The following is a 57,671-nucleotide window of genomic DNA, read 5'->3' on the forward strand; positions in this document are numbered from 1 at the left end:
GCGAATAGTGCTTAAATGCTAACCCATAGTGTCCTATATTATGCGTTGAATAAACCGCTTTGGCCATGGTACGAATAGCCAGCGTTTCAATCATATTTTGCTCACCTTTACCCTGCACCTCTGTCAACAAGCGGTTGAGCGATGAACTAACCGACTCTGTTCCTTTAGGCATGGCCTCGTAACCAAAACGACGAACAAAAGAGGCAAAGTTTTCAAACTTATCAGGATTTGGCACATCATGAATGCGGTAAACAAATGTCTTCGCTTTTCCTCTGCGTCCCTTATCCAATTCATTATTTCCAATCAATTGCGCTACTTTCTTATTGGCCAGCAACATAAATTCTTCAATCAGCTTATTGGCATCTTTCGACTCTTTGAAGTACACACTAAGCGGCTTACCTTTTTCATCAATATTAAATCGCACCTCAACACGTTCAAAACCAACTGAACCTTCAGCAAAGCGTTTATCGCGCAACTGTTTGGCCAATTTATCCAAGGATAGAATCTCATCTTTCAAATCACCTTCGCCTGTTTCAATGATTTCTTGTGCCTCTTCATAAGTAAAACGGCGATCGGAATAAATCACTGTTCGTCCAAACCAACTGTTATGAATATTGGCATCATCGTCCATTTCAAACACTGCCGAAAAGCATAGCTTCTCTTCATGCGGACGAAGCGAACAAATGAAGTTACTTAAGCGCTCTGGTAACATCGGCACAACCCTATCAACCAGGTACACCGAAGTAGCGCGTTCATAAGCCTCTTTTTCCAATAAGGTTTTTGGTTGTACATAATGCGTTACATCGGCAATGTGCACACCCACTTCCCAACGACCGTTATCCAGCTTCTGAATCGACAAGGCATCGTCAAAATCTTTCGCATCAACCGGATCAATCGTAAAAGTTGTGACATTCCTAAAATCACGACGTTGCTTAATTTCTTCTTCTGTGATTTCTGCGTTGATGGTTTCGGCTTCGTCAATGACCTCCTGCGGATAGCGATAAGGCAAATTGAATTCGGCCAGTATGGCATGCATCTCCGTATGATGGTCACCTGCATCACCCAATACATCAACAATTTCACCAATTGGATTCTTAGCTCGCTCAGGCCATTCCACAATTCGCGCAATGGCTTTCTGTCCGTCTTTAACACCATTCAGACCTTTGGCTGGTATAAAAATATCGTGCGACATCACACGGTCATCTACCACTAAAAAGGCTAATCCACGATTCATTTGCATCACGCCAACAAACGTATCACGCTTACGTTTTAATATCTCAATAATTTCACCTTCGGGCTGACGATGACGACGACGTGCATGCATAAACACCTTAACATGATCACCATTCAAAGCCTGGTTCATATTATTTCGCGGAATAAAAATATCGCCACCTTCATTTTCTTCATCAGGCACAACATATGCTGAACCGGATGCTGTCATATCAACCACTCCTGTTAAGGTAGAACCCCGACTCAATAATTTATATTTCCCTGCAGCAACTTCAGTCAGATAGCCCGACTCAAATAATTCATTAAGGATTATTTGCACTTTTTGCCGCCCCGTTTTCTTTCGAACCTCTAAAAGCGATGATACTTGCTTGTAATTAAAAGTGCGTTTAGGGTTATTATAAAACAGGCCTTGTATTAATTGTCTTAGCTCATCTGTTCGAGATGGCTTTTTCTTTTTCTTCTTTACCATTCTATAACTATTTCTGGTTTACGATTCTCAACCTCCAAAACTATTTCGGTATTAGTGGGCTCGAGAATCATATTACTTCCTGCATCAGAAGCAATACCCAAAGGTATAAAATAAATTGGAGCACAATTCTTTCTAATTTATGATAACCTTTTGGCATTATTATCAGTATAAAAAGTTCTAACAAGTCAATTCGTTAGGCTACTAAACACCCAATATTGTTACAATGCAAAACGTCTTTATTATTATATTACTGACAGTTAGCTTCAATACAATGGCTCAATCATATGAGCTATATAAAGGAGATACCATTAACTATACCGATATTAACAATCACAAACAAGGATTATGGATTAAATTCAATAATTCGGGTGACCAGATTTTAGAACAAGGTGTTTATGCAACCAATAAAAAGTCTGGCTGGTGGATATGTTATTACCCCGATGGGAAGGTGAAGCATAAAATTACCTATAAAAATGGTAAAGCCATCGGACCTGCCGAGTTCTATTATGAGAATGGGTTAATATCGGAACAAGGCAACTGGAACATCGATCATTGGAAAGGGAACTATCGGTTTTACAATAAAAACGGAAGCCTTGCCTACGATTGGAACTACGACGACAAAGGCCAGCGAACAGGGACACAAAAATACTACCACGACAATGGCACCTTGAAATACACAGGCGAATGGAATGATGGCAAAGCCACTGGTACCCTAAAGATTTTCGATGATACAGGAAAACTTATTACCGAGCGTGTTTACAATAATGGTGAGTTTCAGGAAAACAAAGCGATTACTGAAAACATTACTACCAACGAAATAGCTCCGCGACAAGAAGTACCTGAGAGCAAGCATGCCTCTACATTTAAAGGAACAGGTAACCACACCGTTTATAACATGCACGGATTAGTTGAGAAGCAAGGATTCTTTGTTAATGGTAAGATTTTCACAGGTAAACACTGCTTCTACAACGATAGTAAAAAGCTGACAAAAGTGATTCATTACCAAAATGGCAATATCGTAAAAACGGAAGAATTTTAAATTTTAAACTCCCAAATAGGAGTTCGACAAAACCTAAAAAGGTGCAATCCATTAACTTATTTGCAAATATTAACAGTATTAAAGGGTTAAAATAGTGCCCGGGGGTACAAGGATTTTTGTAATTTAGCGGCTTGTTAAAAATTCCACAATTAGGTTTGAGCAAGCATGGAAAATAAATTATTTCTATACAACACCCTATCCCGAAAGAAAGAAGAGTTTCAACCCATTCACCCCAATCATGTTGGTTTGTACGTATGTGGACCAACAGTTTATGGAGATCCTCACTTGGGACACACGCGTCCGGCCATAACGTTTGATATATTATTCAGATACCTAAAACACACCGGCTTTAAAGTACGCTATGTGCGCAATATTACCGATGTTGGCCACCTCGAAAATGATGGCGATACAGGCGAAGATAAAATTGCTAAAAAAGCTCGATTGGAAGAATTGGAGCCAATGGAAGTAGTACAACACTACACCAATCGTTATCAATTGTTCATGGACGAGTTAAATGTTCAACGACCAAGCATTGAACCACGTGCATCGGGTCATATCATTGAGCAACTGCAGATTGTTGAAGACATCCTCAAAAAAGGACTGGCCTACGAAAGCAATGGATCGGTTTATTTTGATGTTGAGAAATATAACAAAGAGCATAATTACGGTGCTTTGTCAGGTAGAAATATTGAAGACCTGCTAAGCACCACCCGTGAGTTGGATGGTCAGACCGAAAAACGCAACAGCTTTGATTTTGCTTTATGGAAAAAAGCAGCTCCTGAGCACATCATGCGATGGCCGTCTCGTTTTAGCGATGGCTTTCCGGGTTGGCACCTCGAGTGTTCGGCTATGAGCGCCAAATACCTAGGCACCGAATTTGATATCCATGGTGGTGGTATGGATTTGTTATTCCCACACCACGAGTGTGAGATTGCTCAGAGTACTGTTTGCAACGGCCATACGCCAGCTCGCTACTGGATGCACAACAACATGATTACTATCGATGGACAAAAGATGGGTAAATCATTAGGCAACTTTATTACATTAGAACAACTATTCTCGGGCGAGCACAATAAACTGGAGCAGGCTTACAGTCCGATGACGATACGTTTCTTTATTATGCAGGCTCACTATCGCAGTACACTTGACTTCTCTAACGAAGCTTTGCAGGCATCACAGAAAGGCATGGAGCGACTGCTTGAAGCGTATGGCAACATGGATAAATTAGTTGCTTCTGACGCATCAAGCTATAGTGTTCAGGAGATTAGCGACAAATGTTATGCAGCTTTAAACGACGACCTTAATACGCCTATTTTAATCGCTCACCTGTTTGATGCAGTGAAAAATATCAACAGTATGTTGGCCGGCAAAGCGACTTTAACTGCTGATGACCTGGAAGCACTAAAGCAGCTAATGAGCAATATGGTGGTAGATATTTTAGGATTAACGGTAGAAAGTAATAGTAATGCCGGTGGTAATGATGAATTATTATCAGAATCTATTAACTTGTTGCTGAATTTACGCGTTGATGCCAAAACCAATAAAGATTGGGCAACCGCCGATAAAATCAGAAATGAACTGCAGGCACTGGGCGTTGAAATTAAAGACACAAAAGACGGCTTCGAATGGAGCATAAAATAATACGATGCAAATAACATTGAAACATACAACAGCAGGTTTGGCAATAGTTGCCAGCCTGCTTTTTTTTGGCTGTAATGCTCACAAGTCAGATAAAAAAAGTACAACTACTAAAGCTAAGGTGCAACAAGTAGCCACTCCGGTTTTTAATGCCGATTCAGCTTACCAGTACATCAACAACCAGGTTGACTTTGGACCTCGCGTGCCCAACACTAAAGAACACACCGCCTGTGCCCAATACCTGGCCAACGAACTAAAGCGCTTTGGTGCCGATGTGATTGTGCAAGAAGCCGATGTGATAGCATTTGACAACTCGGTATTAAAGGCAAAGAACATTATTGGCCAATACAATACCAACCTAAAAAAACGGGTGCTACTATGTGCTCACTGGGATACTCGCCCTTTTGCTGATCACGACAGAGATCCTTCAAAAAGGGATTTAGCCATTGACGGTGCCAATGACGGTGCCAGTGGCGTTGGCGTTTTATTGGAAATAGCCCGACAAATTAATATAACACAGCCTAATGTTGGTATCGACATCATATTCTTTGACGCCGAAGATCATGGTCAGCCCGATCATCGAAACTTGCCAGCTATTGAAAACGACTGGTGCCTGGGCTCGCAATACTGGGGTAAAAATCCACATGTAGAAAACTATCGGGCATCATACGGCATCTTATTGGATATGGTAGGGGCACCCAATGCCTCTTTCTACTTCGAAGGCTATTCAATGAGTTTTAACCCGGGTTTAGTGAATTACATCTGGGATATTGCAAGCGAAATTGGTTACGATTATCATTTTAAGAAAGAAAGAGGACATACTATTACTGACGATCATGTGTATGTTACACAACTACGTAACTTCCCTTGTATTGATATTATTCAGCAAGTGATGGAAGATCGCTTTGACAAAAACGGCGATTACATCAATCACTCATTTGGCAGTTACTGGCATACGCACAACGACAACATGAGCAACATCGACAAAGGCACATTAAAAGCCGTTGGCCAAACAGTTTTAGAGGTGATTTACAGAGAAAACTAAATAAACATCCCTCACTTCTTCCGTATTTCTCCCCAAGGGGAGAATTAATAAGAATGCAATCTTCCTCAAGGGGAAGTCCCATATGGCGATAGGGATTAACATCAAGCTAATTGCTAAATAAAACATGCCCAACTTACTTCCATATTTAAACGAACAACTCATTGAAGCCGGTTGCGACGAAGCCGGTCGTGGTTGTCTGGCTGGCCCGGTGGTAGCTGCAGCCGTCATCTTACCAAAAGATTTTAAGCATGAGTTACTTAACGACTCAAAGCAACTTACTGAAAAGCAACGTCAGAAGCTGCGCCCCATCATCGAACAAGAAGCCATAGCCTGGGCAGTTAGTTTTGTTGACCATAAGGAGATTGATGAAATCAACATATTAAAAGCATCGTATGTAGCCATGCACCGGAGCGTTGATCAACTTAAAACCAAGCCGGAACACCTATTAATAGACGGTAACCGTTTTATACCTTACAAAGGCATTGACCACACCTGTATAATCAAGGGGGATGGCAAGTATCTATCCATTGCAGCAGCCAGTGTACTGGCCAAAACTCACCGCGATGAATACATGGAAAAGATGCACGAACAATATCCACACTATGCCTGGGACAAAAACAAAGGCTATCCCACTAAAGCTCACCGGGCGGGCATTAAAGAACATGGCATTTCGCCCATCCACCGCCTTACATTTCGCTTATTAGATGAGCAGTTGAGCTTGTTTTAAATTAAATAATCGACACTAGGCTAGCTAATAATATTTAGCAATAATCGCGCTCTGAATAATCTCTAATTAGATTATGATTCTTTAATCACAATACGATATGGCAGCTGATTAGTCCATTCAAAAAATAAAATTACAAACCCCATATTGCACTCAATACAAACGCTGTTTTAAAACACACCAGCCTTTTCAGCAAAAATTATATCTTTGGCATTCTGAAAACGATTATAAATCAATAGACTTTGAATGTTGGACGAGCTTTGATTGTTGATAACTGTCCCATTTACAATCACTAATAACAATTAAAATTTGTAAGCAACTTCAAATCATTAAAGTACAATAGTATGAGAAGAATAGCAGCAATTTTGCTAGTAGCATGCATCGGCTTTGTGCAATTCGCAAAAGCAGATGAAGGTATGTGGCTATTGCCACTTATCAACAAATTAAACATTGAGAAGATGCAAGAAATGGGCTTCAAGCTTTCGGCTGAAGAAGTTTATAGCATCAATAATAACAGCTTAAAAGATGCCATTGTTATTTTTGGTCGTGGCTGTACAGGTGAATTAATTTCTGACCAGGGATTAATTTTAACCAACCATCACTGTGGATATGGTAACATTCAGGAATTAAGTTCAGTTGAGCACAACTACCTGAAAGACGGATTCTGGGCCAAGAGCTTAGAAGAAGAATTACCAGCACCAGGCTTATCGGTTACATTTTTGAAGTATATGACGGATGTTACTGAGGAAGTTAATGCTGAGCTTAACGACAACATGACTGAAGAAGAGCGAGCAGCTAAAATTAAAGAAGTATCGGCTAAATTAGTTGAAGCAGCTAAGGAAGGCAATGAGTATCAAATTCGTGTTCAGAGCTATTTCGAAGGCAACCAGTTCTTTTTAATCGCTTACGAAAAATTTAACGATGTTCGTTTTGTAGGTGCTCCTCCTTCATCCATTGGTAAATTTGGTTTCGACACCGATAACTGGATGTGGCCTCGCCATACTGGTGACTTCAGTATGTTCCGTGTATATTGCGGTCCTGATGGAAAACCAGCTGAATATTCAAAAGACAATAAACCTTATAAGCCAGCACATCACTTACCTGTATCATTAAAAGGTGTGCAGATGGACGATTATGCAATGACCATTGGTTTCCCTGGTAGCACTGAACGTTATTTAACATCTTGGGGTATCGAAGAGCGTATGGACATCGTAAACCAGGCTCGCATTAAGCCTCGCGGTGTTAAGCAAGATATCTGGTTAAAAGATATGCGTGCCGACGAAAAAGTAAACATTCAGTATGCGTCTAAATTTGCAGGTAGCTCAAACTACTGGAAAAATTCGATTGGTATGAACCGCGGTCTGGAGAAATTAAATGTTCTTGGACAAAAGCGCGAGTTAGAGAAAGAATTTACCAACTGGGTGAATGCTGATGCTGATAGAAAAGCAAAATATGGCAATGTGTTAGCTGAGCTGGAAAAATCATATGCCGATCGTGCTTCTTTTGTAAAAGCAACATCATTTATTGCCGAGTGCCAGTTACGTGGTGCTGAAGTATTCTACTTTGCTTATAGAGCTAAAACTCTGGAAAAAGCATTAGAAGAAGGTGAGCAGGAGGCAATTGATAAAGCTGTTGCTGCCCTAAAAGCCGGAGGCGAAAGCTTCTTTAAAGATTACAACCCTGAAACGGATCGTAAAGTGATAGGTGCATTATTAAAAATGTACAACGATGACATTGATGCTAAATATCACCCATCATTCTATGCTACTATTAACAAGAAATTTAAAGGTGACTTCCAGAAGTTTGCTGATTTCCTATTCAACAAATCAGTATTTATGGATGAAGCTCGCTTTAATGCCTTCCTTGAAAAGCCTTCGTTAAAAGTGCTTCAGAAAGACTACGCATTTATTGGTGGTGTTTCATCAATTGAGAAGTATCGCGAAATCAAAAATATGGAAGCAGAAAGTGCTATTGCTATCCACAAAAACAACCGCCTATTTATTGCCGGTTTATTTGAAATGCAGCCAGACAAAGTATTCTATCCGGATGCCAACTTCACCATGCGTTTATCATACGGTAAAGTAGGCGACTACGAGCCAAAAGATGGTGTTATTTATAAGCACTACACAACTATTGAAGGCATCATGGAAAAAGAAGATCCAGATAACTTCGAGTTTGAAGTGCCTGCTAAATTAAAAGAGCTTTGGAAGAACAAAGACTACGGACAATATGCTGATGCAGCTGGTTATATGCCTGTTTGTTTTACATCCAATAACGACATTACAGGTGGTAACAGCGGTAGTCCGGTTATCAACGCCGAAGGTCACTTATTTGGCTTGGCTTTCGATGGTAACTGGGAAGCAATGAGTGGTGATATCGCTTTTGAAACAGAGCTTCAGAAGTGTATCAATGTTGACATCCGTTACGTACTTTTCATTATTGACAAGTACGCTGGTGCAACTAACCTGATTAATGAAATGACTTTGGTGAAATAATCCAGAGCTATAGGATAAAGTAAAAAGAGCTGTTGGAATATTCTGACAGCTCTTTTTTTTGTTAAAATTGCTTAAAATGGATACTATTCATAGTATTCACCCATATAATCTTGTAGTTTCGTGCCACTTGAATATTAAGCTAACTAGATAAATGCGCATATTAATAATCACCATATTAACACTATTGTGTTCGTCTGCTTTAAAAGCTGATGAGGGCATGTGGCTTCCTTATTTAATCAGTGAAAGACAGATTGAGTTAATGCACGAAAAAGGCCTACAGATTCCATTCGAATCAGTATACAGCCATTCTCAACCCTCATTAAAAGATGCCATTGTTTCGTTAGACGATGGTGCCTGCACAGGTGAATTTATTAGTCGTAAGGGTCTATTGCTGACAAACCACCATTGCGGTTACAGTGAGATACAACAGCACAGTAATATCGAGCATAATTATTTAGAAAACGGATTCTGGGCCAAATCTTTGAGTGAGGAACTGGCCAATCCTGGCAAAACAGCAACCCTCTTGATTGAAGCACATGATGTAACCAACCAAATCATCACTCAGGCCATTGAACAATCAGGTTCTGAAAGAACGGTAATCATCGATAGTTTAATCCAGGTAATTGAGCATGAAGCAGCAGCAAAATATAAGCTCGATGCTAAAATTAAACCGCTTTTTAGTGGCAACACCTACATATTATTTCTGACACAGACCTTTCGTGATGTTCGATTAGTCGGCACTCCTCCTTCATCCATCGGTAAATTTGGTGGCGACACTGATAACTGGATGTGGCCTCGTCACACTGGTGATTTCAGCTTTTTCCGTGTTTATTGTGCTCCCGATGGCTCTCCGGCTGATTATTCGCCAAACAACATTCCGTTTGAACCTAAAATGCATTTAAAAATTAACCTGCAAGGCATCAACAAAGGCGATTATACAATGACTCTTGGTTACCCTGGACATACTCAACGCTACCTCACTTCGCATGGCATGCAGGAAATCAAAGACATCATCAACCCAATAGTTGCAGAAACCAGAGGTATTAAACAGGACATATGGTCAAAAGCCATGCAGTCATCGGAAGAAATTAATATTAAGTATGCTGCCAAATATTCGGAGTCGAGCAATTACTGGAAATATGCCATAGGCCAAAACAAAGCATTGGAAAAACTTGGCATTATTGAGGCGCAAATAGAAAAAGAGAAAAACTTCGCTGATTGGATAAGAGGTGACTCTATACAACTAAACAAATACGGCAAAGCACTTCCGGTAATTGAAGCATCATTCTTACTTGGCAAAAAACTCACTTTGGCTGAGACCATCACACAGGAAACCATGCTTGAAGGTCCTGAAATAATTCGCTTTGCCCTCGAGATTAGCACCCTTTACATGGAGCTGCAAGAAACGAAAAGTGACACTAAAGCTTATCAGCAACAACTCCAACTATGCACCAACACAATCAACCAACTTTATAAAGATTTTGATGCAAAGGTTGATCAAGAGGTTTTTGATGCCATGTTAGGCTATTACCTAAAACAAAGCCCTGAAAACCTTAGGCCAGAAATAGTGTCATTGCTAGGTAAAAAGTACCTGGATGATTGGTCTGGCTTTGCTGCTTACCTCTATCACAAATCAGCCTTAACCAATCCAAACCAGGCATTGGAGCTTATCAAAAGTAAAAATGAGGATGCTTTCTTTGAAGATCCAGCCATTGCCTTTTCGTACCAGGTGCTATCGCATTTTTATCAAATGCTGGATATTCACAATAAGCTAAACCGTCAGTACAATGACGCACAACGACTGCTTGTGGAAGGATATATGCTGCATGACAATAAAGATTTTTATCCGGATGCCAACAGTACGCTAAGATTATCGTATGGTACGGTGGGTGATTATGAACCTAAAGATGGTGTTCGTTACAAATACCTGACAACCTTAAGTGGTATTATTGAAAAAGAAGATGCTGAACAGATTGAATTCATTGTTCCCGAGCAACTAAAAACACTTTACAGAAACAAAGATTTTGGTTCGTATGCACTTGAGAATGGCAAAATGCCCGTTTGCTTCCTCACCAATAATGATATTACAGGTGGTAACAGTGGCAGCCCGGTGCTTAATGGGAAAGGTGAGTTAATAGGCGTAGCTTTTGATGGCAACTGGGAAGCCATGACCAGCGATTTAGCTTACGAAGAGCAATTACAGAAGTGCATCTGTGTTGACATGCGTTATATTTTATTTATCCTTGATAAAATGGCCGGCGCGCAAAATTTAATTAATGAGATGGAGTTTATTCATCAATAACAAATTCGATTTATATTTATACACTCATCACTCATTAGTTAAATCGAAATGGCAAAAAACAAGTATTATGTAGTTTGGGTAGGCGCCAAACCCGGCATTTACAAAAGCTGGCCTGAATGTCAGGCACAAATAAAAGGTTTTCCGGCAGCAAAATACAAAGGTTTTGCTACGCTCGAGGAAGCACAAGCGGCTTATAGCAATGGGTTTTCAAACTATATATCATCGGCCACAGGGGGCCGTAAAACCAAGACGCCATCCATCAACTCAAGAGCTAACATTATCAGCAATAGCATAGCCGTTGACGCAGCTTGTAGTGGCAATCCAGGTGTGATGGAGTATCAAGGTGTTTACACCAAAGACGAGCGTCAGCTGTTTCATCAGAAGTTTAACCTGGGAACCAATAACATTGGTGAATTTCTCGCATTGGTGCATGGCATTTCCTATTTACAAAAAAACAACCTGAATATTCCGATTTATTCCGATTCAAAAATTGCTATTGGCTGGGTAATGAAAAAACAATGCAAGTCGAAACTAGCCGAAACAGCTAAAACTAAAGAACTGTTTGAACTGGTTAGAAGAGCAGAACACTGGCTTAAAACCAACACCATTAATGTCAAGATTTTAAAATGGGATACTAAAAACTGGGGAGAGATTCCAGCTGACTTTGGCCGCAAATAACTCTTAATTTAATGTGACGTACGGCACCTTAAATACCACGCGGGTTCCTTTACGACCATATTTCGACAGGTCTTCCACTTTTAATGTAACCGACTGGTTTTTAATATTATCATTCATCAATTCAAGACGCTCTTTTGTCAGCCCCATTGCCACGGATTGATGCTTTTTACCAGTAATCTTACTTTTTTCCATCGAGCGCTTAATACCAATACCATTATCTTCAATCGAAAACATCAGCTTATCGTCATTTCGCTGCAAGTGCACATGAATGTAGCTTCCCTCTTCCGTCAACTCACCATGTTCAATGGCATTCTCCAAAAATGGCTGGGTTAGCATGGGCGGAACCAGCACATTGTTTAACTCTATTGACTCGTCAAAATCAACCTTGTAATTAATCTTATTATCGAACCGTCGGTTTTGAAGGCTCATATATTTATCCAATATCTCTTTTTCTTTTTTTAGAGTGATGCGCTCTTCTTTGGCATACTGCAATATCAAACGCATCAAAGTAGAGAAATCGGCAACGAAATCAACAGCATCTTCCTGGTTATTCTCCAAAATAATACATTGTAACGCCGACAATGAATTGAAGATAAAGTGTGGATTCATCTGGGTTCGAAGCACTTTCTGCTCCATGTTCAGTCGACGCTGACGCTCCTTAATCTTTAAAACATTCACCCAAATCAAAACAATAATGGTTGATAAGAGAAAGAACAACGACACACCCCATAAATACAAACGATTACGCTCTACTTTAGCCGTTATCGCCAACAGTTCTTTTTCACTTTTAGCATTATGGTATTTCTTCTCCAACTCAATCATTTTATCAAGTTGTTGCTGGTTAAATATTGAATCCTTTAACTCTATAGACGCTTCCAACAGCTCATTGGCCAATTGATATTTTCCCAATGCCTTGTAGGCCTGATATAACTCTTCAAGGTTCTCGCTCCTTACCTCTCTTAAGCCTACTTTTTTATTGTATTCTGCTGCATACTGATAAGCATTAAGTGCCTTTTCGACCTGCTGGTTATTTAAGTACATTTCCCCCATCATGCTATAGGTATGTACTAAGCCAACTTGATCGTTAAGACGAGTAAATACCCCCAATGCCTTGTTAAAATAAGCATCTGCTCTACTGTATTGGCCTTGCAAACCAAATAAACGTCCAAGGTTAGCAGAAACCGATGCCATACCTTCTTCGTTGCCCATCCTATCATAGGCATCATAGGCTTTCTTGTAATACTTAAAACCGGCATCTAAATCATTGATGCGCACACTAATCACGGCCATATTATTGGTAACAGCTGCTATAGAAGAGAAATCATCCAATTCTTCATAAATAGCAAGAGCATTATTATAATATTCATACACCAAATCATAACGCTCCCATTTGCCATAAATAATACCAAGGTTTTGATATGACATGGCGATGCCTTCTTTATTCCCGTCTCGTTTCTCGAGTTCCAACGAATGATTATAAGCCACCAAAGCACTATCGAAATTCGCTTTGAGATAATGAATCAAGCCTATATTATTATATAGCACAGCTAAATAAGTAGAATCATCCCCGCGTTGAAAATTTGCCAATGCTGCCTTATACGAATTAAGCGACTGGCTCAACTCTTGCTGATAGTAATATACCTCAGCCATAAAAGAATGGTAATAAGCATCTTTCTTTATTTCTTCAAAAGGACAGTCCTCAAGGTGCTCCATGGCTAACTCCCTGATACTGTCAATATTTTCGGGCACAAGAGCATTTAGCTCATTCATCCGTTGAGTCCACTTTTCCTCTTGCGAAATTTCTGAAGTTTGTCCTGTTACGTTTATAACAACAATAAAAAACAGTAAGGAAATAACAAAAATACGAGTGCTTGCCATAATCATAATGTAACAGTAATCAAAAATAACACATTTTTTTAATTGTCAATCAACAACATCCATTATGCACGTTTTAGCCCACTATTTCAATCAACAAATCGCAAATATTTCTTTATTATATTAACTAAAGGATAAATATTTGATTTAAAAATCGCATTATTCAAGTCTTTTTAGTAAAATTACTTCTTGAAGCCTAACACAACTATTGTTTGATGTCGTCAAATAAGATGTATAAGTTATTCCAAACGCTAGCTCTACTTGTATTAGTCCTTTTTGTGGGTATACAATCAAAGGCTCAATCGCGGGTTATTGGAGAATTACCAGACTCTTCTAATATCTTACAACAGATATTCATTGAAGATGCGGAACTCATTGATAGTCTGATTACCAATGTCGATTCTTTAAAAAGTAAAAGTAGCAGTTCGTTGGCTGAAGTGCTGTTTAATCCTGAAATGCGTTTGATTCATGGAGATACAATTAAGTTAAAAACAATTGAAGTTGAAGAACAATTAACATACCGTCAGCGCGATTCAGCTAAAATTCAAGATATCCACCCGCAAGACTCGCCGGATCTTAAAGGTTTTACGCTTAACTCAAAAGATGGCACAGCACAAATAACCTTCAAAGGCTCCATTCGGCTTAACGGCGCATACGATTTTAACGGACTAGCTCACCGCGACAATTTTAAAACGATAGATATACCAGTCGAATCCGAAAGTCAGGGTGCGCGCTTTTTTATGAGTGGTCACCAAACAAGATTTGGGATTGAAGCTACCAAAAAAACAGGGTTAGGTCCCATATTAATGCGACTTGAAAGCGATTACTTAGGCACTGAACATGGTTATCGTTTGCGTCACGTTTATGGTTTATTTATGGATGTTTTAGCTGGTCAGACCTGGTCCGTATTTGGAGACCCCTCTTCTATACCCTGGACCGTTGATTTAGAGGGTCCCAATAGCTCTGTTAGTAAACGAACCGTACAAATTCGATATAGCCATTTGCTTAGTCCTAAGCTAAGATGGACCGTCTCCATAGAATCGCCTGAGTTAGACCTTGAAATAGCAGATAGCTTAAGGATTTTGCAAGACTTTCCGGACATAGCAACGCGTTTTAAGCGCCTGACAAACTGGGGACATCTACAGACAGCTCTTATATTCAGAAGTTTGGCCTATAACATTGACCAATCCGGAGCGCTTGGTTATGGGGCGTTATTGAGTGGTCGTTACGAATTTAACGACAAGAAAGAAATTCTGTTTCAACTTGTTGGAGGTAGAGGCATAGCCCACTATATTAGCTCCATTTCTGGTAATGGCCTTGACATTGCCTATGATGAAACAACGAAGGAATATCATCCTTTAGATATTTTTGGTGGCTTTGTTTCGTACGGGGTTGACTGGAACGATAACATATATTCTTATTTCACTCCAGGATTTATCTATATGCCAGGGCGCTCTTTTCAACCAGATAATACCTTTAAATTCAGCGCTTATTTCTCGGGCAATATTTTTTGGAATGTTATACCTGGTGTTCGGGTTGGAGGAGAATACTCTTATGGCTCCCGTATTAATAAAGACAAACAAAAAGGCAAGGCCAATCGTATTTCCTTTATTCTCTATTACGACTTTTAAATGCACTATTTTTACCCAATTCCAGAAGAACTAACCAGCAGCTTGCCGGATGGTTTTAATAATCCCTTTGATTATACACCACATCCGTTATGCCTGTTTGCCAAACAGCAATTAGAACGCTCTCTTCCTAAGCCTTCAACCATGGAAAAAGGGAAAATGTATGGTGTTTTGATTGTTAAAAATTTATCTGGACAAATAGGTTATCTGGCGGCCTACTCTGGAAATGAAAAAGACTTAAATAGTGGTTTTTACTTTGTTCCACAGGTTTATGACATTACAAATCCTTCAGGTTTTTTCAGAGCTGAAGAGCAAAATCTTAATGAAATTAATGCAGCCATTAAGGAGTTAAAGAACTCGTCGGTACTTAGTGATTTGAAGCAGCAATTATCAGCTAAAGAAAAAGCTGCAAAACAGACCATAAAGCAAACAAAAGAGCAGAATAAAATACATAAAGCAGAGCGAGACAAAAAGCGAAGCAGCACAACTGACGATAGCATTCATCAATTACTTATTAAGCAAAGCCAGACTGAAAAAAGCAACTTTAATAAACTAAGAAAACAGCTTAAAAATGAGCTGGATGAATTACGTTCCGAAATTGAATCCTTTAATGAAAAATTAAACTCCTTAAAAGAACAACGCAAATTAAAATCGGCCGAAGTTCAAAAGCAATTATTTGACAATTACGTATTTATTAATGCCGATGGTAATAAGGCTAGTGCAACAGCTATATTTGAACAATCAGTTAACACTCTACCCCCAGCCGGAACAGGAGATTGCGCAGCACCCAAATTACTCCAACATGCGTTTATAAATAATTACACCCCAATTGCAATAGCCGAATTCTGGTGGGGACCATCGCCTCAAAAGAAAGTTAGAAAACATGGCTACTTTTATCCGGCTTGCAAAAGTAAATGCGAACCGCTGCTGGGTTTTATGTTAAAAGGTTTGTCTATGGCATCGGACAAGGTTAAAAAACCTCTTAAAATTGAAGTAATATATGAAGACGATTGCTTAATCATTATCAACAAACCATCAGGCTTATTGTCAGTTCCTGGCAAATCAAACGATGATTCGGTATATCAACAAATAAAACATTTATTCCCCAGGTGCGAAGAGCCTTTTATAGTGCACCGGCTCGATAGAGATACGTCGGGATTAATGATTATTACCAAGACCAAAAACGTCTATATCAACCTTCAGAAACAGTTTCTGAATCACGATGTTAAAAAAAGATACGTAGCTATTTTAGATGGCGACATTAAAAAAGACTCTGGCACCATTGACCTTCCGTTGCGTGTTGACCTTGATGACCGGCCCAGGCAATTGGTGTGTTATAAACATGGAAAACCAGCTAAAACACTATGGAAAGTAATAACAAAGGATAAAAACCAAACCCGCGTCCATTTCTACCCACTCACGGGGCGCACTCACCAACTGCGCGTACACGCAGCTCATATTAAAGGACTTAATACACCTATCGTTGGCGATCCTCTATATGGAAGAAAGGCTAAACGCCTGATGTTACATGCGGAACACATCGTTTTTAACCATCCGGAAACCCAAAAACAAATAGCTTTTCATTGCCCAGCCAATTTCTAATATTATTTGTTAAAAACCGTCATATCCATCTCTCTATTGTTAATAAAAGTTGCGTGCTTATTAGTGGCATCATTGTTGAATCGTGCGCATTGTTAATTTTAAAACAATAAGGATATGAGCGAAAAAATGAAGCATTTTATGATGGTTTATGGCATTGAAATTCCACAGGAAATTGATACTAATCCATTTTACGGATTAACAGATGACGAAATTGCCAAAATACAAAAGCAATTGGAGCTTGAAAACCTCCTGTACTTTTAAAAATCCTCTATTCACCTACAGGAACAAAAAAACTCCCAATCTCAATAGAGATTAGGAGTTTCAGTTTCTTTTCAGCATTCACTAAAGCTTAATCATCTTCACCCGTCCAACTTGCCCGGTCTTTAGGCGACACTCAATACCTTTTAGATGAAATGTTACCTCATCGAGTATATCCTGAACCACCCCATGAGTAAGATTCCCCGAACGTTCATCCTGTTTTTGTAAAATTGCGACTTTAGTTCCCTTTCTAATGTTCTTTCTTTCCCTTCCGTCCATTTCTATTCTTTATATATAACCGACTTCAATATTGTTTTTAAATCCAGACCAATAGCTCTATGGTGATTATAACATTGCATCTCCAACTACTGCATACATGCTCATAATCAATCCCTAATAAACCTTTACATGTAAAAAATATCCCCAAAGAAAAAGGTGATTTCCACCTAAATGAAAATCACCTTTTGAGGTTCCTGGCGGACTCGAACCGCCGTAGCTGGTTTTGCAGACCAGTGCCTAGCCACTCGGCCAAGGAACCGTTGTGTTTCGGGTTGCAAAATAAGTAATAAATTATTTTCTGAGCAAATTTTTATTTCTTCTTTTCTGCATAAAAACTGAGGCAATCGGGGCAAAGGCAGCTGTTGTAATTCTCTGCCAACACTTTAAGATTTTCAGCTTTCACAAAAAAATCGTTGCACCAACACTTTCTATTGCTATTACTGTAACAAGTATAGCTCGCACCACACTTTGGGCAAATCTTAGGCGTTCCTTCTGTTTTACTCATACCTAGCGTGAAAAAGTAACACTAACACATTTCATTTGCCCTCCCATTGGTGGATTCACCTTCGATACTTTAACCGTTGCTTTTAAAAGCTCTGGGAATTTATCGTAAATACCATCAATAATGCGCTTATTTAAATGCTCCAACAAATGAGAGTTCTGCATAATTTGCTCCCTCACAATCTCGTATACCGACACATAGTTCAAAGCATCGTTAATATTATCAGTTTCAGCGGCCAGAGTACAATCCGTTTCCAGCGTCACTTTGACTAAAAAACGATTACCTACCACTTGCTCTTCTTTAAAACAACCGTGATAAGCATAAAACTCCATTTCTTCCAGCTCAATCACACCTATCAATTGCTTCTTTTCCATTATCACACTATTTTTTTGGCGAAATTAATCTTTTATCACCGAATCATCAGATTTTTAAGTCGAAAAACACTTACTTTTGTGCTTGATGTTCACACATCCTTTTTAAAGCAAATACATTTTAAGAGACAAAATACAGAGCAGATGGAATTGAACGAAGCGCCAAAAACAAATTTCATTCATCAGGAAATTGATAGTGATTTAAGTGAAAATAAAAATGGAGGAGCCGTATTAACGCGTTTCCCACCTGAACCAAATGGATACCTTCACATTGGTCACGCCAAATCTATTTGCCTGAACTTTGGACTTGGCAAGCACTACAAAGGTGGAACTAACCTTCGTTTTGATGATACCAACCCTACCAAAGAAGATACCGAATACGTTGAGTCTATAAAAGAAGATGTTAACTGGCTAGGATTTCAGTGGAATGACGATCCTAAATTTACATCGGACTACTTTGAGCAATTATACCAGTGGGCTATCCTTTTTATCAAGAATGGAAAAGCTTATGTTGATCATCAGAGTGCCGAAGAAATAGCAGCTCAAAAAGGGACACCAACAACTCCCGGACAAGAAAGCCCTTTCCGCAACCGAAGCGTGGAAGAAAACCTGGATTTATTTGAGCGCATGCGTAAAGGTGAGTTCCAAAATGGAGAGTGTGTATTACGTGCGAAAATTGATATGGCATCGCCCAACATGCATATGCGCGATCCATTGATGTATCGTATCATTCATGCGCATCACCACCGCACCGGCGATGAATGGTGCATTTACCCCATGTATGATTTTGCTCACGGACAAGGTGATTTTGTAGAAGGTATAACCCACTCTATCTGTACACTTGAGTTTGAGGTACACCGTCCTCTTTATAATTGGTTCTTAGAGCAGATATTAGAGTTTCAACCAGAATTAAAAGAACAAGCTCGTCCGCGTCAGATTGAGTTTGCGCGCTTGAACCTGAACTACACAGTAATGAGTAAGCGCAAATTGCTTCAGTTGGTGAATGAGAACTATGTAGCTGGTTGGGATGATCCTCGTATGCCTACTATCTCAGGTTATCGCCGCAGAGGTTACACTCCTGAGTCTATTCGCAAATTTGCCGACCAGATTGGTGTTGCCAAGCGCGAAAATGTGATTGACGTAGCCCTCTTGGAACACTGCATCCGTGAAGACTTAAATAAAAAAGCACCACGTGTTTACGCCGTGTTAAACCCGGTGAAGGTTATTATCACTAACTACCCGGAAGGACAAGTGGAGTGGATGGAAGCGATCAATAACCCGGAAGATGAGAGCATGGGAGCACGCAAACTGCCATTTAGCCGTGAGATTTATATTGAGCGCGATGATTTTATGGAAAATGCGCCACGTAAATTTTTCCGCATGGATGTGGGACGTGAGGTACGCCTGAAGAATGCATACATCGTGAAATGCGAAGGCATCAAAAAAGATGAAAACGGTGAGATTTCTGAAATCTACTGTACATACGATCCAGACACGAAAAGCGGTATGGAAGGCAGTAACCGTAAAGTTAAAGGTACGCTTCACTGGGTGAGCATTGAGCATGCTAAAACCGTTCAGGTGAAGCAATACGATCGCCTGTTTATGGATGAAGCGCCTGATGGACACAAGGATAAAGATTTTCTGGAGTTCTTAAATCCTGATTCATTATCGGTTATTAACTCATGTTACATTGAGCCTAACTATAAAGATGCTGGCGCCAAATTTGACGATGGCGTTGAGCGTTACCAGTTCCAGCGCTTAGGTTACTTCTGTGTTGATAAAGATTCTACGGAAGATACTATTATTTTCAATCGCACGGTTACTTTAAAAGATTCCTGGGCGAAGAAGAAATAATCTTAGACACAAGATAAAAGACATAAGACTAAAAATCCCGCACCTGAATCAGATGCGGGATTTTTTATTCGCAGAATATTCGAACTAGTCGTTATCCAATATTTTCAACAGCTGCATTCACGCGCTTCACTGTTTCTTCTTTACCAATCATCTCGGCAATGGTCATTAAATCGGGGCCAAAACCACCGCCAACCAAAGCCAAACGGAAAGCATTCATCACCAAGCCAAAGCCTAATTCCTTAGCTTCAATTTGTGCTGAAATAGCCGCTTTAATGTCGTCAGCTTTCCAGTTTTGAACCTTCTCTAACTCTGCTGTTAATGCTGTCATAAATGCAGGTACATCGCCTTTCCAGCGCTTCTTAACTACTTTTGGGTCGTAGGCTGTTGGCGCTTCAAAAAAGAAAGCGCTTTGCTCCCACAATTCACTCACAAAGTTGACACGCTCTTTAACCAGGCCAACCACTTGAGCTACAAAACCTGTCTCTGCTGTTATTCCTTTTTCAGTTAATACAACTCTGTAAAGTTCGGCTAATTCAGCATCCTCTTTACGCACCAAATGCTGCTGGTTGAACCATTTGGCTTTATCAGGATCAAAGCGAGCCCCCGACTTGTTAACACGTTCGATAGAAAATAGCTCAATCAACTCTTCCATTGAGAATAACTCTTGTTCTGTACCCGGGTTCCATCCCAATAAAGCTAATAAATTAACCACCGCTTCAGGGAAATAACCGCTTTCGCGGTATCCGGCCGCAATGCCATCTTCCAACTGCCAGTTTAAGGGAAAGACCGGGAAACCACCTTTATCGCCATCGCGCTTCGATAGTTTTCCTTTACCTGTTGGTTTCAAAATCAAAGGTAAGTGAGCAAACTGCGGCATGGTTTCTTCCCAGTTGAGCGCACGGTACAACATAATGTGCAAAGGCACTGATGGTAACCACTCTTCACCACGAATAACGTGTGAAATTTCCATTAAGTGATCGTCCACTATATTCGCCAGGTGATAAGTTGGCAGTTGATCGACGCTCTTGTATAATACTTTATCATCTAAAGTATTGGTGTTAAATGTGACTGAACCACGCACCATATCATTGGTTTGAACCTCGGTGTTTTCAGGCATTTTAAAACGAATTACCCAAGGTTCACCAGCCTCCATGCGTTGCTTCACCTCATCTTCACTCAAAGAAAGTGAGTTTTTTAAAGCATTGCGCGAATGCATATCGTAAGCAAAGGTCTTCTTTTCAGCTTCGGCCTGTGCACGCAAAGCATCCAACTCATCAGGTGTATCAAAAGCGTAGTAAGCCCATCCTGTCTCTACCAACTGATCGGCATATTTCTTATAAATCTCGCGACGCTCACTTTGCTTATATGGTCCAAATTCACCGCCTTGCTTCACCCCTTCGTCAATGGTCATGCCTAACCATTCCATGCTCTCGTTGATGTATTCCTCGGCACCTTCAACAAAACGTGTTGAATCCGTATCTTCAATACGAAGGATAAAATCACCGCCATGCTTCTTGGCAAACAGGTAATTAAATAATGCGGTACGAACACCACCAATGTGTAATGGTCCGGTTGGACTAGGCGCAAAGCGCACACGTACTTTACGAGTTGTCATATGCTGTTTTTTTTGCAAAGATAGCTTTTAAATGTTGATTTGCTTAATAGTGGAATTGCGGAATTGAAAAACTGAGGAAATGATTATTTCACAGCAAAAGAGGCTGCTCCAGACGAACAACCTCTTCTCTAATTATCCTATCAAAATAAACTATTTCACGTAAGATGCATTCATCAGAAAATCAAGACTCTTTTTTACACTTTCCAGCGGTGCATAATTATAACGCTCTACCTCAACAACAATGGCTTTCATGCCCGATTGTTTGGCTTTTTTAAAAATGGGCTCAAAATCCATTTTACCACTTTCGCCCAATTCTTTTTCATCCTTCACATGCCAAAGCTCAAAGCGCTTAGGATACTTTTTAAAATAAGCCAAAGCATCCTTTTTGCCAACCATTATCCAATATAAATCCAACTGAAACATCACCTTATCAGGATCGGTATTCTGAAGCATATAATCGTAACGAACAATGCCATCAACCTCTTCAAACTCTTTATCGTGATTATGGTAGCCAAAGCGAATGCCTTTCGCATTGCATTTTTCGCCTATAACATTAAAGTAATCACAGTATCGCTTTAAATCCGCCAGTGAACCATAGCCTTTGTCATCCATAAAAGGCTGAACAATATATTGAACACCAGCTTTGGCATGAGCTTCGATGCACTCATCCCACCATTGCATGGTTTTATCCCAGTTTTCGGTATCGGGCAAAGCCTGACCACAATGCGAAGCTGTAAATTGTAAGCCATTATCATTCAACAACTTTTTAAAAGCCAGTGGTTCCATACCGTAGAATTTTCCATCGCCATAGCCGGCAGCTTCTACAAATGAATACCCCATATCGCCGAGTTTCTGGATGGTTCCTTCAGCATCTTTTTTCATATCATCGCGAACTGACCAGAGCTGTATACCAATGTTCTTTTCCACTTTTCGTGCGTCTATATTTGCAATTGGTAAAACAAAAAAAGCGATACCCAACAAAAGAGCTAAGCGTATCATAATTCTTTGATTTTAATGTTACGGAACCATACATCATCACCATGATCCTGGAGACCAATATAACCTTCACTGGCAACATCGGCCCAAGTTGGATTTAAAGCGGGGAACTTACTACCTGCCACCAACTCATTCCATTCAGGCGTCCACAGGTGATACTCAACAACGGTTTCTCCGTTCTGAATATGCCATACCGACCCTTTGTAAACCTTGATTTCAACCGAATTCCATTCACCGACCGGCTTGGCATTTTGAGGAACGGCCGGATATAAATCGTACAATGAACCGGCTTGACGATTACCCGCTATACCAGCCTTTGCATCTGGATGCTTTTCATTATCCAGGATTTGCATTTCTGGTGCCGTTTTCCAAATGTAATCCAAGGAGTCATTCTCTTGTCCTAAATAGAAAATGCCAGAATTACCACCTTCAGAAATCTTCCATTCCAGCTTTAAATGGAAATTACCAAATTGCTTCTCGCCATACAATATATCGCCACGGTCTTTACCGCCCGCTTCACCACGTCCCGAACCAGGACAGTGGATTGTACCATCTTCTGTTATTTCCCATCCATCAGGGAATGTTGATTTGCCATAGTTGCGCCAGCCATCGGGTGTTTTTCCATCGAATAACAATTGCCAGCCGTCGGCTTTTTCTTCTTTTGTTAGTGTGTTCTGCTCTTGCGATTTATCACAACATGATGATAAAATTGCCATTATCATTCCTAATATTAATAAGTATTTCATTGCTTAAGTTTTTATAGTTTATACTGGCATTTCAGGTAAAGACCATCCATCCCGGTAGGTATGTTTAATTAATTCTTGTGCAAAAGCGTTGGCATTAACCGGCTTGGTCCACTCTTTATCAAAGGTTGGGTGGCCATCATGAATTTTGAAGCCATCGCTAATCACCGTGCGAATGGTCTCGTCATCGCCGATATTGGTAAAGCGCATATTTTCGCCATCCCACTCCAGCTCTTTATTCAACGATTGCAATCGAACCGCCAATACACCCATCACCACCATCTCATTGAATGGCCCGGCTTCGCTAAATGGCGATAAGGTTTCAACTCTTTTCTTAGGTTTCTCTTTACATGCACGTACCCAATCCATCTCATGGCTTAAGGTTATGCGTGGTTCTGTTTGAGGCACATTTGGCTTTCTACCTGACAGCAACCATGGATCGCGTCCATAGCAACCACACACTAAAGTATCTTTTGAACCATGAAACAGGACACCGCCACCTTGGTTGTTCATATCCTTGCCCGCCGGCCAGCCGTCAGGTTTGAGTGGTTGAAGACCTCCATCGTACCAATGGACTTCAACTTCAGGCATGGCCACTTTAGCCAAACTTGCCCTTTCAGGAAATACCAAACGTACCTTTTGAGCTACAGGTGCTGCATCGGTCAATAACAGAGTTGAACTACCCTGTGCTTTAGTTGGATAGCCTAACTTGAGGCCTTTAAACACAGGATGAAGAATATGACAGGCCATATCGCCCAGTGCTCCTGTTCCAAAATCCCACCAGCCACGAAAATTCCATGGGGTATAAATTTCATTGAAAGGTCGCATTTTGGCCGGGCCAATGAATAAATCCCAGTTAAACGTATCGGGAATCGGCTGTTCCTCGGTTGGACGGTTCAAGCCCTGAGGCCATATCGGACGATCGGTGAAAGCCTCTACTTTACGCACCTCACCAATCTCACCATTCTGAATCCATTCGGTTGTTAAAGCCACACCTTCATCCGATGCGCCCTGGTTACCCATTTGTGTCGCCACCTGATGCTTGGCTGCCAACCTGGTTAATAATCGTGATTCATAAACCGTATGAGTCAATGGTTTTTCTACATACACATGTTTGCCCATGGTAATGGCTGTTGCTGCAATAATAGCATGTGTATGGTCGGCAGTAGCCACCACAACAGCATCAATGTCTTTGCCCATTTCGTCAAACATTTGACGCCAATCCCAATAGCGTTTTGCTTTGGGGAAGTAGTCAAAACAACCTTTGGCATATTTCCAATCCACATCACACAAAGCGACAATATTTTCACTCTCCATGGCTTTCAGCACGCCAAACCCGCGGCCACCAACACCAACACCGGCAATATTCAGCTTATCACTCTTGGATTTGTTTTTGTTCATAGCAGCTGCCATTGAAGGCATCATGACCAGACCTGCAGTGGCTATTCCTGCATTGGCCAAAAACTGACGGCGACCCATTTCGAGCCGTTCTTTTTTATCGTCCATGTTCTTAAAATTAAGGTAATTTATAAAGGGTAATTAAATTATTTGTTCTTTTTCAGCATCCCAATATACCTTTCGGTTCTCGCGATAAGCAATGGTAGCCATATGAGCAGTGATGGCTTCTTCAAAAGCCTGATCGATATCACAACTTGGTTGTTGATTGGTTCGAATACATTCAAGCCATTCTTTAATATGCAGATGTGCCGTGTTAACGCGCTTTCCCTGTACATGTGTGTACAATAAACCACGACTGGCAAAATACTGCTCGGTAGCCGATGTGGTGCCATCCAGTGTATTGCGTCCCGGCTCATAGGTGATCATAGCCTGCTGAGATGAAATCAAACCGGCATCCAACTGCTTGCGGTACTGTGTCGATCGGTTATCCGGGAAAATCTCTAGTTTATTTTCCATTTTCATGGTAGCATCGTGTCCCATAATCACTTTGCCGCGATATAGTTCATTGGCCAGAGAAGCACTGTACATGAACGTCAGGTCACGCTCGGGGTATTCAAACACGGCCTGAAAAACATCCGGCACTTCCCGTCCGTCTTTGAAGTAATAGATACCACCTGAAGCCACTGCTGAATGTGGTATGCCTAATTGCAAGACCTGATTGATGGCATCGTACTCGTGCGTCAGCAAATCACCACTCAGACCTGTTCCATAATCCCACCAGCAACGCCAGCGAAAGAAGCGCTCGGCGCTGAAAGCATGCTTATTGGTTGGTTCAATAAATTGCTGCCAGTCAATGGTATTTTCATTGGCTTCGGGATGAATCGGATACACCCAGGCTCCGTTAGGATCATTCCGATTGGTGCATACTTCTATCAACGAAATCTTGCCCAGGATATTTTTATCAATCAATTGTTTGGCTTTGTTGAAGCTGGCCGTTTGCCGCCCCTGGTGTCCCAACTGAAACACCACTCCTGTTTCTTTAACAACTTTTCGGAGTTGAAAAGCTTCTTCGGCCGTCCGCGTTAAGCCTTTTTCAATATAAATATGCTTACAGGCCTTGGCAGCATCAATACCCATTTGTGCATGCCAATGATCAGGCGTTGCAATAATCACTGCATCAATATCTGAGGCGGCCAACAAATCGCGATAATTACGGTAACGCTTAACATGCGAAGCAACGTCATTTATTTCCGTTGCTTTTTGACCGTTACTGGCTGATAATAAAGCATCATTAGCATGCACATCAAACAAATCGCATACACCTCGTATTTCAATATTCAGGTTATCCTGAGCCATGTAATCACCATAACGTGTATCACGTTTATTACGCTTAAACTCATCATGCCAATGCTTTACTGTATTGGGATGTGCAAAACCAGCAGCTTCCATTAGGTATTTGCCGCGTCCGCCGGCACCAATTATACCCAGACGTATGGTCTTTCCAGCTTTCGACGTAATCAACTCCGGCTCATCGTAGAGGTTTAAACCCAAGTCATCGGCAATATTGTATACTTTTTGTTTCTGGTAATCCACCTTTTTCAGCACACCATATCCGAGTGCTCCAAGGACTGGCACCGTGGCTAAAGTTTTAACTATATCTCTTCTGGAGAACTTTTTAGTAGCATCTTCCATAATTAAGGTCTTTTGTGACAGATAAAACGATCGATTCCAATAACCCGACTGGTTGGAAACAAGTACAATACGATAAGAATGGCTATGAAAATGAGATTCTTATCTACCCATAAGGTATTCTCATTCGTCATTAACACTTCGTTGACATGTATTAACGGAGGATGCGCCAGGTAGTATAATAAAATAAGAAAAACACCTGCCAATGAGGTAAAACGACCGAAGATACCAAGAATAAGCGCACAACCAATAGCCATCAAGCCCCATATATTCAATTGATTAACAATTTCGAGGGTTTGTGGATTGTCTGCCAGGGTATGAAAAGTGTTACTAAAAATGCCTTGTGCACTTTTAAGATAACCAAAGGATGACCAGTGCGGGTTTAATAATTTGGCTAGCCCTTCGTAGAGCAGATACCAGCCTAACAAAACGCGAACTAGAACTAAGGCGTAAAGCTGAGAGGCATTTAATTGATGAGAAATTTTCATTATGAGTCTGTTTCTGATTATCAAATCAAAAATTACCATAAAATTCAATGCAAACGTATACTATTCAGCCAAATGCTTATTAACACACCTATTTGAACATTTGTCAACTTCTCACCTAACTCCGCATTTCAACTTTACCATCTACCTATCACTCATTCTGTTTGGTATTGAAAATCTGATAGTTATATTTTAAAATTATGCTTTTTAATAAAGGATTAATCTATCAACAGATGAAAACCCTTTAATCTCTATTTTGCGTATTTCTTCACTCGTTCATCACTAATCACGCCCGACCAATTCATACCAAAGGTGAATTCATATTTATGCCCTTCGCTATCCACATAACAATCCATATCAAATGGTACATCTTCTAATTGTTTTTCAACCGTTTCCATGCTCGAAGGCATCTGAAAAGGAAGTAAGCCGCTTGGCTCATAGGCACCGGAAATTACATCGAGTAAAGCCTGATCCTGATTTCTGAAATGCAATAACAACCCGTCAACCTGCGATTCGAACTCCGCTACAACTGTCGGGTTAAAGCTATTAATAATGACCACTACCGGTTTATCTCCCATGGCCTTCTTTGTATTAAGCAACACATCAAGCTGCTCATGATTTTTAGCCAACACCGATTTTCCTTTGTACGAACGAGTTGCCTCATGCTCATTGGAGTCGAAAGCCAAACTTCTTTCGCGAGCTGCATGAGCCGTGTATTCTTTATACTGCAAGGTAATAGGTACATATCCGTTTCCTCCATTCTCAAAATCTGTGATATCAAATCCTGAACGTATCTGAAGGTTATAAGGTGAATTCATCATTACAAGTGCCACATCGGCCTCTTCAGGTGTATCAACCACTTTAAAATACTTGGCTGCAATTGCTTTGTTGATACCATCATTAACCGTGAAAGCATCTCCTCCAAAAAAATCTCTTTTAAACGCCTTAATCGATGGAATGTATACTTTGGTTTTCTTTTGAAGCGGTAGCAGTTTGTTTTTGTTTTTTAGCAAAACAACAGACTTTAATTGCGACTCATAACCCAACTGCATAAATTCAGGCTTTCCAACAATAGCGTCCGACTTTTTTGGCGATAAATAAGGGTTTTCGAACAGTCCAACTCTAAAAATATTCTTTAGTAAGCGCACTGTTGATTGCTCCATACGTTGACGCATAAATGCGTCACCATGCTCTTTAACGCCCATTTCATAAGCTTCAATAATCGGACCTGATTGATTATTACCTCCAAATTGGTCAATGCCCGCCATTAAAGCCAAATAATGTCTTTCGGCTTCACTAAGTGTTTCAATACCCCAGGGTTTACCGGCATGTATGTATTTTATGGGCGCATCGCCCGTAATTACCCAATCGGTGCATACAACACCATCGTATCCATATTTCCCTCTTAACTGATCTTTTATCAAATACTCGCTGAAACCATTCCCGACATTCTTTCCCGATGGATCCTGATTATAGGATATTGTATAATAAGGCATTACAGCAGAAGCCATCTTTGTCTTGTTATCGAGCTTAAAAGCTCCATCTAAAAACGGCTTTTTATGATCTTCCAGATTCTTACCTGGAAAAACACCATACTTACCAGTACCCATATGTGCATCTCGACCTCCTTCGCCAGAGCCACCTCCAGGCCAATGCTTAACCATCGCATTGACACTTTCATAGCCCCATCCATCTTCAATTACTTTATCAGGTGAGCTATATTGGAAACCTTCACAATAAGCTTTTGCCATATCGGCTGACAGCTGTGGGCTTTCACCAAAAGTTCCAACAAAACGATCCCAACGTGGGTCGGTAGAAATATCGACCTGTGGCGATAAAGCGGTTGTTAAACCCAGTGCCCGGTATTCAATGGCGGCCACTTCACCGAATTTTCGGACCAGCTCAGGGTCAAAGCTTGCTGCCAGACCTAAAGACTGCGACCAACGTGAAATATCACCCCCGGCTCCGGCAAAAAACTCTGCATCAGAAGGCGCTCCGTGTCTTGGATCAGAACTATTATTAGCTGGAATACCAAAACCAAAGCCCTCTACAAGCGTTTGTACTTTGTTATTCCATTGGGCAGCTACTTTAGCATTTTCAACACCAGTAACCAGAATATGTCGCAAATTATCTTCTAACAAGAATTTTTTCTGTTCATCGGTAAGGGTGCTGGCAGGCACATTGGCCTCCTTGTATTCCTTACCATCGTATTTACCCATGTAGGTAGCTGGTACTGACTGATGATTACTGTATAACATTAAACCTGCAATCTCTTCTATTGACAATTTAGAAGCCAAATCTTTGGCTCTTTCTTCAGCCGGTAAGCGCCAATCTTCGTAAGCATCTAATCCTCCATTTTTATTTAAGTCTTTAAAAGCATAGCCATTGTCTTCAATAATGCTCACTCCCGAATAGGGCGAATAACTCAAGGTTACACCATTATTGTTCTGCACAATATTAAAACCATCATCGGTTTCTGTGCATTTCCATTTTGAAGAACAACCAACTAATACCCCCAGAATAACTACGAAAAAAATAGTTTTATACATGCTAAATAATGGTAATATGTTTTTTTTAAGTGAATTATCCCCAATAAGAAATTTAATTACTGAACCTCTATTTTAAGCGTCTTCTTAATTTGGTTCGATGCCGTACCAACCAACAAGTGATAAGCCCCTTTTTCAAGCTTCCAGTCGTTAATGCTCTCATCGTAGAAAACAAAAGAATTAACTGGCAACTCTAATTCAATCTTTTTTGTTTCGCCAGCTGCCAGCTTCACCTTTTTAAAGGCTTTTAGTTCCTTCGCTGGCCGCATGACAGACGACTTAACATCTTTCACATACACCTGAACAACCTCTGCTCCATCAACATCACCTGTATTACTTACCGACACCTTTATTTTAACCACATCATCAGCCTTAAAACTATTACTTACAGTTGTGGCCGAATTGATTTTAAACGAGGTATATGACAAACCATAGCCGAATGCATACAATGGTTTTATCTTTTTAGTATCGTGCCAGCGGTAACCAACCAAAATATCTTCTTTATACACCTGGTCAACACCATCGCCCGGATAAGATAACGGATCGAAGGCATGCGCACCATTATCTTCCAACTTAACAGGGAATGTCATTGGCAGCTTACCCGATGGGTTCACATCACCAGATAACACATCAGCTATGGCATGACCTGTTTCGCTACCCAGGTACCAAGCCTGAACAATGGCTTGTGCCTTTGTCTTCCACGGCATGGCAACGGCGTTACCGCTAACCAGAACAACCGCCACATTATTATTGACAGCCATTATCTCATCGAGTAAAGCATCCTGACCAAACGGTAGGTTTAAGCCTGTTCGATCACCATTTTCACAATCCTGTTCGTGATTCTTGTTTAAACCACCAACAAACAAAACGATATCGGCCTGTCGAGCTGTTGCAATAGCGGCTCGTTTTAGTGAATCCTGGCTTAGGTGAGATGGTATCACGCGCCCATAGGCTGAAGGGCCTGATGAGTAGCCCATAGCATGCGTAATTGTAGCATTGGCAAAACGCTTTTTAATGCCCTCTAATGGCGAAATCTCATGAACTGTTTTTAATTCTGATGATCCACCACCAATGGTCATCATGCGTGTGGCATTTTCTCCAATCACGGCTATGGTTTGAGTAGTTTCAGGGTTGAGCGGAAAGAAGCTGTTTTTATTCTTCAATAGAACAACACCTTCCTGTGCTACTTCGCGAGCAACATCAAAATGCTGTTGGTTAGCTTTACGGCCTAAAGGACGCGTTTGATTCATATTAGTGCGGTACATCAAACGCAGAATACGACGTACTTTATCATCAACGACACTTTCATCAATCTCACCGTTTTTCAATAATTCTAAGAAAGGCTTAGCCAGGTAATAATAATCGTAAGCATTTTCTTTTGAAGAAGTTAACCCATCGGTACCTGTACCCATTTCAATATCCAGACCGTTGAGCGCAGCTTCTTGGGTGTCATGCGCACTTCCCCAGTCGGTAACCACAACACCATCAAAGCCCCAATCGCCTTTGAGTATATCATTGATTAATACTTTATGATGACTGGTGTGCTGTCCGTTGTATTTGTTATAAGCGCCCATGATGGACCATACCTTGCCTTCTTTCACAGCTGCTTTAAAAGCAGGCAGGTAAATTTCGTGTAATGCACGATCGCTGACCTTCACATTGATATGATCGCGCCATACTTCCTGGTTGTTGAGCGCATAATGTTTCACGCAGGCAGCCACACCATTTGTTTGCACTCCCTGAATATAAGGTACACACATCACAGAGGCTAAATACGGATCTTCACCCATGTATTCGAAGTTTCGACCGTTTAAGGGTGTGCGATAAATATTGACACCAGGCCCCAATAATATATCTTTTTTCCGATAGCGAGCCTCTTCGCCAATGGCAACACCATATTTGCGAGCCAACTCCGGATTAAACGTCGCAGCTAAACAGGTTAAAGCAGGGAAAGCAGTACACGAATCATTGGTCCAGCCAGCATAGCTCCAACTGTCCCATTCTATTTCGGCACGAACCCCATGCGGCCCATCCGACATCCATATCTCGGGAATACCTAAACGCTCCACTCCGGGTGAACTAAATTTAGATTGAGCATGACACATCTTCACCTTTTCCTCCAGTGTCAGTTCTTTAATAATCTCATCAATCTGATTTTCAACTTTATCCAGATTTTGGGCAGAGACCACCGCACCAAAGAACAAAAGGCTCAAAATTAGGAAATACTTCATTGCGCTATTATTTTATTAATGAACATCAAAATTACTACTATAACTAGCTCGCTTTATGTTGCATATGTATTTATTCGTCATAGCAATTGTTAACTATACCTACAAAAAAATGAGTCCGGCTTGAATTAGAATCTGCGATTATTCTTGTTTCAATTTTTAAAATGGCAACGTTTTACCTCAAAGTGTAATAACCGGACTCATGAGTTTTTATAGTTTTCTTTTAAAACGAAACGTTTTCTACCTCTTTGAATGTGCGATAACTTGGCGTATATGTAATTTTATTGCAACGCTCGATTAACTCCTTCACCTCGTCATGTGTTATTTCATTATGGGTGATATAAGGGAATTTAATTAAAGGATGTTCCATAAAAAAGCCTGGTATATTAGCTTCATCCATTGTTTTTCCCTCGGGTGTCCATCCCTTTATCCAGTTAGGCATATACTCTTTAAGCAATTCACGAGCTTCAGCATTATCCCATAATTCTTTGGCGAACGTATATTTATCAACCATCAATGGTATTTGCTGCGTCGACTCCAATGCAATGGTTTCTTGCAAACGGATGTCACGTGATGATGCTGCTATCAGTAGCTTAAAATCACCACTTTCGGCAATCCATCTATCACGCTTGGCATCGTAATAAGAGAAATCGCGACCAGATAATTCGAATGTTAGTTCTTTAGCCTCACCGGGTTGCAAGTCTACTTTCGCGAAGTATTTTAATTCTTTTTCAGGACGTTGAAGGGTACTCTCTGTATCATTAACATATAACTGAACAATTTCTTTTCCGGCAACCGAACCTGTATTTTTTACTTTCAGGCTGACTTTTAGAATATCCTTATCATTAATTGTTTTGGATGAAACTTTTAAATCATAATACTCGAAACTGGTGTAAGATAAGCCGTGTCCGAAAGGAAACAGTGGTTCGATCTGTTTCTCATCGTAATAACGGTAGCCAACAAAAATGCGTTCACCATAGATAACATTGCCTTGCTCTCCCGGGAAGTTAAACGAAGCCGGGGTATCGGCTAATTTAATAGGAAATGTTTCCGCTAATTTACCCGATGGGTTAACAGCACCAAACAACACATCTGCCACAGCGCCTGCACCTGCCTGGCCACCTAACCAAGTCTCTAATACAGCAGACACTTCGTTTATCCACGGCATGGCCACCGCACTACCATTGGTTAATACGGCTACCGTATTAACCTGTACTTTAGCCACTTCAGCCATCAGTTTATTGTGTGCCGCTGGCATGTCGATATGCTTACGGTCAATACCTTCCGATTCATAATGCAATGGTAATCCGGCAAAAACCAGCGCAATATCGCTTTCTTTGGCCAGTTGAACCGCTTCCTTGATCATCGAATAATCTGTATCATTTTTCAAATTATAACCCTGTGCATATTTGATCTTAATGCCTTTTCCATATTCATTTCTGATGATATCGAGTACATTATCCAACTGTGTTGGTTTTACTTCTGAACTTCCATTGCCCTGATAACGAGGGTTGGTAGCAAACTCGCCAATGACAGCAATGGTCTTGTATTTCTTTTTACTGATTGGTAATATGGCATCATCATTCTTCAACAAGGTAATGGCCTGACCATGCACCTCACGAGCCAATTGGTGATGTGCCACCACATTCTGATCCACCTCATCGCGCTCCAAAGATTTGGCTTTTAGAACAACCATTAATATTTCTTTCACCAAATTATCCAACACTTCCTCATCAACCAATTCATCTTTCACTGCCTGAAGTAATATCTCATCGTTAACATCACTCACATGTGGCATTTCAATGTGCATGCCTGATTTTAAAGCTTCTACCCGATCAACAACAGCGAACCAGTCGGAGATAACAATGCCTTCAAACCCCCATTCTTCTTTCAACATCTTGGTTAATAAGTATGGATTTTGCGTGCCATACACTCCTTGTACGCGGTTATAGCAGGCCATCACTGTCCATGGTTGAGCTTTTTTGACCGCTATTTCAAATGGTGTTAGATATATTTCGTGCAGCGTACGTTTATCTACATCGGAGTTCATATACATACGCATGGTTTCTACATTATTGGCCGTAAAGTGTTTTAGCGACGTGCCTACTCCCTGACTTTGAACACCATTGATGTAAGCAGCTCCAAGTTCACCAGAAAGAACCGGATCTTCTGAGAAATATTCAAAATTGCGTCCACCCAAAACTGAGCGTTTAATATTGACACCAGGACCTAATAGCACATTAACACCTAATGCCTGACACTCTTCCCCTAAAGCTTGTCCTACCTGATAAATCAAATCCGTATCCCACGTAGCCGATAAGGCCGATGCTGTTGGAAAACAAGTCGCCGGATGCTGATCGCCATAGCCAGCTTTGTTGGTGGCTGGTGCACGTCGTAAGCCATGTGGTCCGTCAGCCATCCAAATCCAGGGGATATTTAATCGTTCAATCGGTTGAGAGCTCCAGTCATCGCGGCCGGAACAAAGGGATACTTTCTCTTCAAGTGTGAGCTGTGAAACCAACTCATCCACCTTTGTTTTCAAGTCCTGTTCTTGTGCATTCATAAACCAGCTTGTTGATATGAATATCGAAAGCACGAGTATTTTTTTCATAATTCTGAATTTATAATCGTTATGTTTTTCGTTAGTAAAATGCATCCTCAATTCACTATTAGTTTCTTCGATTGTGTTAGTTTCCCATCGTTGAGTGTTACCAGATAAAGTCCTTTTTCCAAATCCGAAATATCAATGGTGGCCGAATAATTAATCGTTTGAGTTAAAACCACTTTTCCGGTCAGGTCAATCAGTTTTAACTCCTGATGACCATACTTCTCCAACTCAACTAACAGTTTATCACAGGCCGGATTTGGAAAACAAGTAAACGTGCTTTGCTCTGTCTGATTTTCAATGTGAGTATTGGCGTTTAGCTCATAAACTTTTACCCAGTCAATAAACACTGAACAGGGAAATTCAGCCTCAGGCACAATGGCACCTCCATAACTTGACGAGCTGCCACCAACCCCGGCACTTATAATTACATACATCTCGTGCTTAAACGGATACCACTCGGTAAAGTGATTGGAGTATTCAGACACGCCCACACGCTTTGCGTCAATCTGCCGTATCGCTTTTTCATCCTCTCCATCAGTAGCAAAGGCACCACCGTCGCTTAAAAAATGGATGTGATAGATGTTTTCATCAACATGAAAAGCTATCCGGTCATTGTACCAGTCGATACCATAAGTATGAAAACCGTTACATCCGGCATTAGCATCCTCTTTGGATGCAGGATATCCTCCATATCCCGGTTCTATCGGGTTGGGCACTTCTTTATTTTCGTAGCTATAATAAAAACCCTGGTAACCATGATTCCAGGATTGCCATTGGTTATTTTCCCAAAACCAGGCATAATGCACACTTCCCAGATTATGATAGGGAATGGAACCAACATATTCCATGATGTCAATTTCGCCTCCTTGCGGCCACATAAGGTAATCCCATCCATCGGGAATTTCATTGGGCATCATCCAAAATGCAAAACCCTGCCCCATTTGACGGACATCGCGGGGATAAATGCTTGCCATAATACGATGCCCGGGTCCCCAGGCTCCTTTACCAGCTGTATTGATTCGTCCGCTGGTATAATCTCTGTCAACATAAAACTCCTTTCGCGTGGTAATGACCAAACATCCGTTATCGGCCCCTGGCACATCGTCCTGGAAGCTAATATTCTCTATACGATCGGTGGCCCTGTCTAGCTGGCCTGTTCCAAAATCGCCATTAACGCCTGTACCAGTTTCAATATTCCATTTTGATAAATCCAACTGCTCCGCGGTAAAATCGTCTTGCCAAATAAGATTACCCACCTGAGCAGTTACAGATATCTCAACACAAAGGAATAATATAGATAGTGTTACAAACCTCATTTAGCCTTGTTTAGTTGTTTTCCAGAGCGCGTTTTTCTTCTAATTCAACCTGCATTATTTCACAGGTCTTCTTATCGATGGTATAGAAATACAAAAGGGCCGCACATGAAATATAAAGGATACCCGGAATTACAGATATCATTAATTTGATGCCGTTGATAGTCGATTCGGTTTGCACAGCATTGGCCTCAAACTTAAACAACACCAATAGCCAACCAGCCAATGCACCACCTATGCCCCATCCGGCTTTTTGGGCAAAGGTGGCTGCCGAGAATACCAAACCGGTTGCACGTTGACCAGTTTTCCATTCGGTATAATCAGCTGTATCGGCCAACATCGTCCAAAGCAATACCACCGCAGGTGCATACGTGAATTTGGCCAAGATATTGAAGATATAAATCAGGGTATAATCACCGGCTTCGGGTATATACAACAGAGCAAAGAAGATGCCTGACAAAATGGTACTGGCCATAAAAACGTTACGATTACCAAACCGTTTAGCCAGAGGTTTGGCTATCGGAAGTCCAACAATCAAGGCAATACTGCTGACTACATTAAATAGCTGAACGTTTTCTTCGGTTCCTATGTAATACTTAAAATAATAAGCAATAGACAGGTTTTGAAGCGCAAACATGATAAATGAAACAATGCCCACCAAAGCTAAAATAATCCAGGGGCGATTCGAACCTAAATTTTTAATATCGGACCATATGGACTGGTTCTGAACCAAAGGTGGCGTCACCCGCTCTTTTGTTGAATAGAATGTTATTAGGAAAAACACGACACTTAAAAGCCCCAGAACCATTAGGGTATACTGGTAGCCTTTAGCCTTATCAACCGTATTGTCATTGGCTCGCACATCAATAACCGTTTCTTTTGTGTCGGCGCTGATGTAATGCACATCTTCGCGAGCCATAGGATAAGATATAACACTGGCCATTCCTTCGCGTGATTTGATGCTGGTGGAGTCAAAAGCTGCGATGGAGGCGCCATAAGCTAACGTATCGTTGGCGGCTGGTTGCACCACCACATACAACAGACCTTGTGCTGATTTGGCATCCGTGTCTTCAATTGAATAAACCAAGGTGTCAATACCAACAAAACCTGGCTTAAGCTGGTAACGAATGCTATCGCTGTTCACCACTTCAGCCTTTCCTCCTTTTAACGATTGCGTGACGATACTGGTGGTAAACTCTCCTTTTCCAAAATAAATAGCCATGGACAAAGCCAGCCCGGTCACAATTAACTGACCAGAAAAAGCACTGATAAAGCGATAGGTATTAATGCCGGCACGTTCATTAGAGTCTGAAGTCATTACTGCCATAAGCGACGAATATGGCAAGTTAATAGCCGTGTAGGCTGTCATCAGCATAAAATAAGTAACAGCTGCCCAGATAATTTTTCCGGTTTGATTTAAATCGGGGGTTGTGAAGGTTAAAACAGCTAAAATAGCGTATGGTACAGCCGTATATAAAATATAGGGGCGAAATTTTCCCCAGCGTGTATTGGTGCGATCTGAAATTACACCCATTAATGGATCATTAATCATATCCCACACACGCGCAATCAACATAATGGTACCCGCTGCTGCTGCAGAGATGCCAAATGTATCGGTATAAAATATTAGAATCCAGAAACCTACCATATCCCAAACAAAATGGGAAGCGGCGTCTCCTAGGCTGTAGCCAATTTTTTCTTTGATAGATAGTTTAGCTGCTGTAGTATTCATTTGGACAGGCTTTAATGTTTATTTTTGATAAATCCTTACATAGTCAATTTCCATCGTTTGAGGAAATGCCAATGTATCAATCCCGTTAACGCTCCCCCACGCACCACCAACAGCCACATTCAGGAGCAGATAAAATGGTTTTTCGTAAGGCCATTTATCAACGCCCAAACCTTCATTACCATAAACAAAGTATTGCTGATTATCGACAAAAGCTTTCATGGTGTCGGGCGTCCATTCCAGAATATAATTATGAAATTGCGTATCCACATCGGGCACTTTTAACGTGGCAGTTTGCTGTGTGCCGGTTTGCCACTGGTAATCTTTGGAATGCGCCGAAGCATGGATAACTCCCAAATCATAACCCACGTGTTCCATAATATCAATCTCACCGATGTTGGGCCAGTTACCATCATTAAAGGTCCAGCCACCGGGCATCATCCAAATGGCCGACCAGGTACCAACACCCTTGGGCAAACGCGCTCTAACTTCCACTTTGCCGTGCTGCCAGTCGGCTTTCGACATTAATCGAGCCGAGGTAAACTCTTTATCTTCAAAAGGCTCATGAATGGCTGTAATATGCAATTTACCATCATCGACCCAGGCATTTTCCTGACGTGCTTTTGTGTAAAACTGGGCTTCCTGGTTGCCCCAACCATGTACATTACCTTCCTGGTCATAAGCCCATTTACTCGAATCGGGTAATCCAACATAATCAAACTCATCCTGCCACACAAGCTTATAATCATTTGTTGAGTTGTTACAGGCGGCCAAGGTCAATAACAAAAATCCGGTTATCACTGTATAAATATTGTTCATAGCTTCTCTTTATGATTATTCTCCCTGATGTTTCACTTTTCCTCTGCGGGCAATCAATTGTTCTTTAATTTCATTCGCCTTTTCTTCGGTCAAATCGTAATTCTTCATGACAATAATGGCAATGATTCCGAAGATGATTGGAATGACTATGTCGGCAATACGAAGCCTTGTCATGGCCTCGGCCGACTGTACTTTTATATCTTCATTAAATCCAATGTAATGCAACACCACACCACTTAGAAACATGGCTATTGATTGACCAATTTTGGTCATCCACCAATATACAGCTCCAAACATGGCCTCACGGCGCTCGCCGGTATTTAACTCATCTAAATCGCACACATCGGCTGTCATCGACATCATCAGTGTGAATAAACTCCCAATACCAAACGATAAAAATGGAATAGGCATAAACATCAACCACGGGATTTCGGGATAGTTAAATCCCCACCATTTTAATATATAGCCCACAAAAGATAATAAAGTAGCAATGATGAACGCCTTCTTCTTCCCATACTTTTCGGCAATTTTAGTGATGATTGGGATAACGATAAACATGGTTCCCAGGGCACTTGCCGTTCCAAAAAGCCCGACCCAGATATTGGCTGACTCCTGATTTCCATTAAACCAGAAGTAAACAATGATATACATTGCAAACTGGGCAATAATCTGAAAACCATTGAAAATAAGAAATGTAGCTGCACATAATTTTAAAAAGGGTTTATTAACAATGGTTAGTTTTATCCCCTTAAAAAATTCCTTGATGTTTTCCTTTAATTCGGCTCCGGATAAATTACGCGCCTTGTCCTGTTCAGGTACAATTATTTCTTTATTGAATAGGGCCGGTAAGATTCCAAGAACCATACATATAACCCCCACCCATATGGCGATTGTTTTGGCACCTTGTGGCGCACTTTCAAAAATTGTTGGCTCATAAATAATAACCCAAAGCCAGGGAGCAATCACCCAGGCAATCTGCCCCATAAACTGTGAAATAGCCATGAGGCGCGTGCGCTCATTATAATCAGGTGTCATTTCGTAGCCCAAACCAATTAAAGGCGTAGCAAAAATGGTGTAACCGATGTAAAAGAAAATGGATACAATCAGAAAATAGAAGAAGTTATATAACTCACTGTTTTCAGGATTTAATTGCCACATAATCATATACGACACCCCTGCGATCACACTACCCACCAAAATATAAGGTTTTCTTCTGCCCCATTTCGATTTGGTGTTATCCGAAATGTATCCCATCAAGGGATCAGTGATGGCATCAATTATTCGTGGTACGGCCAACAGGGTACCCACCAAAATAGGACTCATTCCCAGTGACATTACTAAAACAGCCATACACATCGTTAGTGCTGCCGGAAATAATTGGTTGGCCAAATGCCCCGAACCAAAGGTTACTTTCTGAAAGGTTGGAACCTTGTCTTCACGTGCTATTTTAATTGCCTTCATCGATTTATTTAAAGGTTACTTGTATAGATTTAAGCTCAGTACTTCTATTAAAAATCAATGCAGACGTTGCTGCATCTATGGTTAATCCATCGAAGCGTTTTTGTTCACCGTCCTTCATATTAATCACGACCTCATTAACATTAGCTTTTGAATAAACCACGGGTACTTTACAAACTGTAAAACCAAGCTGTCCAGCTTCCAGGTTAATTTGCTCCTGATTGTACAAAGCATCGAAATGCTGAAACAGCTCAGGTGTTAAAAGCAACTCATCGGGATTAAACAATGCGGTATTAAAAGTGATTTGGCCGTTTTCAACATGCACACCCAATTCGCCCATGCGCGTCATCACATCCTCTTTCACCTGACCTGTCATTCCTGGCTGCTTCACTCCTGCTCCGCCAGGTGTATGCGAATAGGCATCGGTTGGGAAAGCACCGTATAATTTTGGTGACTTATTTAATCCGATACCGGCTTTTATTTCGTAATAATGGTCTTTTAGGCGGCCTAATATTGTCTTATCAGCATTGGCTTCAATAGCAGCAAAGTAATTTTCCTGAACAGCCAGCAAGAGCTTTGACACCATGTGCCAGTAGATGCTTCCCAAGCCTTCGTAACCATAAAAGGTGCCCGAACGACCAGTAAACGACTGATGGTCGAACATCTCCTCATGAATGGCTAATACGGCTGTTTTGCATCGTGCAATTAACTGACCATATTTAGTTGCATCAAGTCCATCAATTGCGTGAGTTAAATCATCGGCATTGCGAATGGTGCCATTGAAGTGATAATTACCCAGCTTATCCTGCGACAACACGCTGATGTTGTTGTCCTCAACCAATTGCTTTAATAGTTCAGAGCTTTCAACCTTATCGGCCGGAATCGAATTTCGCTCAATAAACAGTGGCAACTGACGATCGGGATAAAGAATATAGCTGTATTGGTCTTCGCGGAAAAGTGCACTTGTCTTTAAGGCATCCATCAACCCTAAAGTTTCTTCCCCATTTAAGTAACCGGCACTTAACACAGCCACCTGACCTTCCAGCATTTCGTACAAGTAACGCACCGACACACCCTCATCATCGAATGCCAGCAAATTGTAGGCATGGTACAAACCATCGGCCCGTTTATTAGCCCTGATAGATTGGTCCATATAAGCCAGAGCCACATCCATAAACTGTTTTAATTCTTCTGCAGTGATGCTTGCTTTGGTTTCGCTAAACGATTGTTGATAAATACTGTTTCGATAGGTTTCTCCCGCTTTACCTAATACATCGGCAAAATGTTTTCTTTCTGCTTTTGTAAAGCCTTTTTTAAGCAGCTTAACATTGTCGACAAACAATGTATTGATGGCTTCCAACAAGACTTTCACTTCTTCAGAAACCCTTAATTCCTTATGGGTCGTGACCGCCAGTTTATCAGTCCAGAATTTAAGGAAACGGCGGATGTAATATAATGTCACCATGGACACTCCGCTTCCCACCAAAGCATTATTGGCATCGTTCCACTCCGGGCGTTGGGTGTTTAACCAGATACCGGCTTCGGGAATGAAGTTGCTTAGCTTAGCCAATAAAGTCACCAAAATTTTCTCCGTCAGGTTGACTTGGTAAAGACCTCCAACTTTGTTCTCCAGCATGCGGGCATCGGCTCCTAAGCCTTTTACCTTAGCTTTTATTTTATCGTTTAATTTGGCATCGAATAAGATAGTATCTTGCGGATTAGCAACGATATCGGCATATGACTTGATGCGATAAGGCACGTTGGCATACACAAAAATATCTTTACTCAATAACTCATCCAGTTTGCCTGGATGGTATTTTTCAGAAAGCTCCAACAGTTTCTGAAGGTAAATAATCTGGTGATCGCCCCAGTAGCCAATGTAAGCCCATGGATCATGCGGATCGGGGCATTCCCAGTCGATACCTTCGCGTGTGATGCGATACGGGTTGTAACCATCAGGAGTCGAGGCATTGACAAACTTAGCAATCATACCCTCGATAAACTCAGGATACGACAAACCTAGTGCTTCCCAGTTCTGGAAGATATCGCGCCAGTTACCCTGATAGTTGAGTTTCGGCGTACCATCCTCGTTCTTCGATTCAATGGAAAACTGGTTCCAAGGGCGGCTTGGATCGCCATGGCGACGACTGAATGTTAAGGGCAGGTACTCATAAGCCAATCGCACCAAATCGGCATTGCCCGTTTTTTCTGCTGCTTCAACTAATTGTTTATACGTCAGTGTTTCAGCCAAATCATCTAACCATGTGGCAGCATCAGCTGCTACTTTAATGTTATTCTGATTAACATACAATTTAAAGTCAGATGATTCAATATTATAGCCATCGTTAAAAATACCACCACGCATCACATTAAACATGGTGTTGGAAAAATGACGGGCGCAACTCAACTCATCATTTCCTAACTGTAAGCCATCGGCATCGGCTACAATTTCTATTAAGTTACTTGTGCCTTGCTCAATATCTTTGGCAATTAAAGCTTCAATAGCATTATCTGACTGAATCATTTGATTCAGGTTGGCCACATCTCCACCATCTTTATTAATATCGGCTACAATGCCCCAATTCTTCAATGTTTTAGGGTTAAGCGTCATTGTTGCGTTGAGCAGGTAGGTTCCACGTGCGGCTCTCACATCTTCTTCCTGCCGAATAGCCAGCCCTTTCTTAAATTGATTGACTTGTTTAGTCGATAAAAGAATTTGACGCTCCTTTAAACCAAAGGACCAAACAGTGGTCGCTTTCAAAGCCTCACTCGGTTCAGCACGATCTACAGGAATGGAGCTTAATGAGAACAACCCAAGACCAGTTTCGGCTATTAATTCATTCTTTTTGTAGGCATCGAGCAGGTTGCTGAATTCATTCTGGAATGCATAATCGATTCCATAGGGCAATATATTCCGAATACCATCCAGAATTTCTAATTTAAGCGTCTCAGCACCTTCATTTTGGATAGTTGACTTACGAACAAATCCAAACTGCTCACTGTTGGCCCATTGATATTTAAAGCTTAAACCTAGGTCGTGGTTGATTTCCTCGAACAGGATTTTATTGCCATAAATACTTTTGTATATATTACGGGTAGTTTTATATACCTGGCCTGAGTTGGTTGCAAATGGTTCCCACAAATACGTTTTAGCATCTTTCTCCACTAAAATAGCTGTGGCACTACCGGTAATTCCTTTATAGTCATGAATTTTATCATCGGTATAGTAAGGAAACAAGGCATTGTTACGATCTTTTCTTCCCGCAGACAGTGAACCATTACTTGATAAGAACATCCAATGATCAGAGTCGCTGACGATTGACATAAAAAAATCGTCCATCTGATCATAGTTACTAATCTTATAATACTTCTCGTTTTCACAAATTACGAATTGCCCTTCAACCTGGTCGCAACCTGAATGTAAATTCGTATTTCCTAAATAGATCTCTCTCGTTTTCATTATAAATTAATTAGTCTATTCTATTTCTTGAATTTCAAAAACCCTTTGCCATCGATCCGTTTCTCCGGGCATTAGCTTAATGTTTTTAAATAGTTCGGGACTAAGCACATGAGCCCGTCCCCAAAGGTTAATTTTATGAGGTATGAAATCGACACGTTCTGACAAGGCTAACTTTAGTTGCTTATCAAGTAATGTCCAATGCTTACCGGCGCCTGATACCTGTGCTATGTTTTCAAAAAAGAAATCGGAAACAGGCGTACATTGCCAGCTTATTTGATTTTTAGAAAAAGACAGGCAGTCACCCGGGTTGAGACCTTCACTAAATGATAAAGCATTTATCTCATCACCAATACTTAGTTGTGTATGCTTTGATAGGAACCGGTTGCCAGGAGAAAGAAAGTTATGCACATATTCATTAGTACTAAACACCAGATGCCCCCTGTTTTCAAGTTGATAATCAATAATAAAACCAGAATCTGTCAGGCTTATCTTTTTTTCGAGATAAAAGGCCGATTGAGGATGCCTGTTAATACATGCTAATGTAACAGATAGATTTTCCATCCTGGTTGTAAATTCAAACGGCAGATTATCATACTGATGAAAGAAATCATATGGCTTTGCATTTTCCTTCTTCAACAATCCAACACCTATTTTTGGAAAATAATCACCCGGTTGGCAACTATCGTAGCCAATGGCTTCACTAATGCCAAATTCATTAAAGAAACCTTTTCCTTGCATGAAAGAGTTGCTACCGGCTAATTCAGTGCTGCACAGTGGCGTGTTTTTCCACCACAATTGAACGACCTTGCCGGTCCAGTCAAATCGAGTGCCAACATAGCCTTCATGTGGCTCCTCAATACTCAGCTTTATATGTCCATTAAATAACTCAATCATGTTATTGAATTGAAACGCCCCACTTTTATGTTCATTCATCAATCATTAAAAGGCTTAACAACGGCTATTTCACACTAAAGAATGTTGATAAGGTGGCGTTTGAATCACCGCCAATCCACAGCTCGAATTGGCCAGGCTCAACCACTCGCTCCATAGCCACATTCGTAAACGCCAAATCATTCACATCAAGCGTTAATGTCAGGGTGGTTTCCTCTCCCTCATTAAGACTAATCCGCTTAAAGGCCTTTAACTCTTTTACCGGGCGCGATACATTGCCAACGAGGTCGCGCACATAAAGCTGCACAATTTCATCACCAGCCATCTCACCGGTATTTTTAACCTTTATGCTTGCTGCAATAATATCATCCTTGGCATAAATTTCTTTATCAAGGCTTATGTCGCTATAAACAAAACTTGTATATGACAAACCATATCCGAATGGATAGAGTGGTTCAAAACCCGCATCGATGTAATGCGACTCATTACCCAATGATGTCTGCGGGGCTTTAACCGGAATATCGTACATCTGTGTCCAGGTATCCAGATTGGCCGGACGACCTGTGTTTTTATGGTTGTAATGCATCGGTATTTGCCCGACTTCTTTGGGAAAGGTAACTGGCAGCTTGCCCGATGGATTGGCGTTCCCGGCAATGATATCAGCCAAAGCAGCTCCTCCCATTGTGCCTGGGTGCCACGCATAAATGACTGCATCAGCATATTCACTAATGGCGCCAATCGTTAGCGGACGACCTGCCATTACCACCAAAACCAAAGGTTTGCCGGTTTTTTTAAGTTCTTTTATCAAGTCGTTCTGTACCCCAGGCAAATCAATATTGGCACGCGAATGCGCTTCACCAGATAAAATCGATTCTTCACCCCCAACAAATACAATCACATCAGATTTTTTGGCCTGCTCTATGGCTTTTCTATAGCCTTTCTGATGACGTGTACGGCTGATAGCCATGCCTTCGGCAAACATTACCTTATCTTTACCAAACACGTCCTGGAGCCCTTTAAGGGGCGTCACTGTCAGGGTGCTGTCACCATCAAAAATCCAGGTACCTAGCTGTTCGTAGGCTTGATTCGCCATTGGCCCGATTAACGCTATTTTCTTTGATAAAGAAAGTGGTAAAGTGTTCTTATCATTCTTCAGCAGCACCATGCTTTGTGTCGCTGCCAGCTTGGCCGCCTCCAAATACTTGGGCTTAGCAAACTGATATTGATTCTCTTCGGCGACATACGGATTATCGAACAAGCCCATTTCAAATTTCACGCGCAACACGTCGCGTACCGCCTGGTCAATTATTTTGATGTCCAATAACCCTTCTTCGATAAGCACTTTTATATTATCGTTGTAGGTACTGGTTGCCATTTCCATGTTAACTCCCGCTTTAATGGCTCGCAAGGCTGCTTCTTTTTCATCGGCTACAAAACCATGGTTAATCATCTCCCAGGGTGAGGCCCAGTCGCTCACCACAAAACCATCAAAGTGCCATTCGTTGCGCAAAACCTGACGAAACAGGAATTCGTTACCGGTAGCCGGCACACCATCAATATCATTAAAAGCTGCCATAAAAGTGCGAACACCTGCATCAACCGCCGCTTTGAACGGTGGCAAGTACACATCCCGCAATTCGCGAGGAGGAATCAGTGTTGTGTTGTAATCACGCCCTCCTTCGGCTGCTCCATAGCCAGCCATATGCTTGGCACACGCAATAATACTTGTTTCACTATTTAAACTATCGCCCTGAAAGCCTTTAACCATCGCAGCGCCTAATACTGAGGTCAAGTAAGGATCTTCCCCGCAGCTCTCCGCAATTCGGCCCCAACGCGCATCACGACTGATGTCAATCATGGGTGCAAAGGTCCATCGAATCCCTGTTGATGACGCTTCCTGAGCGGCTATGCGACAGCCTTGCTCAACCAACTCAGGATTCCAGCTGGCTGCTTGCCCTAATGGAATGGGAAAAACCGTTTTAAACCCATGTATGACATCACGTGCAATAATCAATGGAATGCCCAGACGACTTTCCTCAAGGGCAATTTTTTGCAATCGGTTAATGTTTTGAGGATCCACATCATTAAGGATAGAACCAATCTTACCTTGCCGAATATTGTCATCGTGACCATAACCACCATTGACCTGCCACATCTGTCCAATCTTTTCTTCCAAAGTCATCTGACTAAGCAGCTTCTCTACCTTTTGGCCGATGGAATCCGCTTGCTTATTATGTGTCGAATTTTGACAAGCCATCAAAACTATTGATAGGACTACTGATAGTATTAATTTATTCATTCCTCTGTCGCTTATTATTTTTTTTATACACTCTTACATAATCCACTTCCATCTGACAGGGAAAAATATCATTTTCGATACCGTGTATCCCTCCCCAGTTACCGCCAACGGCCAGGCTTAAGACGATATGAAACCGCTTATCAAAAGGCCACTCCGCCGTTGTCGCATTCGTTTTTTTCCGGTATACATACACCTTTGTATCGTCGAGATAGAAAGCACATTTATTGCCTGTCCATTCCACCGCATAGTTGTGAAATTTGGATGGTGATTCTGGTAAGCCTACACCCTTAACCTTGGTGGTTCCTTTCACATGATTGAACGCCTCGGTGTGAATAGCAAAAAATACCGAATCGGGTTCATAACCCACATGTTCCATAATGTCGATTTCGCCACTTAAGGGCCATTGTCCATAGCTCCCTTCACTTGGCAACATAACAACAGAAGGCCATAAGCCTTTGCCCTTCGGTAATTTAGCTCGCACTTCGACCCGACCATATAACCAATCGCCCTTACCTTTGGACCTAATGCGAGCGGAGGTATAAGGTCGTTCCAAACCTTCCTGGAAATGGGCAGATATAAATAAATGGCCATTCTGCACATATGCATTTTCGGCTTTCTGAGCTGTATAATGTTGTAATTCATTATTACCCCAGGCCCAGGAATTGCCTTCCGTATCGTATGACCATTTGCTTGAATCCGGAAGACCGGCGTAATCAAATTCATCGCTCCACACCAACTGATAGTCAACTTGCTTGGAGCAAGCCATAACGAACAGAAGCATTATGAAACAATGTATTATTCTCATTTTAAATACTATTTAGATGCATTGCATTCTATAATCACCAAAGGCTCAATGTATTTTAGATCAAATGAATGAACTGTTAGCCACTCGAATGTGCTTTCTGACGAAAGATCAACTCCGTTAAGCAGACCTTTCGCCCATCGTTTAACCAAGCTAACTACATTGATGTGCCTTTGGCTTTTAACAGCGGATGACCACTGCTATAAAAAGCACATTCTTATTTCTAATCTATTTGATACACTCTAACATAATCCACTTCCATGCTGGCCGGAAATATTGAATCATCAACCCCATTAACACCACCATACATACCACCTACAGCTACATTTAGTAAATAATAAAAAGGCTCGTCAAAGGGCCAGTTTTCCTGATTAGGATTGGTCGGTTTGTTATAGGTCAATATCACATTATCGACATCATCGCGGTAAAAACGCAGGAAATTCTCAGTCCATATAAATCCATAAACATGAAATTCTTCCTCAGCTGTTTCCAAAGGCAAGTGCCCCGAACCAATAGGATTACCCTGTGCATGGTTGTTGCTTTGTGTATGAATGGATGAAGAAGTCATATTGGGGTCCCAGCTAACATATTCCATAATGTCAATCTCACCACATAATGGCCAGCTTGTCCCATTTTGAATAGATTCGCCCAACATCCAGATGGCTGGCCAATGACCAGGCCCTTTCTCTTCCGGCATTTTCGCTTTCACCTCGTATAAACCATAGGTAAATGACTTCTTTGAGTTTAAACGCGTAGAGGTATAATCTCCAACCTTTTGCCCTTCGCCAACAAGTTTGGCAGTTATCTTAAGCGTACCATCCGATACTTCCACATTAGCACCATCAGTATAGTTTTGCCACTCATTGTTGCCCCAGCCATGTTGTCCGGTTTCGAATTTCCACTTATCGGTATCAATAACATTTCCATCAAATTCATCATTCCAAACCAAGGTATAATGCGATTTAAAATCCGGATCATCAGTGGCAACATCTACCGTTTCTGTCACTTCTTTTTGGTAGTCACCAACAGAAACCACAAGACTCACTTCATTCTTTCCTTTAAAAGGAAAATAAACCTCCACCGTTTGGTTAGCTTCTTCCAATTCCTTACCATTCACCAACCAGGTGATATGTTCATACTCTCCATCTGTTTGGTTGCTTAAAGCATATGTATTGACCTTTCCAGCCACAGCCTCTACAGAAAAAGCCGCGTTAAACACATCATCTGAAACAGTTAATTGCCTGGTCACCGCCTTATTATCGGCCAGGTCTGAAGAACTACCCCAGATTGTCAAGGTTACCTCGTAAGTCCCTTTCTCAGGGTAAAAACTGCTTATCGGGTTTGTTTCCACCGGCTCCCGATCGGTGCGGTCACCATTACCAAACTCCCAGCGCCAGAAGAAATGCTCACCTTCGGTTGTATTTTCAAAAACGTATACATTGGCATCGCTTGGGTGTTCACTTATTTCAAAATCTGGTACATATGATGATTTCGGCTCATTATTACTACAAGCTAAAATTGATATGGGCAATAGTATTAGAATAAATCGTATTAGTGATTGTTGCATTGCTTAGTTGTGTTTTATAATTCAACAAGTCTAAAAGCCATTAAATTGGAGCCTCCCACTTCAATTTTAATTCTTAAATGGCATTCTCCCTGCGGTAGTAATATATCTTTGATTGTTGTTGTTTTCCATTGGCATTGTTCTCCAGTGACGGGTAAAGCAACATTTTTGGCAACCGTTTTTTGATTGATGGAAACAGTAATTACTCCCTGTGTGTCAGCAGACGATGACAGTAACTCTAAATTAAAATTACTAGCACGGACATTGTCTATTGTATATTGCAGCCACTCACCTTCTTCAGTCCATCCCACATAGTAATCCTCACCATATTGGGCAATATCTACACCATCATTTCGGTATTCATTACCAGTATTCCACTTCGCCCATTTATTGTCGCCTTCATGAATATTTTCCGAAACAATATCATGATAGGCAAAGCCATCTTTACCTAAATCGTAATGAACACATTGTATCCACTCTCCAATAATATGCTTTCGGTAAGCTTGTGTTGGCGATGGATTGGTTCCACTATTAAGGGCAAAAATGACATCAGTAGCAACAGTACAGCTTTGGGTCTGATGGGCTTTGGCATAGCCCATTACAGCTTTGTAAGTTGCTTCAGCAGAAAGAGGCGTATTTCCTTTTTTCCATGAGTCTAACAGCTTGTAATACTCGTCATTGGTAGTCACTTTTAACACATTATTAAGGCGGCTTTTTTTAACCGGCCACCATGACCATCCAATGTTATTTTTTTCAAAAAGCTCAATGGCTTCAGCAAACCAATGGTTTGAATTTTCGCCACTTTCGCTCATCCATAGAGGCATATTGTGTTGCTTGCGCATATCAATTGCCCATTGTATGGAGCTTTGATGATTACTGTTCCAGTATTTATGAAAGGTTAAAACGGTATTATCATCATAACCGTTTAATGCATGGTCTGCAAAACCATTATAGTTGTTTCCCCAGCAGTTGCCAGAAATATAAATAATGTGCTGATGATCTACTTCTCTAATCGCTTTGGTTAATCGCAGGTGTAAATCCCAGATAGCAGTATTGGTCTCACATCCACAACCATTTTTATTACCTGTTTGATCAACGTTCCAATTCGGTTCATTAATCAGGTCGTAACCACCCACCCAAGGATTATCTTTATATCGCTCGGCAATTTTAACCCAAAGAGCCACTAACTTATCCTGATTATCAGCACTCTCCCAAAGCGATGGCAAAGTTGGAGCATAATCGCTAATGTTTGCATCTTTACCTTGTCCTCCCGGTGTTCCATGCATGTCAAAAATAACATACATCTGATTATCTGCACACCATCTAACCAGCGAATCCAGTCGTTCAAAACCATCTACCAACCAGGTATTTTGGATGCTTCCATCTACGCTTTTTTCTTCTTTCTCAATGGGCAGCGTAAACCAAAGATAATGCAAGGCCGGTCGAACCGCATTAAACCCCCAGGATTTCATCGAGTCCAAATCAGCTTTGGTAAGATGACTATCGAGCCAATACTCATAAAAAGCATTTGTTCGCTCAACGCCCATTGTTGCATTAAGTTTTGTTCGAAACTGGGTGTGCGTATTGACGTCAACACCGGTCGACTGCATCATATATCCTTCCTGAATCATCCAGTTGCCTGTGCCAATACTGCGAAGAATAAATGGCCCGTTGTTATTCACGATATCCTGATTATTAACGCGTAAAAATCCCTGGCTTAAGCCGGAGCATACAGCTACACAACTCAAGAATACTAGTGTAATGAATCGGTACATTAGAATGTGTAAAATGACAAAGGAAAAAGGGGCTTTACATTGCTGCAAAGCCCCTTTATCAGCAATTATTTGTTAAGTCAAATCTATTATTCTGCAGGAACAAATACCCATGTCCAACCTGTTGCCCAAGCTGCGTTAGGTACATGTAACACCATTCTGTCAGCAGTGAATTCTACAATATCATAGACACCGCTATTGCCACCACCTTCCATAGAACCAAGTAAGTTGGCTGGTCCTTCAATAGTAATCTTAGAATAGTCGCCGTTAAATTTAAAGGAACTACCTGTCACAGCTTCCCCAGCAGCATCGGCATAATAGGTGTAGTTTGGCCCTCCATCAAGGTCAAATACCATTTTACCAGCCGCATCGGCAGGAGGACAACAATCACCAGCTGCATTCCACCAAATTGCCCATGGGTTAGTTGGATCAGACATAAACCACCACTGGCCTCCATCAGAAGTAGGGCCTCCATCAAATACCCATGTTTTACCGGCTAAATCTTCACCAACTAAATCATAGTAAGCTTGAGGTAGTGGCTCATCCAACTGTGTAATTTCAACAGAAACAGTCTTTTGAACATACTCTGTTTCAGCCGGATCATTATTTGGCATATAAGGTGTTGTGGCATAATATGTAAACTCATGCGTTCCTGTAAAAGGAAATACTACTTCCACACGATCAGTGTACTTTTTATCAAGGATATAATCCCAGTAGCCAGTTACACCTTCAGTTCTCATCTGAATAGACAACTTATTTCCTCCACTTGTAGCTTGCACTACAGCCAATTCGATTTGGTCAGGATCAAAGCTATTCTTTAGTTCATCTCTATCTTCAATAGGCTCACATGCTGAAAAAACCAACAGGAATGCCATTGCTATCAAACCTAATATTTTGCTAATTCTCATTTGACTAGATTTTAAAATTTACAACTGTTTACCATCCTGGATTTTGTTCGTAAGCTCCATTCGACAGCCTTACTTCAGACTCCGGAACAGGCACCAACCCTTTTGTTTCGGCACGGTACTGAACACTATATGTTGTTTCCGTTCCTGAATTATTTACAGCAGCTTCAATGCCATAATAATTACCCGATGTTTCAACATCACCCCAACGTACAAGATCAAACCAACGTACGCCTTCAAAGGCAAATTCGAACAAACGCTCACGTTTAAGGTCTTCTAATGTATAAGCTATTTCATCTAATCCGGCACGAATACGAACGGCATTTAAACCATCGGCGGTTTCTGTTAATTCTGAATGCATTAATAACACATCGGAGAATCGTAGGTAATAGAAATCCTGAGCAGCCCATAGCTGGAATGGGTCACCATGCACCATATTAAACAGATAGTAAAACAGTCCTTTTACTCCATCAGGACCATCATGCTGAAGCGTCGTGTATTTTTTATTGACCAAACCGGTATTATGATCCCCTTTACCAATGTTCCAGTCAGCTAACCCCATGTCCGGATCTTTAGAGTTCAAATCAATAACAGAACCAAGCTTACGTGTATCTTCATCAGGCCAGTTGGCATAAAATACGTTGTGAACAGTTCCCCATCCCCAACCTTGTCCGAATGGTACCATTGAGTGATCACGTATACCAAAGAATAATGGAATACGGTTATTAAACTTCTGGCCAAAGCTCCAATCAGCCAACCCATAACGCATGGCAAACATCACTTCGTTGTTACCGGTTCCGATAGTTGAATTAGGACCATCCTGACCAACCCATTCTAATCCTTCGTTTTCAGCCCATGGCAATACAGGGTGAGTCCCTTCTGGATCATAATCTCTGGCGTTTTGATTCACATATGAATAAGGCCATAAGTTTCTAAAATCAGTTGTCAAACGGTAACCACTATTATCACGCACATCTTCCAGGTGGGCAATAACATCAGCTTTTGAAATACTTCCCCCTTCAGGTAATGGTAGGGCATCTGTTGCCTGCTTTTCAATATTGGTCATATAACCAGTATAGTATAAGTAAGCACGAGCAATATAAGCCTTGGCTACCCATACATTGGCATGTCCATAGGTATCAAGTGTATACTCATTTGCTTTTTTCTTTGGTAGCATTTCAGCTGCAGTTTTGAAATCGGAGGCAATAAAAGCCCATGTCTCAGACAATGATGAACGAGGCACCATACGATCAGACTCTGTTGTTGGAATCAATGGCATACCTCCAAAAAAGCGGGCTGCACGAAACATCAAAAATCCTCTCATAAAATAGGCTTCGCCTAAAGTATTGTTTTTAAACACCTCTGCTTCTTCGGCTGTATCAAAGTATCTTGTGAAATCACCATCGGTCACTGCTTCAATCACAGCATTAGCCCTACTAACACCATTATAGGTTTCAATCCACAGAGAGCGGTAGGTATCTTCAGAAGGATCAACAAATTTATCAACATCTTTGGCCGACTTATCATCAGGACCACCACCGCCAAGCATAACGTCACTTAACAGGTTAGCTGCTAAATGTTCATTAGAGTGAACTCCATCAACAAATAGAGCATTGTAAACACCATTCATCGCTTCATCAATATCAGTTGGTGTTTTATAAAACGTTGAAAGGTTTTTATCATATAAATTTTCGGTATCCAGGTGATCTTCACAGCCACTTAACAGCACTATCGCCCCAATTACCATTGAATATATTATCTTTTTCATAATTCTATTCTTTTTTAAAATACTAAACAAAGTGACTTAATTAGAAGGTTACATTAACACCAAACATTACTGTTCGAGGTAATGGGTAAAGACCTAAGTCAACTCCACTTGACCATGAATCCGCGCCGTAACCTACTTCAGGATCCATTCCATCGTAGCTGGTAAATGTATACAGGTTGTTAATTGACACATATACTTTGGCAGCGCTCATCCATTCAATATCGCGTAACATACGATCAAATTTATAACCAATGGTTAAATTGTTAACACGTAAATAGTCGGCATCGTGCATATAAATATCTGATATTAACTGCGTATTGGCATTACTATTATACGTTAGACGAGGTAAACGATTCGATGTCCCTTCACCATGCCAGCGACCAAAAATCTGCGTAGTGTAATTCTGATCCAGTTGGTCGGCAAATGAACGATACGATTGCATCACCTGATGGCCAAATTTCCCGGTTAAAGTAGTATTTACAAATACCCCTTTATACTCCGCATTTAACTGGATACCCAATTCAAAATCAGGTAGTGGAGAACCAAGCTCAACTCTATCATCATCATTAATCACGCCGTCACCATTCTGGTCTACAAAATGTACATCACCCGGTTTTCGTGGTGTATCTTTCTCGGTTTCAACAACAATAGGGGTACCATCTGCTGTCACATAATTATCTACATCGTCCTGATTTTGTAGTATCCCTTTTGTTTCATAACCCAAGAAGTAGCCAATAGGATGACCTACCTCAACACGGGCAATATCAGATGTCCCTTGCGACAAAACATGTGCACTACCATAAATAATACCTTCTGCATTGGCTAATTTGGTTACTTCATTTTTATTGTAAGCACCTGAAACTGTTGCGCCATATTTGAAGTCTCCAATGTTATCATTCCATGATAGCACCAATTCAAAACCGGTATTTTCGATATCACCACCATTGATGTAAGGAGCAGCTGCGCCAAATGTTCCCAAAATAGGGGCATCAACCAACCAGTCTTTTGTTGTTTTCTTGTACCAGTCAAGAGTAAAGCCTAAACGGGAGTCTAACCATCGCGTATCAATACCAATATTAATTTGTTCCGACGTTTCCCAAGTCACATCAGGGTTAGGCACATTAGCAGGAACAGCAGCTTGTTGTGGCACATCTTTATTAGGTCCGAAATAATAACCTTGGTTGCGGTATTCAATATTAGATGTGTAAACAAAGTTATCTATCGATTGGTTACCGTTCTGCCCCCAGCTGGCACGTAACTTACCATATGACAGGAAGTCGAATTCAGCCATAAAGGCTTCTTCAGTGAAATTCCAACCGGCGGAAACAGATGGGAAATAACCCCAGCGATTACCTTCAGCAAAATTGGAAGAACCATCCGCACGCATGGTGAAATCAGCCATATACTTTTCACTAAAGTTGTATGACACACGACCCATGTAAGACATTAAGCCACCACCCTGAGCTGCCCAATCAGCACCCCAGGTACCAATTTCACTTACTTCAGTTGGATTCTTTGTATTGTCAATATAAGCATACTTAGGATCATCAAAAGTCAGGTTACGCTTTTGGCCCCCAACATTAAAGTTTAATTCATTTTTCAACATCTCAGTACCTGCAAGCACAGAAAAACGGTGATTATTAATACTGAAATCATAAGTTGCCGTATTTGTCCAGGTATAATTAACTCCTTGATACATATCCTGCTGTGCGCCGTCAACTGTATTTTGATAACGCTCAGCCAACTCATAGGTTGGAGAATACGAACGGCTATGACCAAACCAGGCATCCACACCAAATGATGAACGTATTTTTAAACCACGCATTGGTTGTAAAACAGCGTATACATTTCCAACAATAGTGTTTCCTTTGCCCCAGTTAAAGTTGTTTCTATAATATAATTGAGCAATAGGGTTGTGCTGTCCGGTTGAGATACCTTCTAAAGTAGGACCAAAACCACCAGTTCTGTGGTTAATATTCTCATTGGACCAATAGGCTGGCATTAATGGGTTTGTTACCAACGCATTGTGTAAGTCATTCCAGTATATATCTCCTGTTGCAACAGAACGATTTTCAGTATTGGTATAGGTAAAATTCTCACCTACTGTTAATAAATCACCCTGGTTATTTTTCAAAACAACAAATTCGGTGTTCAATCGACCTGTCATACGCTTATATCCGGCATCGGAAATATCGCCACCAATAATACCTGTTTGGTCAAAGTATGAGAAACCACCTGAGTATACAACACCTTCGGAAGCACCAGTAATATTAATTGAATGGCTCTGCATTGGTGCATCAGCCTGTGTCATTTCATCAATCCAGTTGGTTCCTTCCCAACCATTTTGCAAATTATCCCAAATTTCCTGACCGTACTGTGTACCTAAATCACCAGGGAAGTTATTTCCCATGTACACATTGCCATTTACAATCTTGTTTTCCCAATCAAATGGCACCAAACCTTCGTTTGAACGGGCTTCATCCATGATGTACATATACTCCTGTGCATTTAGTACAGGCAGTGTCTTGTAAATATTTTGAACACCGTAATAACCATCGTAAGTAATTTGTGGCTTCGCCCCTTTTTTACCTTTTTTGGTTGTCACCAGGATTACACCGTTAGCAGCACGCGAACCGTAGATAGCAGCAGAAGCCGCATCCTTAAGCACATCAACTGATTCAATGTCAGATGGGTTCAGGTAATCAATATTGCCAACAGCTACTCCATCAACAATATATAATGGATCTGCATCACCAATGGTACCGGCACCACGAATGGTTACTTTAGTTCCTGCTCCCGGCGCACCGTTATTACGAGTAATGTTAACTCCGGCAGCCAAACCTTGTAAGGCTTCCATGGCATTACCAGTATTCAGTTCGGCCAATGCTTCACCTTTAACATTAGCGTTAGCACCTGTAACCAAAGCTTTCTTTTGCACACCATAACCTACTACTACTACCTCATCTAAATCAGTAGCATCTTCTTCCATTACTACATTAATGGTTGAAGAAGTAACATTTACCTCTTGTGCTTTCATCCCAATAAAAGAGAAAACCAATACATCACCTTCATTGGCCATTAATTGATAAAAACCGTCAATGTTAGTTATTGTACCAGTTGTGGTGCCTTTTAAAGCGACACTCACACCAGGAATAGGAGCTCCATCAGAAGCATCTGTCACCGTACCGGTAACAGTTAGATTTTGAGCCTGGCTGGTTATTGCCAGTAGAAAGAGAAAAATCCCCAATACATGTTTCATAATAAATGGATTTTAGAATTATATGATGCCACAAACCTAAATTCATTTGTTAATGAATGCTAATTTAAACACCTCACAAATCACTCACCACACTTCATCTTCAACCTCATTTTTACCTCACATAAAATACCCTTAAACTCTCTTTTTCTGTTATTTACAATTTTCATAACACCCAATAAAACTAACCTATACACTCATTATTGTCACTTATACACTTTCTTGCTGAAATTACATTTTTTAACATTATATATTTTTGTCTTTCCTTTTTAAAACACAATTTTAATCTCAGAAACTCTATCATTTTATGGAGTCACAACCTATCACACGCCTAAAAAAATGAACAAAGCCCTTATTTTATTAGCACTTCTTATTGCTACAAGTACATTTGCACAACAAAATCCACTAAACGGTTATTTTATTAAAAACAATAACGACACCATTAACTGCTTTCTGATTTTACGCAATTGGAATTCCTCTCCAAAATATTTTGAATACAAACTGTCAGAAAATGGCCCCATTCAAAAAATCGAATCCAGCGAGCTGAATGAGCTAGTCGTTAAAAACAAAATAAAGTATGTGCGCCATTCTTTTGACATTGATCCAACTTATCTAAGTAAGGACAGAACGCTTTCAAAAATAGATACAACAAAAGTTCTACTGCAACAACTAGTGGAAGGAGATGCCAACCTATATTCCCTTCCTTCAACAGAACGTGATATTTTCTTGTATTCTATCAACGGTAATAATATATCGTACCTGATGTATCAGGCCGAAGACAATTCAACAGCCAATTATCATATGTATAGCCTAAACGAGACAGGTAAAAAGCAAAAAAACGACTATACATTCCGCTCTCAACTACTGGATGATATGGCTTCAGCCCAATTAAGCATCGACTATTTTAGCAATCTTAAGTATGATACAAAGGAGCTTATCAAGTTATTTACTGCGTATAACAGCACCACTAATCAGCAGCAAACTGATTATACCCTTTGTGTGCGTAAAAAATCAAGTTTTAGAATTAGAGCTAAAGCTGGTCTTAGCTACAACCAAATGAAACTGCCCCCTCGATTTGTATCTTACTATGCTAAAGAAGTAAATGGAATGGGCTATCAGGCCGGTGTTGATTTAGAAGTTCTTTTTGGCAGAAAGAACATTTGGGCCATTAGTTTCGAACCAATGTTTCTGGCCTATGATGAACAGTTCTTATATGGAGAGGGCGAAACAGCTTCACACATTCGAACAAACATTGACTATTTTGTCTGCCAATTGCCAATTTCAGCAAGAAATTACCTTATGGTTCGCCCCAACTGGTCGGCCTATATACAGCTAGGC

39 protein-coding genes and 1 tRNA gene (2 of these 40 running past the window's edge) are annotated in these 57,671 nt (G+C 40.9%); 12 read left to right on the forward strand and 28 right to left on the reverse strand.

Features of this window, described 5'->3' with window-relative positions; all coding sequences use genetic code 11:
- Positions 1-1,699, reverse strand: partial view of a ribonuclease R gene (gene rnr, locus J1N10_RS10520; protein ID WP_262326661.1) — the 5' portion only. The gene continues 461 nt to the left of window position 1, outside the view; 1,699 of the gene's 2,160 nt are visible here — the first part of the coding sequence; the start codon lies at positions 1,697-1,699; the stop codon falls past the left edge of the window.
- A 223-nt stretch (positions 1,700-1,922) separates the two neighbouring features.
- Between rnr and J1N10_RS10525 the strand changes: the two genes are divergently transcribed.
- The 7 genes from J1N10_RS10525 (at position 1,923) to J1N10_RS10555 (ending at position 11,620) form a co-directional block, all read left to right on the forward strand.
- On the forward strand, positions 1,923-2,738 hold the full coding sequence (locus tag J1N10_RS10525) for a toxin-antitoxin system YwqK family antitoxin (RefSeq protein WP_262326662.1): 816 nt from the start codon (positions 1,923-1,925) through the stop codon (positions 2,736-2,738).
- Positions 2,739-2,903: 165 nt separating this feature from the next.
- The gene (gene cysS, locus J1N10_RS10530; RefSeq protein WP_262326663.1) at positions 2,904-4,379 is read left to right on the forward strand and encodes a cysteine--tRNA ligase; all 1,476 of its coding nucleotides are present in this window, start codon (positions 2,904-2,906) and stop codon (positions 4,377-4,379) included.
- A 4-nt stretch (positions 4,380-4,383) separates the two neighbouring features.
- On the forward strand, positions 4,384-5,421 hold the full coding sequence (locus J1N10_RS10535) for a M28 family peptidase (RefSeq protein ID WP_262326664.1): 1,038 nt from the start codon (positions 4,384-4,386) through the stop codon (positions 5,419-5,421).
- Positions 5,422-5,545: 124 nt separating this feature from the next.
- Positions 5,546-6,148, forward strand: a complete 603-nt coding sequence (locus J1N10_RS10540) for a ribonuclease HII (protein ID WP_262326665.1) — start codon at positions 5,546-5,548, stop codon at positions 6,146-6,148.
- Positions 6,149-6,489: 341 nt separating this feature from the next.
- Positions 6,490-8,640, forward strand: coding sequence for a S46 family peptidase (locus J1N10_RS10545; protein WP_262326666.1), 2,151 nt, complete (start codon positions 6,490-6,492; stop codon positions 8,638-8,640).
- Between the two features lie 151 nt (positions 8,641-8,791).
- Positions 8,792-10,942 carry a S46 family peptidase gene (locus J1N10_RS10550; protein WP_262326667.1) on the forward strand — a complete coding sequence of 717 codons (2,151 nt, stop codon included), beginning with the start codon at positions 8,792-8,794 and terminating at the stop codon, positions 10,940-10,942.
- Between the two features lie 48 nt (positions 10,943-10,990).
- The gene (locus J1N10_RS10555) at positions 10,991-11,620 is read left to right on the forward strand and encodes a ribonuclease H family protein (protein WP_262326668.1); all 630 of its coding nucleotides are present in this window, start codon (positions 10,991-10,993) and stop codon (positions 11,618-11,620) included.
- 3 nt (positions 11,621-11,623) lie between these two features.
- Here J1N10_RS10555 and J1N10_RS10560 read toward each other — a convergent pair whose 3' ends face one another.
- The gene (locus J1N10_RS10560) at positions 11,624-13,498 is read right to left on the reverse strand and encodes a tetratricopeptide repeat-containing sensor histidine kinase (RefSeq protein ID WP_262326669.1); all 1,875 of its coding nucleotides are present in this window, start codon (positions 13,496-13,498) and stop codon (positions 11,624-11,626) included.
- 227 nt (positions 13,499-13,725) lie between these two features.
- Between J1N10_RS10560 and J1N10_RS10565 the strand changes: the two genes are divergently transcribed.
- From J1N10_RS10565 to J1N10_RS10575, 3 genes are all read left to right on the forward strand, one after another.
- Positions 13,726-15,126 (forward strand): DcaP family trimeric outer membrane transporter, encoded by a 1,401-nt coding sequence (locus J1N10_RS10565; RefSeq protein WP_262326670.1) that lies wholly within the window; start codon positions 13,726-13,728, stop codon positions 15,124-15,126.
- Positions 15,127-16,725, forward strand: a complete 1,599-nt coding sequence (locus J1N10_RS10570; protein ID WP_262326671.1) for an RluA family pseudouridine synthase — start codon at positions 15,127-15,129, stop codon at positions 16,723-16,725.
- Between the two features lie 114 nt (positions 16,726-16,839).
- Positions 16,840-16,986, forward strand: a complete 147-nt coding sequence (locus J1N10_RS10575; protein ID WP_262326672.1) for a hypothetical protein — start codon at positions 16,840-16,842, stop codon at positions 16,984-16,986.
- A gap of 81 nt (positions 16,987-17,067) precedes the next feature.
- Here the strand turns inward: J1N10_RS10575 and J1N10_RS10580 are convergent, their stop codons facing one another.
- The 4 genes from J1N10_RS10580 to folB all read right to left on the reverse strand — a co-directional run bounded on the left by J1N10_RS10580 (position 17,068) and on the right by folB (position 18,138).
- The gene (locus tag J1N10_RS10580; RefSeq protein WP_262326673.1) at positions 17,068-17,262 is read right to left on the reverse strand and encodes a YwbE family protein; all 195 of its coding nucleotides are present in this window, start codon (positions 17,260-17,262) and stop codon (positions 17,068-17,070) included.
- Between the two features lie 188 nt (positions 17,263-17,450).
- Positions 17,451-17,521 (reverse strand) — tRNA-Cys (locus J1N10_RS10585).
- Between the two features lie 51 nt (positions 17,522-17,572).
- Positions 17,573-17,767, reverse strand: coding sequence for a cysteine-rich CWC family protein (locus J1N10_RS21310; RefSeq protein WP_410053443.1), 195 nt, complete (start codon positions 17,765-17,767; stop codon positions 17,573-17,575).
- Between the two features lie 2 nt (positions 17,768-17,769).
- A complete protein-coding gene (folB, locus tag J1N10_RS10590; protein ID WP_262326674.1) occupies positions 17,770-18,138 on the reverse strand; it encodes a dihydroneopterin aldolase in 369 nt (122 codons plus the stop codon).
- Positions 18,139-18,279: 141 nt separating this feature from the next.
- Here folB and J1N10_RS10595 point away from each other — a divergent pair, with 141 nt between their 5' ends.
- The gene (locus J1N10_RS10595) at positions 18,280-19,989 is read left to right on the forward strand and encodes a glutamine--tRNA ligase/YqeY domain fusion protein (protein ID WP_262326675.1); all 1,710 of its coding nucleotides are present in this window, start codon (positions 18,280-18,282) and stop codon (positions 19,987-19,989) included.
- Between the two features lie 91 nt (positions 19,990-20,080).
- Here J1N10_RS10595 and gltX read toward each other — a convergent pair whose 3' ends face one another.
- The 22 genes from gltX to J1N10_RS10705 form a co-directional block, all read right to left on the reverse strand.
- Positions 20,081-21,604 (reverse strand): glutamate--tRNA ligase, encoded by a 1,524-nt coding sequence (gene gltX / locus J1N10_RS10600; RefSeq protein ID WP_262326676.1) that lies wholly within the window; start codon positions 21,602-21,604, stop codon positions 20,081-20,083.
- Between the two features lie 150 nt (positions 21,605-21,754).
- A complete protein-coding gene (locus tag J1N10_RS10605) occupies positions 21,755-22,603 on the reverse strand; it encodes a sugar phosphate isomerase/epimerase family protein (protein ID WP_262326677.1) in 849 nt (282 codons plus the stop codon).
- Entirely contained in the window at positions 22,600-23,346 is a 747-nt protein-coding gene (locus J1N10_RS10610) for a 3-keto-disaccharide hydrolase (RefSeq protein ID WP_262326678.1), read from the reverse strand. Before J1N10_RS10610 ends, J1N10_RS10605 begins: the two co-directional genes overlap by 4 nt.
- 18 nt (positions 23,347-23,364) lie before the next feature.
- Positions 23,365-24,849 carry a Gfo/Idh/MocA family protein gene (locus J1N10_RS10615; RefSeq protein ID WP_262326679.1) on the reverse strand — a complete coding sequence of 495 codons (1,485 nt, stop codon included), beginning with the start codon at positions 24,847-24,849 and terminating at the stop codon, positions 23,365-23,367.
- A 33-nt stretch (positions 24,850-24,882) separates the two neighbouring features.
- Positions 24,883-26,433: a Gfo/Idh/MocA family protein gene (locus J1N10_RS10620; RefSeq protein WP_262326680.1), complete on the reverse strand. Its 1,551-nt coding sequence runs from the start codon at positions 26,431-26,433 to the stop codon at positions 24,883-24,885.
- A 2-nt stretch (positions 26,434-26,435) separates the two neighbouring features.
- Complete coding sequence (locus tag J1N10_RS10625; RefSeq protein ID WP_262326681.1) at positions 26,436-26,918, reverse strand: DoxX family membrane protein; 483 nt, start codon at positions 26,916-26,918, stop codon at positions 26,436-26,438.
- Positions 26,919-27,166: 248 nt separating this feature from the next.
- Complete coding sequence (locus J1N10_RS10630) at positions 27,167-29,464, reverse strand: glycoside hydrolase family 3 protein (protein WP_262326682.1); 2,298 nt, start codon at positions 29,462-29,464, stop codon at positions 27,167-27,169.
- A gap of 56 nt (positions 29,465-29,520) precedes the next feature.
- Positions 29,521-31,692 carry a glycoside hydrolase family 3 C-terminal domain-containing protein gene (locus J1N10_RS10635; RefSeq protein ID WP_262326683.1) on the reverse strand — a complete coding sequence of 724 codons (2,172 nt, stop codon included), beginning with the start codon at positions 31,690-31,692 and terminating at the stop codon, positions 29,521-29,523.
- Between the two features lie 220 nt (positions 31,693-31,912).
- Positions 31,913-34,300 (reverse strand): glycoside hydrolase family 3 C-terminal domain-containing protein, encoded by a 2,388-nt coding sequence (locus J1N10_RS10640; protein WP_410053444.1) that lies wholly within the window; start codon positions 34,298-34,300, stop codon positions 31,913-31,915.
- A 47-nt stretch (positions 34,301-34,347) separates the two neighbouring features.
- Positions 34,348-35,613, reverse strand: a complete 1,266-nt coding sequence (locus J1N10_RS10645; RefSeq protein ID WP_262326685.1) for a T9SS type A sorting domain-containing protein — start codon at positions 35,611-35,613, stop codon at positions 34,348-34,350.
- Positions 35,614-35,623: 10 nt separating this feature from the next.
- On the reverse strand, positions 35,624-37,342 hold the full coding sequence (locus tag J1N10_RS10650; RefSeq protein WP_262326686.1) for an MFS transporter: 1,719 nt from the start codon (positions 37,340-37,342) through the stop codon (positions 35,624-35,626).
- Positions 37,343-37,360: 18 nt separating this feature from the next.
- Complete coding sequence (locus J1N10_RS10655; RefSeq protein WP_262326687.1) at positions 37,361-38,158, reverse strand: glycoside hydrolase family 16 protein; 798 nt, start codon at positions 38,156-38,158, stop codon at positions 37,361-37,363.
- 15 nt (positions 38,159-38,173) lie between these two features.
- Positions 38,174-39,619, reverse strand: coding sequence for an MFS transporter (locus J1N10_RS10660; RefSeq protein WP_262326688.1), 1,446 nt, complete (start codon positions 39,617-39,619; stop codon positions 38,174-38,176).
- A 4-nt stretch (positions 39,620-39,623) separates the two neighbouring features.
- A complete protein-coding gene (locus tag J1N10_RS10665) occupies positions 39,624-43,076 on the reverse strand; it encodes a hypothetical protein (RefSeq protein ID WP_262326689.1) in 3,453 nt (1,150 codons plus the stop codon).
- A gap of 15 nt (positions 43,077-43,091) precedes the next feature.
- Positions 43,092-43,970, reverse strand: coding sequence for a hypothetical protein (locus J1N10_RS10670; RefSeq protein ID WP_262326690.1), 879 nt, complete (start codon positions 43,968-43,970; stop codon positions 43,092-43,094).
- A 64-nt stretch (positions 43,971-44,034) separates the two neighbouring features.
- Positions 44,035-46,266, reverse strand: coding sequence for a beta-glucosidase BglX (gene bglX, locus J1N10_RS10675; RefSeq protein WP_262326691.1), 2,232 nt, complete (start codon positions 46,264-46,266; stop codon positions 44,035-44,037).
- The gene (locus J1N10_RS10680; RefSeq protein ID WP_262326692.1) at positions 46,259-47,047 is read right to left on the reverse strand and encodes a glycoside hydrolase family 16 protein; all 789 of its coding nucleotides are present in this window, start codon (positions 47,045-47,047) and stop codon (positions 46,259-46,261) included. The genes bglX and J1N10_RS10680 overlap by 8 nt, the downstream gene beginning before the upstream one ends.
- A gap of 244 nt (positions 47,048-47,291) precedes the next feature.
- Positions 47,292-48,635, reverse strand: a complete 1,344-nt coding sequence (locus tag J1N10_RS10685; protein ID WP_262326693.1) for a glycoside hydrolase family 16 protein — start codon at positions 48,633-48,635, stop codon at positions 47,292-47,294.
- Between the two features lie 14 nt (positions 48,636-48,649).
- Positions 48,650-50,407, reverse strand: coding sequence for a cellulase family glycosylhydrolase (locus tag J1N10_RS10690; RefSeq protein WP_262326694.1), 1,758 nt, complete (start codon positions 50,405-50,407; stop codon positions 48,650-48,652).
- A gap of 86 nt (positions 50,408-50,493) precedes the next feature.
- Entirely contained in the window at positions 50,494-51,312 is an 819-nt protein-coding gene (locus J1N10_RS10695) for a hypothetical protein (RefSeq protein WP_262326695.1), read from the reverse strand.
- 28 nt (positions 51,313-51,340) lie between these two features.
- Positions 51,341-53,077, reverse strand: coding sequence for a RagB/SusD family nutrient uptake outer membrane protein (locus tag J1N10_RS10700; RefSeq protein ID WP_262326696.1), 1,737 nt, complete (start codon positions 53,075-53,077; stop codon positions 51,341-51,343).
- Between the two features lie 40 nt (positions 53,078-53,117).
- The gene (locus J1N10_RS10705) at positions 53,118-56,336 is read right to left on the reverse strand and encodes a SusC/RagA family TonB-linked outer membrane protein (RefSeq protein WP_262326697.1); all 3,219 of its coding nucleotides are present in this window, start codon (positions 56,334-56,336) and stop codon (positions 53,118-53,120) included.
- 336 nt (positions 56,337-56,672) lie between these two features.
- Here J1N10_RS10705 and J1N10_RS10710 point away from each other — a divergent pair, with 336 nt between their 5' ends.
- Positions 56,673-57,671, forward strand: partial view of a PorT family protein gene (locus tag J1N10_RS10710; RefSeq protein ID WP_262326698.1) — the 5' portion only. 234 nt of this gene lie beyond the right edge of the window; 999 of the gene's 1,233 nt are visible here — the first part of the coding sequence; it begins with the start codon at positions 56,673-56,675; its stop codon lies off the right edge, out of view.

It is taken from the genome of Carboxylicivirga litoralis (assembly GCF_025499605.1).
GTDB classification, from domain to species: Bacteria; Bacteroidota; Bacteroidia; order Bacteroidales; family Marinilabiliaceae; genus Carboxylicivirga; species Carboxylicivirga litoralis.

Excerpts from the sequence above, each read along its gene's own strand:
- J1N10_RS10655 (WP_262326687.1), bottom strand. The coding sequence starts at position 38,158 with ATGAACAATATTTATACAGTGATAACCGGATTTTTGTTATTGACCTTG.
- gltX (WP_262326676.1), bottom strand. The coding sequence starts at position 21,604 with ATGACAACTCGTAAAGTACGTGTGCGCTTTGCGCCTAGTCCAACCGGA.
- J1N10_RS10690 (WP_262326694.1), bottom strand. The coding sequence starts at position 50,407 with ATGTACCGATTCATTACACTAGTATTCTTGAGTTGTGTAGCTGTATGC.
- J1N10_RS10555 (WP_262326668.1), top strand. The coding sequence starts at position 10,991 with ATGGCAAAAAACAAGTATTATGTAGTTTGGGTAGGCGCCAAACCCGGC.
- J1N10_RS10695 (WP_262326695.1), bottom strand. The coding sequence starts at position 51,312 with ATGAGAATTAGCAAAATATTAGGTTTGATAGCAATGGCATTCCTGTTG.
- J1N10_RS10605 (WP_262326677.1), bottom strand. The coding sequence starts at position 22,603 with ATGATACGCTTAGCTCTTTTGTTGGGTATCGCTTTTTTTGTTTTACCA.
- J1N10_RS10670 (WP_262326690.1), bottom strand. The coding sequence starts at position 43,970 with ATGATTGAGTTATTTAATGGACATATAAAGCTGAGTATTGAGGAGCCA.
- J1N10_RS10635 (WP_262326683.1), bottom strand. The coding sequence starts at position 31,692 with ATGAAGTATTTCCTAATTTTGAGCCTTTTGTTCTTTGGTGCGGTGGTC.
- J1N10_RS10660 (WP_262326688.1), bottom strand. The coding sequence starts at position 39,619 with ATGAAGGCAATTAAAATAGCACGTGAAGACAAGGTTCCAACCTTTCAG.
- J1N10_RS10680 (WP_262326692.1), bottom strand. The coding sequence starts at position 47,047 with ATGCTTCTGTTCGTTATGGCTTGCTCCAAGCAAGTTGACTATCAGTTG.
- J1N10_RS10545 (WP_262326666.1), top strand. The coding sequence starts at position 6,490 with ATGAGAAGAATAGCAGCAATTTTGCTAGTAGCATGCATCGGCTTTGTG.
- J1N10_RS10615 (WP_262326679.1), bottom strand. The coding sequence starts at position 24,849 with ATGGACGATAAAAAAGAACGGCTCGAAATGGGTCGCCGTCAGTTTTTG.
- J1N10_RS10685 (WP_262326693.1), bottom strand. The coding sequence starts at position 48,635 with ATGCAACAATCACTAATACGATTTATTCTAATACTATTGCCCATATCA.
- J1N10_RS10625 (WP_262326681.1), bottom strand. The coding sequence starts at position 26,918 with ATGAAAATTTCTCATCAATTAAATGCCTCTCAGCTTTACGCCTTAGTT.
- J1N10_RS10650 (WP_262326686.1), bottom strand. The coding sequence starts at position 37,342 with ATGAATACTACAGCAGCTAAACTATCTATCAAAGAAAAAATTGGCTAC.
- folB (WP_262326674.1), bottom strand. The coding sequence starts at position 18,138 with ATGGAAAAGAAGCAATTGATAGGTGTGATTGAGCTGGAAGAAATGGAG.
- J1N10_RS10620 (WP_262326680.1), bottom strand. The coding sequence starts at position 26,433 with ATGGAAGATGCTACTAAAAAGTTCTCCAGAAGAGATATAGTTAAAACT.
- J1N10_RS10645 (WP_262326685.1), bottom strand. The coding sequence starts at position 35,613 with ATGAGGTTTGTAACACTATCTATATTATTCCTTTGTGTTGAGATATCT.
- J1N10_RS10535 (WP_262326664.1), top strand. The coding sequence starts at position 4,384 with ATGCAAATAACATTGAAACATACAACAGCAGGTTTGGCAATAGTTGCC.
- J1N10_RS10580 (WP_262326673.1), bottom strand. The coding sequence starts at position 17,262 with ATGGACGGAAGGGAAAGAAAGAACATTAGAAAGGGAACTAAAGTCGCA.
- J1N10_RS10550 (WP_262326667.1), top strand. The coding sequence starts at position 8,792 with ATGCGCATATTAATAATCACCATATTAACACTATTGTGTTCGTCTGCT.
- J1N10_RS10705 (WP_262326697.1), bottom strand. The coding sequence starts at position 56,336 with ATGAAACATGTATTGGGGATTTTTCTCTTTCTACTGGCAATAACCAGC.
- J1N10_RS10565 (WP_262326670.1), top strand. The coding sequence starts at position 13,726 with ATGTATAAGTTATTCCAAACGCTAGCTCTACTTGTATTAGTCCTTTTT.
- J1N10_RS21310 (WP_410053443.1), bottom strand. The coding sequence starts at position 17,767 with ATGAGTAAAACAGAAGGAACGCCTAAGATTTGCCCAAAGTGTGGTGCG.
- J1N10_RS10640 (WP_410053444.1), bottom strand. The coding sequence starts at position 34,300 with ATGAAAAAAATACTCGTGCTTTCGATATTCATATCAACAAGCTGGTTT.
- J1N10_RS10570 (WP_262326671.1), top strand. The coding sequence starts at position 15,127 with ATGCACTATTTTTACCCAATTCCAGAAGAACTAACCAGCAGCTTGCCG.
- J1N10_RS10665 (WP_262326689.1), bottom strand. The coding sequence starts at position 43,076 with ATGAAAACGAGAGAGATCTATTTAGGAAATACGAATTTACATTCAGGT.
- J1N10_RS10595 (WP_262326675.1), top strand. The coding sequence starts at position 18,280 with ATGGAATTGAACGAAGCGCCAAAAACAAATTTCATTCATCAGGAAATT.
- J1N10_RS10630 (WP_262326682.1), bottom strand. The coding sequence starts at position 29,464 with ATGTATAAAACTATTTTTTTCGTAGTTATTCTGGGGGTATTAGTTGGT.
- J1N10_RS10525 (WP_262326662.1), top strand. The coding sequence starts at position 1,923 with ATGCAAAACGTCTTTATTATTATATTACTGACAGTTAGCTTCAATACA.
- bglX (WP_262326691.1), bottom strand. The coding sequence starts at position 46,266 with ATGAATAAATTAATACTATCAGTAGTCCTATCAATAGTTTTGATGGCT.
- J1N10_RS10560 (WP_262326669.1), bottom strand. The coding sequence starts at position 13,498 with ATGGCAAGCACTCGTATTTTTGTTATTTCCTTACTGTTTTTTATTGTT.
- J1N10_RS10575 (WP_262326672.1), top strand. The coding sequence starts at position 16,840 with ATGAGCGAAAAAATGAAGCATTTTATGATGGTTTATGGCATTGAAATT.
- cysS (WP_262326663.1), top strand. The coding sequence starts at position 2,904 with ATGGAAAATAAATTATTTCTATACAACACCCTATCCCGAAAGAAAGAA.
- J1N10_RS10700 (WP_262326696.1), bottom strand. The coding sequence starts at position 53,077 with ATGAAAAAGATAATATATTCAATGGTAATTGGGGCGATAGTGCTGTTA.
- J1N10_RS10610 (WP_262326678.1), bottom strand. The coding sequence starts at position 23,346 with ATGAAATACTTATTAATATTAGGAATGATAATGGCAATTTTATCATCA.
- J1N10_RS10540 (WP_262326665.1), top strand. The coding sequence starts at position 5,546 with ATGCCCAACTTACTTCCATATTTAAACGAACAACTCATTGAAGCCGGT.